Origin of the sequence: Rhodopirellula halodulae, assembly GCF_020966775.1 — a bacterium.
Taxonomy (GTDB): Bacteria; Planctomycetota; Planctomycetia; order Pirellulales; family Pirellulaceae; genus Rhodopirellula; species Rhodopirellula halodulae.
The window spans coordinates 1-57,671 of the sequence record NZ_JAJKFV010000011.1; the positions used below are offsets into that span (position 1 = coordinate 1).

Below are 57,671 nucleotides of genomic sequence, written 5' to 3' on the forward strand. Positions count from 1 at the left end.
CCAACGACGCCCTTGCGAATCGGATTCAATTCCCCATGAACAGGGCTTGGTCGGTGGCAAGCACCGACTGGGGTTGCCAGCTTCGCTGGGCAAACCAAAAAAAGGCGTCCATCATTGAACGCCTTTGTTTGTCAGTTGCTCAGCCAAGTCAGTTGCTCAGAGGCTCTTCCGCGTCGCGTTCCTCGTGGGTGTCGTCCCACAAACCGCTCAAACGGTTCACCGCGGCGTGCAGCCGGCTCTTCACGGTTCCAACGGGAATCCCGAGGATTTCAGCCGCTTCGCGATATTTCAGGCCTTGGTAGTAAACCAACTCCACGACCTGCTGCATGGGTTCGCCCAGCGATTCGACCGCTTCGTGAACCCAGCGTCCGTTTTCCTCCTTCGAGGCGGCCGCCAACGGATCCGTCATCGCACCTTCCAACTTTTCGGACCAGCTACCGCCGCGGTCATCTTCTTGGCCGCTGGCGGGACGATCCAGACTCACCATGCGGTGACGCTTGTTGCGACGCTGCACATCGATGGCTTGGTTGGTGGCGATCGCGTACAGCCATGGTCGAAAGCGGCGGGTCAGGTCGAACTGGTTGCACTTCAGGTGAACCTGCAAAAAGGTACCCTGAAAGGCGTCTTCGGCCATTTCCGCGTTGCCGATGTAGCGACGCAAATAGGCGTAAATTTCACGCTCATAGCGACGCATCAGAGTTTCGTAGATATCACGACGACCACTGGCACGATATTTCGCGACCAATTGCTCGTCGGATTGTTCGGCGATGGGAGTCTGTTCAGCGATGGGTTCGTTGGTGAGGACGTTTCCCGCATCCACCTTCGAATCAGCGATCGCTGCGGAGGTTGAAAAGTTCATGGAGGGATCGATCTCAAAAGAGTATGAGTAGCACCCAGTCTACTTACCAATGCGTCATCACGAGGCATCAACCGCCGCACGAAACACAAAAACTGCAAACCAAGGCGATGAGTGGGAGGGCCGCTAAGGCAACTTAAACAACCCTTGAACCGCACCAAGGGAACCCAAGGCAACATGCGTATTATCGCTAATCCGGCAAAGTTGTCAAAGTCATCTTCGCGTCGAATTCATATCCTGCCCAATTGGCAGGCAACGAATTCAGTACTCCATAGAAGGCAATTCGCGTTCCAGGCCGCTTGCAATCGTCGCAACAGTCGAGCGGGTTGGTCCGATTGTTCCGGAATTACCGAATGTTTCGCGGAAGTTGTGCCGATAACTCCGCCTGGAACGGTTTCTTCGTTCGAGTTGGAAGCTCCTTTTCGCAGTGCTGCCCCCCGTATTGGCGGCAGTTTTCTCCGAAAACGACTTTTTACTCGGTCCACGGCGGAACGGTCCACAACGGCGAGAGGCCGAGAGATTGGCGGATGGACACTTAGAAATCCGCTGGATCAACGCCTTCACCGCCACAGGACATTTTTATGGCTGGGCGTTCCCGTGAGACACGGGACCCCCGGGGGGATTTTGGGGTCTTTGTGACCGCGGAGACGATTGCAATGCGACGAATTGCCAGGCAAACGAACCAGCAACCCATGATGGCCCAGACCCCCGATCCCCAAAACCAACCCGGACCCAACCAAAGAACCGGACTGCGTGTGACCCTTGAGGACAATGGGATGACGGAATCATTCAGCGAGAGCGTGACGGTTAAATTACGCAAACTTCGAAACTTGGTTTGCGGAGGATTGATCGCCGCCGCAACGGCCACCACGGCGATTGCCGGACCACCCGGCCCCGGCGATGAGATGGACTATGCCGCCAGTGGCTTCATGGTGCCGTCGGGCGTTCGGCCCGCCGCCATGATCGACGGCATGCCCGCCATGCCCACCGGTCAAATGCCCGGTGCACAGTCGATCGCCACCACGTTGCCATCGGCACCGTTGATGATGCCCGGGTACGCACCGAACGGTGTGATGCCCGTGGGTTACCACGGCGGTGGCGGCTTCCTCGGCGGCGGCTACGCGGCCGGGTGCGACACGATGAACTGCGGCTGCGGCGATTCGGGATGTGCCAGCGGACAATGCGGTGGCAACTTCCAAGGCTTGCTGCCCGCCGTGATGGGCGACTGCTGCGGAGCCTGCGGCGGTGGCGGTTGTGGATCTTGCCTCACCAACGGTGCACTCGGACAAGGCGGCTTGTTGGGCAGCATCAACGACTGTGGACCAGGCAGCACCGACTTCGGCATTCTGGCGTCGCACATCGGCGGTGGTCTCGCCCAACTGTCCGAGTGCTTGCGTCCTTATTCGGAAGCCGGCAAATGTGCCCAGCGATGGTACGACGTTTCGGTCGAAGGCTTGTTCCTGACACAAGACTTGGACGGCTTCAATGACGGTCGTGTGCTGACCAACGATGGCAACTCGGCCGTCGCGGGCGTTGCCGACAACCCCTTGCTGTCACAGAGCGATGTGGGTGCGGACGACCTGGAAGCCGGAGCTCGCATTTCATTCGCCCTAATCTTTGGCCCTGGCTCGAACATCGAGTTCACCTACATGGGCGGCCAGGAATGGGACGGGTACGCCAGCGTGTCCAGCCCGACCAGCAGCCTGCGTTCGATCTACTCTGACTTTGGAAACGCACCGGTCGGCGGCTACGCCAACTTGGCGGACTTCCAAGAAGTCATCTCGCACGCCGAGTTTGACAGCTACGAAATCAACTACCGCCGCCGAACCGTGGGGCCATACTGCCGCTTCCAAGGTTCGTGGTTGGTCGGTCTGCGTCACGTCGTGTTCGACAACGGTTTCGCATTCAACGGTTCGGGGACTCCCGGATCCAACATTGCCAACTTCGTCCAAGACTACGATTTGGAAAACCGCTACTTCGGCCCGCAAGCCGGTGTGGATTTCTGGTGGAACGCTCGACCAGGCATTCAACTGGGTGCGGAAGTCAAAGGGGCTTGGGTCCAGAACGACTTCGGTCAACGAGCCACCATTGGTTCGACCGACACGGGGGCCTTGCCCGTGGCACAGGCTCAAACGTTTGAAACCGGTGGCCAAGACGGTGCATTCATCTTGGATTTCCAAGCCACCGCCGTGTACCGATTCTCGCACTCACTGTCGCTTCGCGGTTCGTATCACTTGCTGACGATCGACGATGTTGCTTCGGCACCGTTGGACAACAGCTTCATCGACGCTTACGAAACCGCCGTGGGTGGTGGTGCAGCCTTGACCGCACCGAGCAGCTCGGAAACCTCGCTGACCCTCAACGGTTTCGCGGCTGGTTTGGAATACATGTGGTGAGCCCACCCGCGAATTTTCGCGACTCACTCAGTTGAATTTGCACAGGGGATCGGCCATCGGGTCGGTCCCCTGTTTGCGTTGCCCACTTCCCCTGGGCACGCTAATCTTGCGGCATGGATGCCATCACAAAAGACCTGACCGCGGCACAGGCCGAAGCGGTCCAGCACATCGACGGACCTCTGCTGATCATCGCCGGTCCCGGCAGTGGGAAAACCCGCGTCGTAACTCACCGCATCGCACACATGCTGCACAGCGGCATTCGTCCCTGGCAGATCGCGGCGCTGACGTTCACTAACAAAGCCGCCGACGAAATGCGGATGCGAGTCAATCTGCTCGCGCCCAACCAACCCGTTTGGATGGGAACGTTTCACCGTTTTTGCGCACAGCAACTGCGGCGATACGCATCAATGATCGGCTTGTCGGAAAACTACTCGATCTACGACACGTCGGACTCCAAAGCCGCGATGAAACGCGCCATCGCGGCGGCGGGAGTTTCGACCAGCCATACTTCTCCAGAAGCCATCGCGTCGGCAATTTCCAACGCGAAAAATCGGCTGATCACTCCGGAGATCATGTCGCAACAATCCAGCCGCGCCGGCGACACGATCGCCGCGAAAGTCTATCCGGTCTACCAGCAACAATTGCTGACGGCCAACGCCGTTGACTTTGATGATCTGCTGTTCCACTTCGCTCGGTTGCTGCGCGAAAATCCAGAAGTTCGTTCGAACCTGGATGAGAAGCTGAAGTACATCATGGTCGACGAGTACCAAGACACCAACTTGGCTCAATACGCCATTGTTCGCGCTCTCTCGGTCGACCATCCGAACTTGGCCGTCACCGGCGACCCGGACCAATCGGTTTACGGTTGGCGCGGAGCCGACCTGAACAACATCCTCGATTTCGAGAAGGATTACCCCAACGTCAAAACGGTGAGGCTGGAACAGAACTACCGCAGCACACCAGAGATCCTTCGCGTTGCCGACCAACTGATTCGCCACAACCGACGTCGCAAACAGAAGAACCTGTTCACCGACAATCCAACCGGCGACGCGGTGGTCTTGCGACAGTTCGAAGACGGCTACAAAGAAGCCGATGGCATCGCGGACGAGATCGCCAGCCAAATGATCGCCGGCAACGCGGAACCTCGCGACTTCGCGATCATGTGTCGCATGAACGCCCTGACGCGTTCGATCGAACACTCACTGCGTAATCGCGGAATCCCTTACCAAATCGTCAACGGGCTGGAGTTCTACCAACGCAAAGAGATCAAAGATCTGCTGGCCTATCTGCACCTGATCAACAACCCGGCTCACGATGTCGCACTGCAACGTGTGATCAACACGCCCACGCGAGGCATCGGTGCGAAGACCTTGGAACGCCTGCAAAACTTTGCCGACGCCCATCGCATCCCGATGTTGGAAGCCGCTCGCCGTGCTTCGGAAATCGACTCGCTCTCCAAGCGTGCGAAGACGTTGGTCGGTACCTTCATCAAGCTCTACGATCGACTGTCCATCAAAGCCACCGCGACGCTCGAAGACCTGCTGCGTTACTTGATCGAAGAGATTCAATTCGTTCCCTATCTCGAACGAACCACGCCGGAACAACAAGACAACAACCCCATCGCCAACGTCGACGAATTCATTTCCGCGGCGGTGGAGTTCGATCAAATGCATCCCGAGGACGGTTCGCTGGAAGCCTTCCTCGAACAAGTGGCGCTCGTGTCAGACACCGATGCGTTTGAAGATTCAAACAATCGCGTGACACTGATGACGATGCACGCGGCAAAGGGTCTGGAATTCCCTCGCGTGTTCGTGATCGCGGTAGAAGACAACTTGCTGCCGCACCGCCGCAGCAAGGATGACGAGACTCAACTCGAGGAAGAACGACGCTTGTTCTTTGTCGGCATCACCCGCGCGGAGAAGTGGCTGCAAATCAGCTACGCCAAACTGCGAAGCTTTCGCGGCGAGAACCAACCGGCCATCCCCAGCATGTTCCTGGGCGAATTGCCGCGTGATGAGATGCAGGTCATCGAAGTCAAAGGCCAACGAGATTTCTTTGACGACGCTTACGACGATGAGTACCCCGACTCATGGGACTTGGTCCAGGAACCCGCCGCGGTGACCGACAGTGGTCCCGCAGGACAAACGGATGTTCTCGATGGCCCACGCATCATTCCGATGACGGACCAATCCGCGATTCCGGATCTTTATCACGACGATGTCCCTCAACCGAAAAAGAAAGCCAAGGTCTCCATCCAAGCCGAATTGAAAACAGCCAGCGACCTGTTGCAATCCGGAACGACACCGCTGGGTGCCTACCGCGAAGGCAGCACGGTTCGTCATGCGGAATACGGCGAAGGAACCATCGTCGCCCTGACAGGCAAAGGTCCCAAACGCACGGCCAAAATCCAATTCGAAGAGACCGAGGAAACGTTCCGCCTGGCGTTCGCGAAAATTGAATTGGTCGAGCGTTAGCGACCCGTTTCGTCGTCAACTCCGCGAGCTCGACGCACTTCAACCTCTCTTTGGTGGAACAGAAGGCGACGATCCCAAACGGTTGCGATCAGAAGTCATTGGCGGGCGATCTCTGAGCACAGTCATTAGGTGGTTATCGATGAAGTCTTCTTTTCTTCTCTGCCCGGTTTCCAAACAGGAATCCCGAACATGAACTTCCGCGCCACGCTTTGCGCCGCACTGCTTTCCACCATCGCAGGATCCACCGCCATGACAACTCACGTATCCGCGGACGACGCCTCGACCTTGTCCGATCAACTTCAAGAAACCGCCACCAACGCGTCCAAACGTTACCCAGCCGAAGTGTTGAAAACGTTCCAATCCGGAATCGACAGCGTTCGCGCGACTGGCATCGAAGAATCCGCCAAACAGGTCGGCGATCAAGCTGCTGACGCGACGTTGAAAGGATGGGACGAAGAGTCCGTCACTCTCAGCGAAGTCTGGAAAGAAAACCCCGTGATCTTGATGTGGTACCGGGGTGGATGGTGTCCTTATTGCAACCTGCAACTTCGTGCGATGCAAAAACAACTGGACGCAATTGAAGGTGCCGGCGCCAAGCTGGTCGTTTTGACGCCTGAGTTGCCTGAAAAAGCCAAAGAGACCGCCGAGAGTAACGACCTCAACATGCTCGTCTTGCATGACGCCAACAACGAGCTAGCCAAGAAATTTGGCATCGTCTTTCAGCTTCCCGAGTCGATCCTTCCGATCTACCGTGACAAGTTGCAACTTGCCAAAGTCAACGGCAACGATGCGATGGAATTGCCGTTGGCGGCCACCTACGTGATCAACACGGACGGCGAGATCACCTACGCGTTCCTGGATGCGGATTACAAGAAGCGAGCGGAACCCGCCGAAGTTGTTGCCGCGGTGAAACAACTGCAGTAGGCAAACTCAAAGCAAAGATCAGCGCAAACAAAACGCACCGGCGAGAAAGTTCGTCGGTGCGTTTTTCGTTTCGTTGTCGAGCGTCGTTGGCTCAGGCGGTCAAATCGGTCAACTGTTTGACCTCTTCGTCGGTGAACTGATTTTCCAAACGAGCGCCCATCTGCGCGACCACGCGAGCTGCGGCGTGGGAGGCGAGGTGCCCGGCTTGCCGCCAATCCAGTCCATTGGTGATGCCATACAGAATGCCGCCGGCATACATGTCACCGGCACCGGTCGTGTCAATCGCTTTGACCTTCACGCCCTCGACAGGGATCGCTTCGCCGCCATGCATCAGGATTGAACCGTTGGCCCCCAACGTCATCGCAACGTTTTCTGCCGATTCGTGAATCTTGTTGGCACAAGCGATCGGGTCCTCCAACCCGGTCAAACTCTTGGCTTCCTCTTCGTTGCAGAAAAACAAATCGACTGGCCCGCGAATCAGGTCCCACATCTCGTCCTTCATGATGTTGACGAGGAAAGGATCCGATGCGGTGAAAGCGACTTTGACGTTGTTCTTTTTGGCCAGTTCGATCGCTTTGTACGCCGCCGCTTTGGTTTGCTCTCCCATGAAGAGATAGCCTTCGATGTAGATGTACTTGCTGGCGGCGATCACGTCTTCGTCGATATCAGCCTCGGATAACTTGGTCGATGCCGCGAGGTTTGTCAGCATCGTTCGCTGAGCATCCTCGGTGATCAAGACCGCGCAGGTGCCCGTGGGCGAGTTCGGTTGTGGGTCGACATCAATCGTCACCCCCAAGGCTCGCAAATCCTGGAGGAAGAACTCGCCGGTTTCGTCGTCGCCAATCTTCCCCACGAAGGCCGCTTTCCCGCCGAAGTCCGCCACCGCGGCAATCGTATTCGCGGCCGAACCACCGGCACAGCGCGACAACGAGGGCAGATCAAAGCGGCTTAGAATCCCAGCCTGTTTCTCGTCGTCGACCAGCGTCATGATCCCTTTGTCGAGTTCCAATTCGGTGATCAGGTCGTCAGCGACCACCGTCTGAATGTCAACGAGAGCATTGCCAACCGCGTAAACGTCGTGCGTCATCAATAGTAACCAAGGTGAGAGAAACAGCTCATTCGTGGCAGCCGACCCACCCGTTTCGGGACCATGCGTCAACTGCTTCGGCTCGCAGTGTAACGAGACGCCGCTTCTCTGCTAACCAGCGTCCACTGGCCAGCGTCCACCAACCAGTATCCACGTCATCAGCACGTATACTGATCCGTGTCAGCCCCTCCCCAACCCCCACCTGATCATGCATCCATTCACAACACGCATTCTCACATTTGCCTGCCTGTTTGCGTCACTGTTGGCAACGACTTTTTTCACAGCACCCGCCCGGGGGCAGTACGATCCGCATCCCGCCGACGTGGGCTACCAACAAGACTATCGCAATCAATTTCATTTCAGTCCAAAGACGGAATGGATGAACGATATCAACGCATTGATCTACGCCGACGGCAAATACCACATGCTCTATCAATGGGGCAAAGCGATTCGGCACGGTGGCTACGCAACCAGCCCTGACCTGTTGCACTGGAATGATCGAGGCGTCGCACTGATTCCTCAGGAATCGTTTCTACCAGCGGAAGTCAAACGCAACGTCAGCGGAGCCCAGGTTTACTCCGGCAGCGGTGTGCTGATCTCGGGACAGACGGCTGAAAAGATCACCGGTTCCACGGCCGAAGCGATGGTGATGATCTACACGGGGACCAAGTCGGGAACCTGTCTTGCCTGGAGCAACGACGGGGGCGAATCGTGGCACGATTACCCCGGCAACCCGGTCGCGAATCGCACGCAAGGTGCCGACCCACGCGATCCGTGTGTGATCTATCACCAACCAACCCAATCGTGGGTGATGGCACTGTACGAGAATGGCACCACTTTCTACGGTTCCAACGATTTGGTGAACTGGAAGAAACTCAGCAACATCGACTTTGGCTTTGAATGCCCCGACCTCTTCGAGTTGCCGTTGGATGGCAATCCCGACCAAATGAAGTGGGTTTTGCACGACGCGAACGGGTCGTACTTGGTCGGACAATTCGATGGCGTTCGCTTCACCCCGGAACAAGACGTTCTGGTGATGGATGTGGGTCCAGACTTCTACGCCGGACAAACGTTCTTCCGTCCCAACCTGCCCTCAGGCGACGTGATCCAAATCGCTTGGAACGACCACTGGAACGGAGGCATTGGCGAGAGTCCCTGGGAACGCAACGCAACCTTCCCGGTCAAAATTGGCTTGGTCACCTACAACGGCAAAATGCGAGTGACTCGCACGCCGATCCGGCGGATCTCTGACCTCTACGAGACAACACTTGCCTGGAAGAACGAAACCATCGGCCCAAAGACTTCGAGCAACCAAGTCTTGAGTGGCGTTCAAGCGGAAGCCTTTGACTTGACGGCAACGTTCGATTTGAACGAGACGACCGCGAAACGGGTCACGTTTCAAATTGCGAACAAGGAAATCACCTACGACATCGAGGCCCAAACGCTGCTCGGGAAACCGCTTCGACCGGACGCCAACCAGCAACTGACTCTTCGAATGCTGGTCGATTGGAGCACGCTCGAAATTTTCGCGGCCGGCGGAGTCTTCTCCTACAGCGAACAGTTCGCATTCACACCCGATGACGAAAGCGTCGCCGTCTTCACCGACGGCGGCCAAGTGAAACTGAAATCGCTGGAACTGCATCCGATCAAGAGCATCTGGTGACTTCCGCCCCGTTGCGATCGGGAGATCGCGACACGGCATTCAGTCGGTGAATAGGCTCGACAAACTTGCATCAAACTGGCCTCGCGTGAGCACGGTGGGCACACCGGCGGCGCGAGCTTTCTTCAAGCGATCGACTTGGACGTGCGGACCATACGCGATCACGCTGGCATCCGGACAGATGCGTGAAACCGTGGGCATCAAATCCGCGACCACGCCGTTTCGCGTGGACAGGTCGACGATCACCCAGCCAATGTCCTCGTCGGGTTCTTCCGGCAAACGTCCCGCGAATGCGAAGTTCTTGCCGGCTGTTTCACAGGCGGCACGGACTCGGGAAGCGAAAATCAAATCGCCGGTGAGGAACAATACAGTGGATTTCATAGCTCGATTTGGTCGATAGACGAGGTGCTAGGATCAAGGAAGAATGAGCGAGAACGCCACCCAAGACAAGCCGACCGAAGAAGCCGAAGCTCCCGCGTCCAACACGTATCGGGAGAAGGTGCTGAACATCCGCACGATCGTCAACGTGACGCTGGCGGAAAAGAAGGAACCTTTGAAAACGATCTTGTCGCTGGTTCCTGGGTCCATGCTGACCTTTGATGTCAGTTGCGACCAACCGCTGGAATTGCGAGCCGGCGGGCACCCGATCGCCACCGGTGAAACGGTCAAGATCGGCGACAAGTTCGGCCTGCGAATTCGCGAAATTGGCGTCCCACAAGAAGACTGATTCAGTTGGGCGTCAGGCAAGGCCTGACCTACGGATGGGATGAAACGTAGGTTGGCCACTCTTGGCCGACGACTGTGGCCAGGCCCGCCCAACGAAGCCGTCGGGCGGGCCAATATCACAAGACAGGTCGTCAGGCGGGGCCTGACCTACGGGTCTTGTCCGGAATCGACGTCATTTGCTTTCCAGCGATTTGCCGAAGAACAAGGCTTTGTCGATGTGGAAAATGCCAGACCCTTCCAAGCCGATCTTGATGTATTGAGCCTTGGTGCCTTCGGGCAACTCCACATTCCATTCGGCTTTTGGACCTTCGCTCTTCCAGACTTGCGTCCATTGCTCCCCGTCCATCGACGTCCAAACCGCCAAACCTTTCGCTCGATCGTAAAACGCTTTGTCACGACGGTTCGTGATCGTTCCGCGAATCAATTTGGCGGGATTGGCCAGTCGAATGACCACCGCCGGATTGGTCTCCGGTTGATTGGAGTGAATCGCGAATGTTTCTCGTCGATCACCTTCGCCGCTGAGCAAGTGACGTGCTTCGCGATTCCACTGCGACGGCCAATTGCCGGGCACTAAGATCATTGAATCACGAGTCACTTCCATCCACTCACCGTCTTTGCGAAGTGGGAAATCCGAATTGGGATCGGTGGCGACCCAATCACCGGTCAAAAACGCCAACAGATCCAAGAACTCACTCGGAGCAACGGTCTCGGTCAAACCTTCGGGCATGCTGCTCGCCTTCATCGGTTTGCGAATCTCAATATCGTCCTTGAGGATCTCTTTTGTTTTCCCGTCAGCGATCCCAAGTGTGATCGTTTCTTCGTCCTCCTTCAGGATGAAGCCACCGATTGCTTCGCCATCGAACGTCAAGATCATGACGGTCTCGTAGCCTTTGGCGATCTCCTCGTTGGGCCACACAATCGAACGAATGATGTGCTCCTTCGACATCCGCATTCCGATGTCGGTCAAGTTGGGACCAAACTCTTTGCCAAGCTTGCCGTGCTGGTGACAGGCTGAACAAACTCGCTCAAACACCTTGGCTCCGTTAGAAGCACTGCCACGCGATGCGGCGACCACTTTCTGCAGCGCGGCCAATTGTTCGTCTTGTTCCGCATCCACATCGGCCAGCGTCTTCAGCGGGCGATACACTTCAGCGCCCGGCCCGGACATGATTTTGTACTCTTTCAAATACTCCGCTGCGTTCTCCGGAAGCGACGCGACCAACTCTTGGATCTCAGGGGTGTTGCCATCCCAGTGTTGCGACAGAGCCGACATCGTGTGTTCCAACACATACGCCACCCATTTGTCATCGGGCTGATCGATGCCAGCCAACGCGACACGCACTCCAACCGGGTGATTCAGCAAACTCGCCGCACGGACACTTTCCAAACGCACGCGAGGATGTTCGTCGCGACCGGCATCCAGCAAGAACTGAACGAACGGAAGCTCGACCGACAATTCAATTTGCTCGGCGGAGTTCGCTTGTTCGTTTCCGGACAAGAAACGCCATTCGTTCGCCACCACGTGAGTTGCTGCGGCACGTTGTTGGAAATTCCCTTCTGCGAGTACTTTCTTGGCAACTTCTAAGTCCACGTTGTGGAAGTGTTCTTGCAACCAAAGCACTTCCAACGCGGACTCAGCGGATGGGTTGTCTTTCATCCATTGCGAAGCCGCCGCCTTCACTTCGTCCACCGGACGTTCGCGAAGAGCGCGGCGGGCGCGATAGCGAGTACGGGTCTCATACGCCAACAACTGATCCATCACCTCGATGGTGGGCAGTCCCGTTTGGGTGACCACGTCCAACATCGGACGGTCCTTGTGCCACATTCGATAGATCCGACCGTGTTCGTGATCTCGATTGGGGTCACGCTGCGAGTACTGCATGTGGCCGATCAATGCGTTGCACCAATCTCCAAACCACAACGCTCCATCGGGACCGATTTTGGGATCCACCGGACGGAAGAACATGTCGGTGCTGGAAAGCAGGTCGTCGGTTCGCTCACCGGTAAGTCCCGCCTCGTCGTCCTGATCTCGCAACTCGAACGCGGGCATGCCGTGCATGTTGATCACGCAGGCGTAGATCAAACGATTGCGGTATTCCTCGGGGAACTGACGCGATCGCAGAATCTCGTTCCCGGCCGCCGGACGAATGCCATGGTTGTTGAAGATCGGCTCCAACGTCTTTCGCGAACGGACCTCGCCACCGGAAAGAGCATTGGTCCAGTGGTGCTGAGCGTTGGTGCCGTCACCGATGATCCCGTTGCCGAAACGATCAAACACCAAACACCACGGGTTGTATTGCCCCGGCGTGCGGAAGTGGGTCAAACGCAGGCTTTCCAAATCCCATACATAGCTGCCGGATGAACCGACATTGCGAACGGGGCCCCACGGTGTTTCGACCGTGCTGGTCATCGCGATGCCTTCCTGCATGTGCAGTCGACCACCGTTGGAATATTCCCACGCACCCATCGCATGGTGAGTGTCGTCCGTTCCGATGCCGTCCAACACGTGAGTGACTTCGTCTGCGACGTCGTCCCCATCGGTGTCTCGCAAAAACAAAATGTGCGGTTCGTCGATCACCAACACACCGTCTTTGTAAAACTCAAATCCGGTGGGACAGATCAACTTGTCATAGAACGGTTTGCACTGGTCCGCTTTGCCATCGCCGTCGGTGTCCTCGAAGATCAGCAACCGGTCACTGGGGCGGCTCTTGCCCGGCAACCATTGCGGATAGTTGACCATGCACGACACCCACAATCGTCCTCGCTGATCGAACGCAATTTGGGTTGGATTCGCCAATTCAGGAAAGTCTGCTTCGCTCGCGAAACACTGAACCTCAAATCCCTCCGGAATGGTCATTTGAGCAATGGATTCTTCCGGCGTTGGATAGTCCAAAGTGGTGGGTTCTCGCATTTCACGAAACGAATCGCTTCGCGAACCGAACATGGTTTCGGGAATGAAGACCTCGCCGGTGGCGGAATCATCGACTTCGTCCGGAACGGATTTCCCCGCGGCCATGTCCCACAAGTATTGGTCTCGAACGGCGACCATTTTGCGGATCTTCTTGAACTCACCGGGAAAGGTTTCCGTGTCCCAAGTGCGGCGACCGCCGTAGACGTACCAACCGTTCAGCATTCGATAATCTTGCTGGTGCAACCAGTCTTTATCGTTCACCACCTGACGCATCTTCTCGAATCGTTCTGCGCCGACTTGTGGGCCGGCCTGATCAAACAACGCCGCATCGATCAACAGAGCAACGACTTCATCGCCGGCTTCGTTCAGGTGCATACCGTTGACCGTGTACTGGCATCCGGCTTCCTCCTGAAACAGTTCCGCCGTGGGTGTGAAAACGTCAATGACTTTCAGTTCTCGCTGCTCGCCGACTCGTTTGACCGCATCCGCATAAGCTGCCAAGTAGCGGTTGTGACGCGAACCATCGGGCTGCAGCGGGTTGCCGCTGGGTTCAAACGCGATGGGCGTGACCAAAGCGAACTGCGCCGGACGCCCTTCTTCGGAAAACATCTTGGCCAAACGATCCAAGTAAGCGTGGTAGTCCGATTCAAATTTCGCGATTTGTTCGGGCGACTCCCCCGCGAACGATTCGTTCATGCCGAAGAAGCACAGAAACGCTTGCGGCGCGAACACGCGAAACGGATCATCGATGACCGTGTAATTCCCCGGCCGAATTTGTTGCGACACTTCATCAGCGGGCCAACCAAAGTTGCGAACCACCAAAGGGTTTTGGGCAGTTCGCAAATGCAACATGGTTTCCAAATGCCCGTACAGACTCATTCGCTGAGCCGTCCCGTTGCCAACAAACGCCAATCGGGTCTTGGCTGGCAAAGAAGCCGGATCCATCGCGTCGGCATTGGAGGAAGCGTTGGCGACGACCAGCAGGCCGACGATCACCAACGAAGCGCCCCGAAACAAACGGGAGTGAGCCTGGACAGGAGTCGTCTTGGAAAACGTGGCTGCAGGAGCCATTTCACACGAATGAGAAAACGTCTTGGAACGCGAAAACGCGACCGATTTCATGAAACGCATTGAGAGAGCGGGAGTTTTGAATGGAAGGAGTCAGAGGTGGGAAGGCGATTTCCGGAACGGCTCGTTGATTTTACCGGAGGTTGGCCACTGCTGGCCGACGACAGCGACGTGAACAGGCGTAAATGCCCATCCTACGTCCGCCGAATTACAACCGTGGAATCTCGTGCCGTCAAAAAACCGACACGCCGGGAACGGGAATCGCTATGGATTCGTAATGTAGCAGATGTCACCTGATCTTCTTGCCATCTTGGCAGGGATTCACTCTTTCACTGGCCCACCCTTTTGCCAATGTTTTTTCGTCTCCTCGCGTTGTTGATCGTTGTGCCGTTCGTCGAGTTGGTGCTGTTGCTCCGACTGGCTGACGCGACCAGTTGGTTGACCACGTTGATGATTGTCGTGGTCACCGGAATCATCGGCTCGTTCCTCGCCCGCCGTGAAGGCTTGGCGACTTGGTTCCGTTTTCAATCGGCGATGTCCCAAGGCAAAATGCCAAGCCGCGAAATTCAGGATGGTCTGATGATTGCTTTCGCGGCCGCGTTGTTGCTGACGCCCGGTTTGCTCACCGACGCACTTGGTTTCACCTTGTTAACGCCTCCCGGTCGCCGACTGATCGGTGGCTACTTGCGACGTCGCTTCGCGGGACGGTTTCAAATGCACACATTCGGTGGCGGTTCGCCTCATGCACAGTCGGGCCCAACCAGCCCGCATGACGATTCATCTCATGCGGCGACGGGCGGTTCACCATGGGGCGGTTCCAACGGGCAGCGAGCCAGCGGTTCACGCGATACGATTGACTCGCCGCACTTTGAACCTAAGCACTCCTCGTCGTCCTGAAGCTCTGCTCCGTGAACTCATCCAGCGCATCCTCCCCTTCGCTCGCTGACAAACTTTTCTCTCGCCAACCATTGGCACCATCCGAACTTTCCGTCCCACCGGAACAATCGGATCGCGTCATCGCGAAGCCAATGGACTTATCCGACGTCCGTTGCGTGTTGCTGGATGTTTACGGAACACTGGTGATCAGCGGCAGCGGTGATGTTGGAACCGCGGATGATTCCCAGCAAGACGCCGCCAATCGTTGGATCATTGAATCAGCACGTGAGGCTGGTATCGAAAACTTGAATGGACTGCCCACGGCGGAACAGATCCGCAACGAGATCATCACGACCAACGAGGCCGCTCGCTTCGAGACGAACCCCAAACCGGAAGTCGACATCACTCGCGTCTGGCAAAGGGTGTTGAAAGCGAATGATCGCCGTGATTTGGCGTCGAATCCAAATTTTTTCGTGCCCTTGATCTGCGGCGTTGAAGGTCGAGCCAACCCGGTTTGGCCGATGCCCGGTGCCCTTCACGCGTTGCACGCAATGAAGCGTTCGGAAAAACGCCTGGGGATCGTCAGTAACGCTCAGTTTTACACTCCGTTGATCGTCGAAGATCTGCTGTCGGCGCGACATTCGGATGACTCACACGCGCAGCAGCCACCTGCGGACACGCAAGCGGTTGGGGCTGATCTGTCGTCCGTGTTCGATCTCAACGCGTGTCATTTTTCCTATCGCTACCGAGCCGCGAAGCCTGGGCCACTGCTGTTTGATCGTGCGACACGTCATCTGAGAACGCTGGGCATCGCTCCCGAACAGACGCTCTACGTCGGCAATGACATGCTGAACGACGTGTGGGCGGCACAGCAGTTTGGTTTGCGAACCGCGTTGTTCGCTGGTGACGGACGAAGCCTGCGTTTGCGACTCGACGACCCACGCTGCCAGAAATGTTTGCCCGACATGGTGCTGACACACTGGGATCAGATAGTAGAGTGTTTGTGAGAGAACGTTTTGGAACGTTTGGCCGACAGACGAAACACACTTGAGTGGCATCAACGATGGGCGTCCAGATTGGTTTTGTGGGGACACGCTTTGCCGGCACCGATGGGGTGTCGTTGGAAAGCGCGAAATGGGCCCAAGTCCTTTGGGACAACGGGCATGTCAGCCACTGGTACTCCGGCCAAAGCGATCGTGACAAATCGACTTCGATGGTCGTGCCTCACGCTTATTTCGGTCACCCCGACATCGAATGGATCAATCGCCGCGCGTTTGGCACTCGCACCCGAACACCGGATGTGACGCAGCGGATCTACACGCTGGCGGACTATCTGAAGAAAACGCTTTACGAATTCACGCGTCGTTTCGATTTGGATCTGCTGATCGTCCAAAACGCGTTGTGCATTCCGATGAATTTGCCGTTGGGCGTGGCCCTGACCAACTTCATCGCCGAAACGGGCTTTCCCACCATCGCGCACCACCACGATTTTTATTGGGAGCGTGATCGGTTCAGCGTTTCCGCCGTCACCGACATGTTGTGGATGGCGTTCCCGCCAGCATTGCCACAGATCCAGAACGTCACGATCAACTCGTTTGCACAAGAAGACTTGTCACATCGACGTGGTGTCTCGTCGATCTTGGTTCCCAACGTGCTCGATTTTGAAAACGAGCCACCGCAAGCCGATGAGTACGCCTCGCATTTCCGCGAAGACATTGGGCTGGAAGACGACGACATTCTTTTCTTGCAACCCACTCGCGTTGTTCCGCGAAAAGGCATTGAACATGCCATCGCGTTGGTGGCGGCTCTTAAGAACGACAAGTGCAAACTGGTGATCTCGCACGCAAGTGGTGACGAAGGCGACGAATACCTGCAAGTCCTGCAAGATTTGGCGGAAGGCAGCGGCGTTGATCTGCGATTGTGCGATCATCGAGTCGGCGACAAACGCAGTTTGGATGAAGATGGCAATCGCATCTACACGTTGGCCGATGCTTATTCGCAAGCGGACTTCATCACCTACCCGAGCATTTACGAAGGATTTGGCAACGCCTTGCTCGAGGCGTTCTATTATCGCAAACCGGTGTTAGTGAATCGTTATTCGATTTACGTGGCGGACATCGAACCCAAAGGGGCGAAAGTCATCTCGATGGATGGCTATTTGACCAAGGAAGTGGTCGCGAAAGTCGAACGGATTATTCGCGACAAAGCGTTCCGAGATGAGATGGTGGATTTCAATTACGAGATCGGCCGCGCGTTCTTCTCGTACGGTGTCCTTCGTCGAAAACTTCGCGCCCTCGTCACGAACTTCACCGGACAGGACAATCTGTGAGCTTTTCTATCGACGACGTCACTCGGTCACGGATCACCGATGTGTATGGGCACGTTCCCGACGTGCTCGCCGAAGGCTTGCAGCGGTGCTTTGCACAATCGTCAGATGCCACGCCTCCCGCCGAAATGTGGGATCACCGCGATGTGGTGATGATCACTTACGCGGATCAGATTCGCCAGGAAGGCACCTCGCCGCTGGACGCCCAACGGCAATTCTTACTGGACCACGGCTTTGACGAACTGATTCGTTGCGTTCACTTGCTGCCTTTCTGTCCTTCGACCAGCGACGATGGTTTTTCAGTCGCTGACTACTTGGCCGTGGATCCTGAATCGGGTGATTGGGACGACATCGCTCGACTCGGCGAGCGTTTCGATCTGATGTACGACTTGGTGCTCAATCACTCGTCGCAGAAACACAGTTGGTTTCAAGGCTTCCTCCAAGACGATCCCGAGTTCGCCGATTTCTACGCGACCGCCGATCCGTCGGAAGACCTCTCCGAAGTCGTTCGTCCGCGAAGCCTGCCGCTGCTCACCAAATTCGATTCCGCCTCCGGGCCACGCCACGTTTGGACCACATTCAGCGCCGATCAAGTCGACCTGAACTACGCCAACCCGCGGGTGATGCTCGCGATGTTGGAAACGTTGGTTGAATACGCTCGGCGAGGTGCACGCATCATTCGCCTGGACGCCATCGCGTTCCTTTGGAAAGAAATCGACACGACGTGTTTGCACTTGCCACAAACCCACGCCGCCGTGCAACTGATGCGGCGCGTATTGGATGTCGCGGTTCCGGGAACCATCGTGCTGACGGAAACCAACGTACCGCACGCCGAGAACATCTCGTACTTCGGTGATGGAACCAACGAAGCCCACATGGTTTACCAGTTCAGTTTGCCGCCGTTGCTGCTGGATGCAATTCACAGCGGTGACACCAGCGTGATTCAAAACTGGATGCGATCATTGGTGTTGCCAACAGATCAAGTCACGTTCTTCAACTTCACGGCATCGCACGATGGCATTGGTGTTCGTCCGGCCGAAGGCATCCTGCCGCCGGAACGTGTCGATCGTTTGGTGGAAATCGCCAAAGCCCACGGCGGACGAATCGGTATGCGCACCAAACCCGATGGTTCGCAAAGCCCTTACGAATTGAACGTCACTTACTTGGACGCCGTCGCCGATCGTTCACAGGTGTCGGCCGAAGAGCACGCCAAACGGTTCTTGGCCACGCAAGCGATCATGTTGTCGATGCAGGGTGTTCCCGCGGTTTACTTCCATTCGTTGGTGGGCTCGCCCAACGACATCGACGGCATGGAAACGTCCAACATTCCTCGCCGCATCAACCGCCACAAATACACCCGCGAAGAACTCGAATCGGCTTTGGCTGCGGAAGGCTCGGTACAGAACTTGGTCGCCCAGGGGTATCGCCATTTGCTTTCGGTTCGAAAGCAACAACGCGCGTTCCATCCCACCGCGTCGCAAAGCGTTTTGTCGCTGCCCGCCGATGGATTGCTCGGGTTCGAACGCAAACTGGACGACGACACGGCCGTTTGTGTTTTGGCCAATCTGTCGGGTGAGCCTCGCACCATCGAATGGGAACTTCTTCCCAGCTCGGGTTCCACCGATGTGTTGAGCAACGAGACTTTGAGCACCGACGCCCCCATCGCGATGGCTCCGTATCAGGTACGCTGGTTGACTGCTTCTTCCACCGCCTAAGCCTTCGGCCATGCTCGAGCAGATCTCGTCTCAATCCACCGTCGTCATCGCGGTCGCCGCGTTGGCTCACTTGCTGTTTTTCTTTGTGCTGGCGATGTGGGCCAGGGGCGATCGTAAAAAGATCGTCCAGACGCTGCAGCGATTCACCGATTCGCTCCCGCATCGCAGCCGCATGGACTACGACGCCCATCCGTCGGACCAGATCGAAGCTTGCTTGGCGGACATCCAAGACGTCTTGGTCGAGCCGGCCGGTTCGCCCCACCGCGTTGCTCTCAGTCAACGCATGCGGATTCTCGATGAACGTCGCGACTACCTTCACTCGTTGCGATTCGAGACCGCTTGGAACGTGGCTCGCACAATGATCGAGGCTTACCCGTTGGCGGGCGTGCTGGGCACGATCCTCGCGATTGGCGCTGCACTCGCTTCGGATGACCAGGCTTCCGTCAGCATCATCGTGACGCGATTTGGCGACGCGATTTGGTCCACGTTTGCTGGCTTGGCTTCCGCGATCACGTTGATGTTGATCAACAGCTTCTTTGAACCCGGTTTTGCCAAACTTTCCGAAAACCGACTGCACGTCCGTGAAATGGCATCGAAAGCCAAACGCGAACTTGGCCCGGCTGATCGCGGCGACGCGCAAGTCAACCCGCCCAGCGTGACCGACTCACCCAACGCGGTCAGCTCATCCAGCCAGGTTGCACCAGGAACCACAACGTGAGTGATTCGGTGTCGAGCACCACTGAAACGGGTAGCCTGGGCGATCGCCACGCCTCTCGCATTGGGTTGCGACGCACGCGTTTTCAACTAACACCATTAATGGATCTGTTGCTGATCATCGTGTTCGCACAGTTCCTCGAGATGCGCGAAACGTCTCAGGAGCAAACTCGCGAGATCGAGCAGGAACGCCAACAGTTGTTAGACGAACAAACGCAGTGGCGGAACGAACGTGACGAGGCGGTTGCTCAGCGCAACATGGCTCGCGCGAATCAGCAATCCAATTCGCAAGACGTCGTCCGCGCGATCGACTTGCTGCGCGGTTGGTTGAAACTCGACGATGCTCAGGCAAATGAAGCCACCGCCAGTGTCCCATCGGATTCACGCGACGTGATCACACGGGCGATCGAACGTTCTCGGAAATTGGCTTCGGCGGATCCGAACACGCTCATTCGATTCTTGGTGGGCCACGATGAATTGTTGAAGCGAGCCGAAGTTTGGACGGTGCACGCGCGTGACACGGGCGACATCGTGGTCGACGCATCGGGGCAAACCACATCGTTCCGTTTGGAGAGCCGTCGCCAAGCTGAACGCACCCAAGAAGTCGCTGACCGGTTGTTCGCCGCTTACAAACAATGGCCTCAGCCCAAAGGGTTGGTGGTGGTACTGGTTTCTTATTCGCCGCGAAGCGTTGCGGGCGTCTACCAACCATTGGTCGATGCGTTGCCCGCTACACTGGAACGATTGCGAGCCGACACGCCGACCAGCCGTTTTGAATACACCGTGTTGGGTGCGGCTCCGGCACCTGATTCGCAGTCACTGATCAGCGACGAAACGCCTTCCCCCACAGCACCTGAAAACTTCTCGCCACTTCAAGGGAACCCAGACGATGCGTAAACGAATCCCGCTGGCCGTTGGTGGCGGCATCGCCCTGTTGATCGCCAGCCAGTTCCTCGATTTTGGGCTGGGGTTTCAAAGCGGCGATGCGCCGTCCGTTTCCACTGACCCCAATTCCTCTTCCGCAATTCTGGACGCGATTGTCGAATCCGAATCGGATGCCGAAGAAGACACCAACGAACCGATGACGGATCTCGACTCCATGGTCGTTCCTGACGTGGCGGACGTTTTGATCGACGGGGAACGCTACCTCGTGATCACCAACGCGAACGAACCTGAGAAACGACAACCGCTGACGATTGATGAAGTATTGGCGTTGGTGATGTCGTCCCCCGGCGATGACAGTGGCATTCAAATTCGGATCAGCCGCACTCCCGATGCAATCGCGATGACGGAAGAATTCCTTCTGCAACAACTCAGCAACCTCGGATTGGATGAAGACGAAATCGATCGTCGACGACAACTGGTCGAACTTCCTTCCGACGCGAACGAAACATCCCCAACCGCCGACGCCCCGTAGAGGCGTTGGCGATCAAATTGCTGCGACGCAACCAAGATTCACGACGAGACCAACCCCATGACTTTCATCCAACCAAGGCACACGCTTCACGCGACGCTGGCGACCTGCGTTGTCACCATCGGTGTGCTCTCCAATTTGACAACCGCCTCCGCGGAGGACCCCACCTTGAGTTCAACCACCAAGCTTTCCTATCCCGACACGCGAAAAGACGACGTGGTCGACGATTACCACGGCCGCACCGTCGCGGATCCGTATCGCTGGCTCGAAGACGTCGAGAGCGATGAAACCGAAGCTTGGGTCAAAGCTCAAAACGAAGTCACGCAAGGCTATCTGCAGGCGTTACCACAACGTGAACCGATGCGGAAACGTTTGGAAGAACTGTGGGACTATTCGCGAACGGGACTGCCGGCCAAACGCGGCGACACGTACTTCTACACCTTCAACGATGGTCTGCAGAACCAAAGCGTGCTGTACCGGACGCCGGTGGACGTCTCGCCGTCACAGTGGGCGTCCGAACGCGAAGTGCTGCTGGATCCGAACAAGCTGAGCGAAGACGGCACGATGTCGATGGCCTCGTGGTCTCCCAGCGACGATGGCAAGTACCTCGCTTATGCGATTGCCGATGGCGGCAGTGACTGGCGAACCTGGCGTGTTCGTGAAGTGGCAACAGGCCAGGACACCGATGACCTGATCGAATGGTCCAAGTTCAGCGGCGTCGCGTGGACGCCCGACAACCAAGGCTTCTACTACTCGCGATACGCCGCACCGGTCGAAGGTCAGGAACTGACCGGCACCAACGACAACCAAATGCTGTACCTGCACCGATTGGGAACGCCGCAATCAGAAGACCAACTGATCATGAAACGCCCCGACCATCCCAAATGGGGCTTCGGAGCGTCCGTGACGGACGACGGTCGCTACCTTGTCATCGGCAACTGGAAAGGCACCGAACCCAAGACGCAGGTGTTCATCCAAGACCTCTCGATTAAGAACGCACCCGTTCGCGGTTTGATCATGGGATTCGATGCCGACTACACCTTCATCGGCAACGAAGGTTCCACGCTGTTCTTCTTGACCGACCACGAGGCTCCACGACGAAGAGTGATCAGCTTGGACGTCGCGGAACATGCCGCTCGCACAGACGACAACATCGACGAGCCCGCCGATCGCTCCGGATGGAAGGAAATCATTCCGCAGAGCGACAACGTCCTAGAGGATGTCTCGCTGCTTGGTGGAACCTTCTTTGCCAACTACTTGGTCGATGCCCTCAATCAAGTCGAGCGGTTTGGGCTCGATGGTGAGAAACTCGGTTCGTTGAAACTGCCCGGCAAAGGATCCGTGGGCGGATTGGGTGGTAAACAAGACGCCACGGAAACGTTCTTCTCCTTCACGAACTACGTCACCCCGCCCAGCATCCACAAGGTGGACGTCGCAACCGGTGAATCTGAATTGGCGATCACCCCCGAAGTCGCCTTCAACGTCAGCGACTACATCACCGAACAAGTCTTCTGCACCAGCAAAGACGGCACGAAAGTGCCGATTCTGATCACGCGGCACAAAGGCTCGCCGCTGGACGGAAGCAACCGAACGTTGCTCTACGCCTACGGCGGATTCAACATCTCGCTCACGCCGTCATACTCACCCGCGATTGCGGCTTGGTTGGACGCGGGCGGTGTCTACGCCGTGGCGAACCTGCGTGGTGGCGGTGAATACGGACGGCAGTGGCACGAAGACGGGATGCAACTGAAGAAGCAAAACGTGTTTGACGACTTCATTGCGGCGGCGGAACACCTGATCGACATGGGTGTGACCCGCAAAGAACGCCTAGGGGTTCGCGGCGGCAGCAACGGTGGCCTGCTGATCGGCGCCGTCATGACTCAGCGTCCCGATCTGTTTGGTGCGTGTCTTCCCGCGGTTGGTGTGATGGACATGCTTCGCTATCACAAATTCACCATCGGCTGGGCTTGGGTGACCGAGTACGGCAGCAGCGACGATGAAACCCAAATCGACAACCTATTGTCCTACAGCCCGCTGCACAATTTGAAGCCAGGCACCTGCTATCCCGCGACCATGGTCAGCACCGCCGATCGTGACGACCGTGTGGTCCCTGGTCACAGTTTTAAGTTCGCCGCGGCCCTGCAGGCGGCTCAGTCGTGCGACAACCCGACGTTGATCCGCATCGAAACGCGAGCCGGTCATGGTGCGGGCACGCCAACCAGCAAAAAGATCGAAGAGTACGCCGATCTTTGGTCATTCTTGCTTCAAAATCTGAAATGACTTCACGATGACGATGTTGTTCCCCGCCGAGATCTCCTCGGCGGGGGTGGTGGGTCGTTCGGCTCGATGAACACCACCCATCACCGGACATCGCATGAACAGTCATCGCGTCATCGCACAAACGACCGACCATCCATCTCCTTCAACAACCATCCCCGACCACTCGATGTTGCTGCAACAACCCCAAGAGTCACCTTACGACCTGCACTTTGAGCTGTTTGGTTTCCCGATTCGCATCGCTTGGACTTTCTGGCTCGGCGCAGCCGTTTTCGGTTGGTACTTGGTGGAAGCGTTTGACCGAATGGACGGCAGTCCTGGACGCTTACCGTTGTTGCTTTTATGGGCGATGTGCATGCTCGTTTCGATCTTGATCCACGAGCTCGGTCATGCCTTTGCCTTTCGTCAAAACGGCATGGAATCATCGATCGTGCTGTACCACTTTGGCGGACTTGCCATCCCTCGTTCCACCAACAGCTACGGTGGTTTTGCTTCGTCGTTTTCAACGCCACGGATGAGCAACCTGAACGAACTTTGGATCGCATTGGCAGGACCACTGGCGCAGCTTGCCTCCGCCGCATTGCTCGTGTTGGTTGTGAAGCTGATGGGCTTCCGTGTGCTTGCCTTTTCGTTGATGCCTTGGCCGTTCTACTTGATCCCCGGTGTGCTGGAAGGCAACGACATCGACAGCCCCGGACTGTTAGCATTGGTGACGTTCTACGTGTGGCCGAGTGTGCTTTGGGCGGCACTCAATTTGATTCCCGTCTTCCCGCTCGATGGTGGACGAATCATGCGTTCGTTGGTGCTGATGGGCGGCGGCCAAACCGACACTTGGCTGTGGATCAGCATGATCGTTGGCGGTGCTTGCACCATCTACGGCTTCCAAGGCGGTCAGATGTTCCTCGGCATCCTTTTTCTGTCGTTGGCGGTGGGGAATTACCAAATGCTGCAGGGCTCTCGGTTCTGATTTTCCCCGCGATTCACGGTGTTTTCCTCGCACACCATCGAGTTCGTCGATCGCGCGTTTCACGCCGTTCAACCGCCCGACGCCGTCACAAACACCACCCGCGACGGAACCTCAAACAGCGTTGCTGCGTTGAAATGGTCGGTGTCCATTCCGCATTTTCAGCGTCATCGTTCACGTGCCGCGACGTGCATCCACGCGGCTTCGATCAAGCTCTCCATCGATCTCCCGAAGGATGGTTCAAGCCGTTGCCAAACAAGCGACGAAGGCAAGCCGAGTCGTCGAAGGATCACCACCGTGATGACGTTCACGTTTCGTCGAGAGCAACGCTTGCATCGTTTGAACTGGCTTCAGTGAACGATGCAAACGCGGAAGGACATGGCAAGCACATCGTGATGGCATGTCGATGAGCAACATGCATGCGTCATCACTGGATGGTCGACGCGTTGCGTGCGCTGTTGTTTGCGCATCAATGAACGTTGAAACAACGAACAAATGACCTTTGAAGACATCAACGCGTCGATTTTTTTGCAAATTTTTTTGCAACGCTTGAAGGCTTGTTTGTGGTGTCATCAAGCAACCAGTGCGCGCACGTTGCAAACTTGATTCGTTCACGTCGCTAACAACGCGCTGCGCGCAAACAACGTCAAAAACATTGAAAAAACCAAGTGTTACCGCACCTGTTTGCAATCCACACGCAAACGTCGTTTGCAACGATCAACGTTCATCAACGTTTGTTGCTTTGACATCGAAGACGAAGCACGCTTAAAAAATGCGTTTGCCGTAGCAAAATTTGTTGGCGACGCAAGCGGTTTTTTCACGAAAACATGTTGCGGAATCCAGCGAAGCGCGTACAGTTACGCGCATGTACTAACGATTGTTTTTGTTTGCAAGGTCGATGAGGAACATCGAAGCAAACGGGATCGATCACCCTTGATTGTTGTTGAGCCGTGGCCGGTGACTTGCAATCAACTTTGACTACGAAGACATCGACGCACCGTCGTCGTTGAACCTCGAAGTCATCCCAGCAAGTCACAATGACTCGACAACAGTTCCTTTCTCGCGGAGGAAGAACGTGGCCAAGAAAAAAGCGACCAAGAAGTCCGTCAAACGCACTGCAAAAAAGAGCGTGAAGAAGGGCGTCAAAAAGACAGCTCGCAAAGCAACCAAGAAGAAGGCTGTCAAAAAGAAAGCCGTGAAGAAGGGCGTCAAAAAGACCGCTCGCAAGGCAACCAAGAAGAAGGCAGTGAAGAAGAAAGCTGTCAAAAAGGCAACCAAGAAAAAGGTCGCCAAGAAGAAAGCAACCAAAAAGAAAGTTGCCAAAAAGAAACGTCGCTGATCCAAGCGAACTCGACGTTCCATTCAAGTCGCCGAACCTCGGCGACTCCCAACAGACAAGCCACGTTGAGCTCCACATCGGACAACGTGGCTTTTTTTGTATCGCCACGGTACCGCCCGACTGTTTCGCAGACCCTCGCGACCGCAAATGGACCTGAAATCGCTCCGCACACCGCCGGAACGAACCGCGATTTCGCATGCCGCCCGGACCAACCCAAGCGAAGCAGAAACGCTTGGTCACACCTCCCCCCACGATCATGGTTTGGAGTGCAATCTGCCCCCAATTTTGGACGCAGTTCGATTCTCTCCCCGACGGCCGTCAATCGCTCGCGGGGGCTGGTTTGGCCCTTCGCGTCGGCTTACTTTGGCATTCGTCAGCCCGCTCCATCACCCCTTCCTTGCTGACTTCCTTCAGGGCTCACCGCCCATCCGTGTCTATCCAACGGAACTTGCTTGATGTCGACATCTGATTCGCAATCTTCGACCTACAACGATCGCCCGCAAGCGACTTCGGTCATGCCGCCGGGCATCCCTTACATCATCGGCAACGAAGCCGCCGAACGATTCAGTTTCTACGGCATGAAAGCGATCCTGACGGTGTTCATGGTCGACTACTTGCACTGGATGAGCAGTTCGTCCACGTCGCAAGGCATGAGCAATGCCGAAGCCACCGAGCACTATCACACGTTCACCGCGGCGGCTTACTTCTTCCCCGTTCTGGGCGCCTTGCTGTCGGACATTTTCCTTGGCAAGTATCGAACGATCCTTTACCTCTCGATCGTTTACTGCATCGGCCATGCCGCGCTGGCAATGATGGGTGCACCACCGGTGTCTGCGGGCATGTGGTTGTTCATCGGCTTGCTGCTGATCTCGATTGGCTCGGGTGGTATCAAGCCGTGCGTCTCGGCTCACGTGGGTGACCAATTCGGCAAGTCAAACTCCCACTTGCTCACAAAGGTCTACCAGTGGTTCTATTTCAGCATCAACTTCGGGTCATTCATTTCGACCTTGTTGACTCCGTGGGTGCTTGAACACTACGGACCACACTGGGCGTTCGGCATTCCCGGTGTGTTGATGGCCATTGCGACGCTGCTGTTTTGGATGGGGCGTCACAAGTTTGTCCACATTCGTCCAGGCGGCTATCGCTTCCTGCAAGAGATCCTCTCATGGGAAAAGTTCTCTTCCATTCCCAAGCTGATGATCATCTTCTCGTTCGTCGCCGTGTTCTGGGCCCTGTTCGACCAAACCGGATCCTCGTGGGTGCTGCAAGCTAAGAACCTCAATCAAAAATGGCTGGGCGTGACTTGGTTGGAATCTCAGATCCAAGCCATCAACCCGATCTTGGTCCTGACCTTGATTCCGATCTTTCAATTCCTGATCTACCCCGCGATTGATCGCGTCTTTCCGTTGACACCGATCCGCAAGATCAGCATCGGCTTGTTCGTGATGATCGGCGGATTCGCGATTGTGGCTCTGCTGCAAGAACGTGTTGACGCGGGTGGCCAACCTTCAATCGGATGGCAGTTTCTGGCGTATGCAGTGCTCACCGCTTCTGAGGTGATGGTTTCAATCACGTGCTTGGAATTCGCCTACACCCAAGCCCCCAAGACGATGAAATCAATCGTCATGGCCGTGTTCCTGTTCTCTGTTTCCATGGGCAACGTGTTCACCGCGACGGTGAATCGCTACATCCAAACTCCCGCTGCCGCTTCTCTGGCCGAAGGAATCGATCTCACCGCCACCAGCACCGAACCGATCACCAACGGAACCTTCACCGGCGAGTTGCAACAGGATGATCCGGACGCTCCAACACTGCTCCTTCTCGGCCCCGACGCGAAGAAGGGAACAGAAGACGACGTGGAGTTGATCCTGGACAAAGACGGAGCGTTGCAGTCCGTGAAGAACGCTTCGACCGATAAGTTCGATGCGGTCGCCGAAAAGATCGAGTCCTTTTTCCTAGATCAAGATGGCGACGATTCCACTCGATCCTTGCCCTCGCAGGAAGAAGCCCAGTCGTTGCTCGCTGGTGCAACCGACGCCTTCGGCAATCCAATCCAGTACAAGCTGATCTCTCGCGATCGCTATCAACTGGTGTCCGCCGGCGCAGACAGCGAGCCCGACACCCAGTGGGACGAAACATTGACAGGCAGTGTCGAGCGAGCATCGACCGAAGACGCTCCCGAAACGGAAACACAAAGTTTCAACTGGCTGGAACGTCAAAAGATCGCCATCAAGTCCGAGGGCGACCCAACCAAGGTCGAGGCGATTCAAAAAGAACTGGTTAGCGAACGTGGCGGTGGAACCGAAACCAAGTTGTCGCGTGACTACGCGATCGGCGGCCGCACGCTGCTGGAAGGAGCCGACTACTTCTGGTTCTGGACCAAGTGCATTTTCGTGACTGCAATCCTGTTTGTTCCAGTTGGCTATCTCTACAAAGAGAAGGCTTACATTCAAGACGAAGAGGACGCTGAACACACCGACGAAGCGATTGCGGACGAGTCGATCTCGACCTGATCACTTCGCCTAAACAAAAAGAAATCGAAGCGGGCTGTTCCGATCAGCCCGCTTTTTGTTTGCGCGGCCTTCAAGGACTTGGTGACGTCACACCCTCGGGCAAAAACGTGACGTCACGATCGTTGCTGAGCTTGGGACCGTCGGTGCTGCGGCCGGAATCAACATACTCGCGAAGCAACCGCAACAACGATTGCGTGACATCGGGGTTTTGGTCCGCAACATTGTTTCGCTCACCCGGGTCAGCATCCAAGTCGTACAATTGCATCGGCGGCAATCCAGCGTTCTTCGCTTTGGGTTCACGAGGATCGCTCCAACCGCCGCTGCCGTGAGACAGACACAGCTTCCAATTGCCGCGTCGAATGGCGAACGATCCGCCGATGCTGTGGCTGACCAATGCTTCGCGATCCGAAGCGGCATCCCCCGCGAACACGCCTGACAGATCGAAACCATCCTCACCGCCGGCCGCTTCACGCGGTTGCCCGGTGATGCTTTGAAACGTCGTGTAAAGATCGGTCAAGCACGCGACCGCGGAAGTGGTCTCGCCCGCAACCACTTTGCCGGGCCAACGCACAATCAATGGAACACGGTGACCACCTTCGTAGATATCCGCTTTGTGACCGCGGAAACCAGCACTGGGGTCGTGATCAAATTCGGCGAGTTTTCCAAAGTTGGCTTGTGGGGAACAGCCATTGTCACTGGTGAACACGACCAATGTTTCATCTTCGATCCCAGCCTTTGCAATCGCATCAAGGAGCTGCCCCATGTGATGGTCCATTTGCATGACAAAGTCCGCATAAGGATTCATCTGACTGGCATCTTTGAAAGGTGCGACGGGCACAATCGGTGTGTGAGGCGCTGGCAATGGCAGATACAAAAAGAACGGTTGGTCCGTTTGGCTGCGTTCCTCGACGTAAGCGATGGACTTCTCAAACAAATGCGGCAGCACCTGCTCGATTTCAAAGTCCGGTGCGATCGGCCCGTTGCGATACCAACCGTACGGAGACTGCTTTCGCGTCACGCCTTCTTCACGCTCGGGGATAGCCGTCGCTTTGCCCGTGTCGACCCAAACATAAGGCGGCATGTCCAGCGAACCACAGTGACCGTAGTACTGGTCAAACCCGTTGATATCCGGACCGTTCAGCACAGGCTGAGAGAAATCGATCTTGCCGTTCTTTTTGGTCCAGTCCCACCCCAAGTGCCACTTGCCGATCATTGCCGTGTGATAACCGGCCTGGTGCAACAGATGCCCCAACGTCGGACGGTCAGCGGGAATCAGGTGCTGGCTCGTTCCACTCAAGACACCGCTGGCCAACTTCGATCGCCAGTTGTATCGCCCCGTTAGCAATCCGTATCGAGTCGGTGTGCAAACGGAACTCGGCGTGTGAGCATCCAAGAATGTCAGGCCTTCGCTGGCGAGTTCCTTCAAACGTGGTGTCTTGATTTTGCATTCTGGGTTGGTGGGCGAGACGTCGCCGATTCCCAAATCATCCGCCATCACCAACACGATGTTCGGCCGTTGAGCGGAAACTTCCTCCGCACATGAAAGACTGCCTTCATCATTCACAACGAAACCACCAACCATCACCGCGAGCACCGCGGCATTTCGAATCCAATTCATTGTTCGCCTATCAATCAAAGTCAGGGAAGCACTCAACAATCCCAACATCTTAGACGCGGGGCGGAGACAACCTACCAAAATCGATCAACCACTCAGCAAAAGAGTGAGGCAACAAAACAAGATCGTAACGATCGATGCTCAACAACAAAAAGAATGCGACAAGCAAGCATCAAATCACGACAAAACGTGTCGGCAACCGGTTGCCAGGAAGCGAACCGACAAACAGGACGCAGACACGCTGCAGAGATCAAACGCTCGTCGGATCGTACTCGGAAGCACTGCGAATCGAGTCACGTGACAGGGATACCGACACGGTTGCATCCGCCCAAGAGATTCCCGAGACATGTTCACGGTCGAGCAGCACTTGCTTGCCCGGCCACCAGTTCCGAGTATCAACGATCAATTGTTGAATCGACCAATTTGTATCATCGATCAACATCCCTTCCACGTGTCCCACCTCTTCGTCGGTCCCCTGGATGTAGTACCCGACGACCTCGTTGACGCTGCGAAGGTGGGTTCTTTCGGGTTGGTCAGCGATGTTTGGATCAAGGGGCATCAAACCAACTCCCAATGGCATTGGCGAATAACCACTGCCCACCAAAGTCGCACCCGCCGGGCCCCAGTAGTACGGCACGTCATAGTGCTGATAGAGCTGAATCTCCATCTGACGAGAAACGGGTTGATCGGATTCGACCGGTGGACTGTCTTTCACCTGCTGGCTAGTCAAAGGAACTTTCGCAGTGCCGGCTGGCCAATCACTCGCATCGATCTTGGGCGGCGGCAAAAGGATCTGACGACCGGGCAACCAATGGCCGGTGTCGACGACCAAATGACGAATTACCCACGACTCGTCATCAAATAGCAAGTCATGGATTGATCCAACGCTCTGGTCGATCCCCATCAACTCAGCACCTTTCAGTTTGTCAGATGCAATCAACATTGTTCTGCCTGCAAAAAAGTTTGAATCGTTTGACGTTGCACTCATCAGCTCGGTCGAAGAATCGCAACGAGATTCGCGACTCGAGCAAAAAACACACGCCGCAAACGACGTTCCGCAACCATCAACGGCGTGCAAGCCCCAACCGTGTCACCAACGCACGGTTTGCATGGAGGAACGACATTTGCCGCGAGTATCACACGTAGTTTCCTGTCGCAAAAACCCGTAGGCGGAATGCGTCGACATGAGTGAGTCCACCACAACTCTATCCCTGCACGACAAAGTCACCGTTCTGCGATCAGGTCGCCTGTTCGAGGATTCGTCGTATCCGCCCGAAGTCATCGAAACGCATATCTCGGTGCTGTTCCGGACAAAACAACACGTCTACAAGTTGAAGAAGGACGTGAACCTCGGGTTTCTCGACTTCTCGACCTTGGACCGTCGCAAGTCAGCGTGTCAGGCAGAAATCGACGTCAATCGTCGCCTTGCGCCGCATACTTACGAAGGTTTGGTATCGCTCACTCTGGACGATCACGGTGGCCTGTCGCTCGGCGGTCCAGGACGCGTTGTTGACTGGCTGGTCAAGATGAAACGACTGCCCGACGAACGCTGCTTGGACAGAAATCTGCACCATGCTTTGAAAGAAGCCTTGAAAGCGGACGCATCCACAGAAGAACAGCAACCATTGCAGTCGGTCATTGATCTGCTGACGCAGTTCTATCAATCGCTCGTTCCCATTGCTCCCAAGAACTACATCGCGGGCTTTCGGTCTCACATCAACGACAACACAGACGCGATCAACTCCGAGCAGAACGAACTTCCGACGCAAACCACCAATCTCGTCTCGTCTCTTCAACGCTGGTTCGTATTTCAACATGCGAACACACTGCAACAACGTGTCGACGCCGGTTACGTCGTGGAAGGACACGGTGACTTGCGTGCCGAACACATCTACCTGACACAGCCACCCACCATCATTGATGGAGTCGAATTTGATCGCGACCTACGGATCGTCGATGTTGCGGACGAACTGAGCTTTCTGGCGGTAACGTGCCAGTTCGAAGACGCCGCTGAAGTGGGCCAAGAAATCTTGACCCGAGTGTGCGCCAACCTGAATGACACTCCCGCCGATTCACTGCTGAATTTCTACCGTGCCTATCGAGCCACCGTTCGAGTGAAGGTGGCAATCTTGCGGTCACAGCAGTCCGAAGGCGACGAGAGAAGAAAAGCAATCTCGGAAGCCGAACGCTATCTGGGGATCGCAACCGAACTCGCGGAACGATTGGGACCGTTGCCGGCCATCATCATTCGCGGGCGAAGCGGCACCGGCAAATCAACATTGGCCAGAGCAATCGCTGACGAAGTGGTTGCCCAACACATCGCAACGGATCACGTGCGCCGAACCATTTCGTTTCATGACCTCCCTAACGTCTACAGCGACTCGGCTCGGAACGCCGTGTACACCGAAGCAATCGACCAAGCGGTTCAGCATTGGCAGCAAGGCCGCCTCGTCATTCTTGACGGCACCTTTCTCAAACAGAACTGGCTCGAGGAAGCGTACCAATCGCTTGCGGAAACCGGGGCTCGAGTCTTCATTTTCACGTGCGAGTGTCCTGACTCGGTTGCGATGGAACGCGTGCGGCATCGAGCAGTTCGTGGAAACTCGGAATCGGAAGCGGACGAAAGGGTGCTGCAGCAGCAGACCGACAGCGTGACGGAACCTCCGACCGGTTGCACCTCGTTTCGGATCGACACCACACAAGACGTGTCACATCAATTAGCACAGATTCAAATGCTGCTGTCCGGAACATAACTTGCGTCGAAGCGTTGAGCGAAATCCACCACGGGGTAAATCGGCACCTCCACTTCATCCCCGTGCTCCCTCACACGCGGCAGAACAACATGCACGACCCCAAAAAACTCAATCGTCGCCACTTCACCCAAATCAGTACCGCATCGGCCTTGGGAGCAAGCGCGATCGCCGCAGCCAAAGAGCCCGGAGCGTCAACGGCTGGTAACTCGGCTTCCAAATCGGCCCAAATCCAACCAGTGGGTGGACGAGACATCGATAGCACGGCGAAGAAAGTCCCGTTGGCACCACCCGACAAGCAGCCGCCCAACCTTGAACTCCCGTCGACGCCGCCAAAGAAGATCGGCTACGCGATCGTCGGCTTGGGGCAACTGTCGCTCGGACAAATTTTGCCCGCCTTCGGCCAATGCGAATTTGCGGAACCTGTCGCTTTGGTCAGTGGCCATCCGGACAAGGCAAAAACGGTTGCTGAGGCCTATGGAATCGAATCGGACGCAATCTACAACTACGACAACTTCGACCAAATCGCAAACGATGACCGAATCGATATCGTTTACATCGTGTTGCCCAATTCCATGCATGCCGAATTCACGATCCGAGCATTGGAAGCGGGGAAGCATGTGCTTTGTGAGAAGCCGATGGCATCCACCATCGATGAATGCGAACGCATGATCGAAGCGGCGAAGAAGGCCGACCGTAAACTCATGATTGCCTACCGCCTGCACTACGAACCCTTCAATCAGAAGGTCATGCAGATGTGCGACGAAAAACGCTTCGGTCAAATCAAAACGTTCAGCGGTAGCTTCTGCATCAACGTTACCGCACCCAACATTCGGCTTTCCTCGAAACTCGCCGGAGGTCCAGTGGGCGATGTCGGGGTGTATCCAATCAATGCCTCCCGGTACGTGACCGGTGAAGAACCGATTGAAGTCTTCGCCCAATCCCATCAGCCCACCGACGATTCGCGATTCCGCGAAGTCCCCGAGAGTGTCTCTTGTTTGCTCCGCTTCCCTTCGGGTGTGCTCGCCAACATCGATTGCAGCTTTGGGACGCACCGCAGTGATTTCTTCCGTGTCGCCTGCGCGGACGGGATGATCGAGCTGACACCAGCGTTTAGCTACAACGGGCAACGCCTGACGACCCATCATTCATCGGAACAAAATGGATCCGTGGTGACCGAGCATGACATCAAAGAAGCAAATCACTTTGCTTCCGAGATGGATGCCTTCGCAGATGCGCTGCTTCATCAGAAACCGATCCAAACCCCGGGTGAAGAAGGTCTCGCCGACATGCGGATCCTGGCAGCGATGGCTCAGTCCATTCGAGAGCAACGACCGGTGCGTGTTCACCAGGCTTGATGCGGTCCACGACGATCCGCACAGCAACAACCATCGTGATGCCCAACCAGTCGGCTGAGCACGCACACGATCGATGTTCAGTGTCCATTCTCCGCCGACTGTGAAACGTCGCCCGGGACCAACATGGGTGATGCGTCAATTTCTTCCGCATCCATTAGGGAAGCGACTTGCTGCAGTGTCGACAGCATCCGCAATTGTTCGTCTTTCGACAATTCCGAAAGTGCGTTCCGGAAACGGTCCTGCAACAAAGAAGGTGACGCTTCCAACAGCTTCTCGCCATCCTTGGTCATTGCAATCAAAACGGAACGTCCGTCCTTCGGAGAACGTTCTCGCACAACCAACGAACGCTCCTGCAGCCGACGGAGAATTCCTGTCACCGTCGCTTGACTCAAATGAACATCCTTCGCAATGGCCGAAGGGGTCGCCTGTTCAATTCTCGAGATGGCCTGCAAGACAGCCAACTGCGGACCGGTCAATCCGTGACCTCCGACGAGCTGCCGCGAATGCAGATCCACGGCACGGATGATCCGACGAATCGATGCCACGATTTGGTCTTCGTGGCTGAGCGGGCACGGTTCACCTTGGCTCAAGGTGTCGTGACAAGAATTTCGAGAGCGGGGGGACAAGGGCTTGAACCGACTGAAACCTCGGACACGGGCGGATGCGAACTGCACCCATCATCCCAACGGGGCCTGCCGGCATTTTAGTCGTTGCCGAATACACCTGTCACCTCATAGATCGCTCCGCTAGGATGCTTTGAGCTCAAAGCATTTTTTGAAGGCCAAGTTCAGTTTCACCTGACGACTCAACGAACACTGAACTCAGCTTTTCGAGTGATGTGGACCGACTGCAAGCAACGCACCGAACATCAAGGAACCTCGATGATGAACCAGTCCGAGAAAACTTCACTGCTCGATTATCAAGACCAAAGTTACGGCAGTGACCCCACGAAGGTCCGAGACACGAATAAATACACAGACGAATACGTTCGGGGCTTCGTCGAAAAATGGGACGAACTGATCGACTGGGATCAACGCAGCGAATCGGAAGGTGATTTCTTCATCCGAGAACTCGAGAAACGTGGTGTCCGACGAGTCCTGGATGTCGCAACGGGGACCGGCTTTCATTCGGTTCGATTGATCGAGGCCGGCTTTGAAGTGGTGAGTGCTGACGGAAGTCCCTACATGCTTGCCAAAGCCTTCGAGAATGCCCGGCGGCGAGGGCACGTCCTCCGTACGGTCCAGGCCGATTGGCGGTGGCTAAATCGCGATATCTACGGCCGCTTCGATGCCGTCATTTGTCTAGGCAATTCGTTCACTCATTTGTTTAGCGACCGCGACCGCCGAAAGGCCCTGGCCGAGTTCTACTCGTCGCTGAGGCACGATGGCGTGCTGATACTTGATCAACGAAACTACGATTCCATTCTGGACAACGGTTTCAACTCCAAACACAAATACTACTACTGTGGCGACAGAGTTTCCGCAGTCCCCGAGCATGTCGACGAGGGGCTCGCACGATTTTGCTACTCGTTCCCAGATGGCTCTGAATACCACTTGAACATGTTTCCCTTGCGAAAAAAGTATGTTTGCGGTCTGATGCAAGAAGTCGGTTTTCAACGCGTCGATACGTTTGGTGACTTCCAAGAAACCTATCACGAGGAAGACCCCGATTTCTTCGTTCACGTTGCGGAGAAGTGCTATCACTCGCTCGTGCCCGAAGACCAACGCGTCATTGGTGACCAAGCGCACGTTGACAATGATGAAACCGGCACCAACGGTCGTGGTGAATCAACGGAGGCTATCTCGTGAATTGCAATTACGATGCTGCAACTGAAACCGCGAGAAATTACTACAACAGCGAGGATGCCGACCGCTTCTACGCGGAAATCTGGGGCGGCGAGGACATCCACGTGGGCCTGTATCAGTCACCTGATGAAGCGATCGCGACCGCCAGTCGCCGGACCGTCGAGGCGATGGCCGACCGGTTGGAAAAGGTTAACCAAACCTCCACCGTTCTCGACATCGGAAGCGGCTATGGCGGTGCGGCCCGCGTCGTCGCAAAGCGATTTGGATGCCGTGTCATCGGTTTGAATTTAGCTGAAACGGAGAATGCTCGGCATCGCGAATTGAACGTTGCGGCTGGCATGAACGAGCAAATTCAAGTTCTCGACGGACGCTTTGAATCCATCCCGCTAGAAGACCAATCGGTGGATGTCGTCTGGTCTCAAGATGCGATCTTGCACAGCGGCGACCGGAAAACCGTGCTAAGTGAAGTCAACCGAGTGCTCCGCTCAGGCGGCCAGTTCGTGTTCACCGACCCAATGCAAAGCGACCAGTGCCCCGACGGCGTGTTGCAACCGATTCTGGAACGAATTCATCTCCCAGACCTGGGCTCACCCGGCTTCTACCGGCAGGAGGCCTCCAATTTGGGATGGAATGACCTTGGGTTCCAGGATTTGAGTCATCAATTGGTCAATCACTACGCTCGCGTCTTAGAAACCACTCGGCAACGTGAAGCGGAACTGGAAGAAAAGGTTTCCGAAGCATACATCCAGCGGATGAAGAACGGACTCCAGCACTGGATCGACGGTGGCAACGCGGGTCATTTGGCTTGGGGCATTTTCCTTTTTGAAAAACCGTGATTGATACCGACCCTAATCAAGAATCTGCGAGCGAAACGCCAGCAGTCGTCGATGAAACTGACCAAAGTGGTTGGCAACGACACTTCCGCGTGCATCCGGTGGTCTTCCCAACCGCCGCGATCGGGATCTTGCTTCTTGTCCTGATCACGATCATCCTTCCGACCGAAAAAGCCGCGGATGCACTGGCGTTACTTCGAGACCGGATCAGCGACCAATTCGGTTGGTTGTACGTGCTCTCGATGAATGGATTTTTGGCGTTGTCGATTTATTTGGCGTTTGGACGCTACGGTGATATCCGTTTGGGTCGGCCTGACGATCGGCCGGAGTTTGGACGTCTTACCTGGTTCGCCATGCTTTTCAGCGCAGGGATGGGAATCGGCTTGGTTTTTTGGAGTGTGGCCGAACCCATCGACCATTTTCTTGATGCGCCGCCTGGCAGTGAGTCAGCGAACTGGCCCTCGCGGATGGCAATGGCAACGACAATCTTTCACTGGGGACTGCATCCCTGGGCACTCTATGCGATGGTCGCTCTTGCTCTGGCATACGCGGGATTTCGGAAGGGGCGTCCACTCAGTTTGCGTTCCCTGCTGCATCCATTGCTGGGGCGTCGTTGCGACGGCTTTCTCGGAAACTTAATCGACATTCTGGCAATCGTCGCGACATTGACCGGCGTCGCAACCTCACTTGGCATTGGTGCTCAACAAGTCAACGCGGGCTTTGCCTATTTGTTTGGTGTGCCGGTGGACCTGACGGTTCAGGTGATTGTCATTGCGGTCATCACCGCGATTGCAACCGTGTCGGTCGTGCTCGGTTTGGATGTGGGCATCCGAAGGCTCTCGGAACTGAACATCTTCCTCGCCACTTGTTTGATGCTACTGGTAATCTTCGGCGCCGGATGGACCGGCTATCTGCGTGGTCTCGTCGACAATGTGGGCGCTTATCTACAAATCTTGCCAACGAGCTCTTTCCGCACCGGTGCCTACAGTAGCGAAGGCCGTCAATGGTTGACCGGATGGACCGTTTTCTTTTGGGCGTGGTGGATTTCCTGGTCTCCTTTCGTCGGAATGTTCATCGCTCGCGTCTCCCGAGGCAGAACCATTCGGGAATTTATCATTGGTGTCTTGTTGGTTCCGTCATTAATCGGCATGGCCTGGTTGACCGCGTTTGGAAACACCACGCTCAAGCAGCACACCCAAATTGAAACACTTCGGTCGCAAGGGGTCGATGCGGACAAAACGCTGCCGCTGTATCAAGTCGCCATCACCGACAATGACGGCGAGCTGACGAAAGACGACGAAGGCAACTGGGCCCATCAAGGCGAACGACTCACTGCCGTCGAATATCGCAGCGAAACCATCGTGACGGCAGATGGAAGTGAACAGATCGCAACATTGCCCACCGTGATGTTTGTGATGCTGGACGGCTTATTCCAAACCCAATGGCTGGTCACATTTGCGATTTCGATCGCGACGATCTGCATCATCCTGTTTTTTGTCACCTCGTCCGATTCAGCATCCATGGTGATCGACATCATTGCGTCGGGTGGCAATCCAAATCCTCCCCTGGGCACGCGATTGTTTTGGGCCATCACGGAAGGAGTCGTCGCAGCGACGTTGCTGGTGGTGGGCGGTCTACAAGCCTTGCAAGCTGCCTCCATCGCCACCGCACTGCCGATGGTCCTGATCTTGATCCTTGCCTGCATTGCCTTGCTGAAGGACTTGCGAGCAGAAATAGAACCAAGTCAATCAGGCCAACCAGTTGAAAGCCGTTGAAATCTCAGTTGCCTAGTCTTGCTGATAACGCTGGGCCACAACACGGAACTCGAAACCATTGGCGGTGGCAATGCTGACGAACACGGTCTTCTCGATCTCCTCCACGGAATCGTGCCCCGCGTCCCGAGCGAATTCAAGTTCAAGCTTTGCCAATTCTGCTTCCAGGGCAGGCGGAATGAATTTCAAAACGAATCGACCGTTGGTTGAGATTCCCGCCTGGTTCAGCAATCGATGTTCAAACTCTTTCAGTGGGCTGGCGTGGGTCCACATGAAATACAACCGCCCCTCCTGACTCGGATCTGACAACCGTCGAGCACGGACGGATGAGGCAAAGCCTTTCGCGAGATCCATTCCGTGCTGGTCTCCACCGATCACTCCGAGTTCGATTTCAAAGTGGCCCAACTGACGAGCGTATTCACCCAAGTCCTTCGCCTGCCAATCGATTTGCCAACGTTCGTGACGAGGCACGCTCGCTTCTGTCTCACCGCTCAACAGATCGGGCCCAGCGGAGCCAACAGGTGCCCGACCTTCCAATCCGCTCGCCCCAACCTTCGGGTCGAGCGAATTCGGGTCGAGCGATTCCGTCAGTCCGGGAAGCCGAGCCACGGCAACGACCGAGTCCAGAGCTGTTTGCAGGTCCAGCGGTTTCAGCGCGTCGACCTCTTCCTGAGACGGGGTGTCGAAGGGCTGGTCGATACGAATTCCGCTCGTCGCTCGAACCATTCGCACTTTCGCGACCGGCTCGGATTGCCGCTGAACCTCATCCGGCAGCAGGCACCAAAGAAGGAACAAGACACCCACCAAAGCCGATAACATCAACGTCAGCGTCAAGAAAAGCGACGACACCGCGTCGAACCAACTGGTCCGCATCGAGCCCAAACTTCGCGTTTTCGACACGTGGTTTTGTCTTGCTGGCATTTGTGAGCTCCGGTGACCCTGGCGATGAATGAAGCCCGATTCTAGTGGTTTCGTTGTGACAACGCGGAAGTTTCCCTGGCCGTCGAGGTGCGCCTTGCGATGCGTAACCCAGCTAAACAGGGTGGAAAATGGCGTCCCAGACCGAGATTTAGATTCGATGAATCCACCAGATTTTCGGGCAGCGGACGAACAAGCTCGGTTGACTCGGTGTAGCAAGAAATGAGAATACGAGGACCTGCCGACCGTATTTTTCTCGATGGAAAACGTCGCGGACGCACGTTTCCGCCAACACCTTCGACCGCTTGAAGGCCAACCTTGTCCCAGCTCAGGCTACCAACGACCTGCGTTTTGCTGGCGTCATTGCTGATCAGCAATGTCGCGGGCTGGCTGCACGTCGGTTGCTGCTCGAGCGTATCCAACGTTGCCCCAAGTGTTCAAAACGTCGCGGTAGCATCCGCCGTCGCCTCACATTCGTGCTGCTGTCACGATCATTGCCATCTGGCAACACCTGCTCGACAGACGGCCCAAGATCAAACGTCGCACGAAGGCGTTCCGGGCAACGAGCATGACTCCGACACGTGCAGCATCTGCCAGCACTTTTCTTTGTCGCGACATGCGACGGCTCTGCTAAGCGGTCCGGTCTGCATCACGATCGTCCCGACGCCTCAAAGTGTGATTCCGGTCTCGGATCACATCTCACAATCCATCCAGCGCGGTGGACTTTCTGTGCGTGGGCCACCGAATGCTTCTATGCATTCGTTTTCCCGAAGTCAGCCAACGGTTTAAAGACCGAGAGCGTTCGTGCACCTCGCATGAGCACTCCCGTGCCTAACCTTAGACGCGGATCTGTGATCTTTCGTCTGTTCGATCCCCCGAACAATTTCGAAGATGTGTCGCGGCTAGCTGCCCGACACTCAGATCGCTGAAGCGATCATCACGCTGACTTCGCAACCCGGTCCATGTGTTTTGAAGGTTTCGCGTGATGGCAAGCGTTCCCGCTGCCGCCCCGAAGCAAAGCTGGTTGTCGAAAGTCATGACAACCGACTTTTGCCCTTGGGCGAATCGTTTTGTTTATTGGTTGAAAGAGCCCGTTGGCTGGTTCGCGTTGGCGACCTTGGTCAGCGTGCTCATCGGGATGTACTTCAGCCCCATCGGATGGTCGCTCGCGGCTTCGCTGACCGCCATCATCGTGGCGGGGATGGCGTGGCCGTGGATCGCGGTGAACGCCACTCGTTGCGCACTGCGACCAGAAGTCCCCACGGTTCACGAGGGCACGTCGTGCCGAATGGTGTTGGCCGTTAAAAACCGATTGCCGCTGCCCGTCATGGGATTAGCGATCGAAGGTTACTTGGATTGCCACGCCAGCGAAGACAACACACCGACCGTCGGATTAATGCGTGTGCCACCGCTTTGCACCGCAGAGTACGGTGTCGATGTCACGCCACAACTTCGCGGTCACTACCCGGTCACGCAACCGAAGGTTGCCTGCTCGTTTCCCTTTGGAATCTGGACCGCTCGTCGCGATTTGGCGGAATCAACCCCCATCACCGTTTGGCCAAAGGTCTATCCCATCCAAGGCCAACTGCCCATCGTTGGGAAGTGTTTCGCTGCTCAGGCCGAGGGCGATCGAGGCGGCCGGACAGGCGATTTCCTGGGGGCCCGAGTTTTCCGCCGCGGCGATTCAGCGAAACAGGTGAACTGGGTCGCATCGGAACGCAGCCAATCACTGATCGTCAACGAACGTGGCGAAGCTCAAACGCCGCAGATCGCGGTGTTGGTCGACACTCGCTGCCTTGCCGGACGAAATGCCTTGGCACGACAACTTCGCGTGGCCGCCAGTCTGCTGCACTCGTTCCATCACTCCCAAATCAATGCCCAAGTATGGCTGGGTCGGCAAGAACTGACCTATGGACTGCACGCCGCCGGTCGTCGCAAGATGCTGGATGCTTTGGCCGACATTCCGGTCGATGGCAACCAAGACCACTGCGAACTCAACGGCATCCCCCGCATCGAAATTCGCGGCACGGCCGATGGCGTCATCCATCTCCATTTCCATCAAGCCGCCACGGGCCGCGTCCAGCGAGAACGTTGTCACGAAATCGCAATCCCCGCGGGTGCTGACCTGGAACATGCGATATTGACGGTTTGGAAGGAGGTGCTGCATGTCAAAGTCGCCGCCTGAGCAAAACCTTTGGTTCGATCGCAAAACGTCCGAGGCCGTGACCCTCGCGGTCATCTCCCTGTTCGCCGTGGGATGTTTGCGTCGTCCCGTTGAGCCACCTGCACTGTTCTTCACGGAACTGTTCTTGATCGCGGGCGTCTTTGTGGCCTGCTACGTGGTCACGCGATCGCCAAAGTTCAGCTACCGCATCGAATGGCTCGCGTTGATCCCGCTCACACCGGTGGTCATGGCTTTCCTGGCCAGAGCCCTCGGCTCACCGATCGCCTACGAGATGTCCATGTTGACGACGTTGGGTACCGCATCGTTGGCCTTGGCCATCGGAACCCAACATCGCCCCAAAGCGAAGCAAGAGAAAAGCTCGGAAGATACCATTCTCGAACTGGAAACACCTGACAACACCTCGCGGCTGCGTCCGATGTCCCTGGTGGCGTCCGGGTTTCTCACGTTGTTCACAGTTTCGATTTCTGACAATCAATCAGCGGTTCTCATCGCGATCGTTTGGATGAGCGTTTGCGTGTGGCACCTGGTTGCAAATCACTGGGAACGTTTCGAACAATGCGCCGTCACGCGAGTCCAACGCAACACCGGGCTGCGTCCCATGACGGTGATCCTCGCCGTGGTGCTGTGCCTCGTCAGTGGATTGGTTGCTCGCGATCGTCTGGGAGACACCACCAAACTCGCCTTTGGCATCATGCCAACCAGCGGAGGTTCCAAATGGTCGGACCCCGCAGCGCGAAGCGGGATCGGGACGGGCGACAAAGCCATCGCCGCGAAAGATCATGCGGAATCGTTTGGTGCTGTCGAATCGGAGCTGTTCCTCGAGTCCACCGAATCGACGCTGTTCGACATGTTCAGCGACACGATTGGCGAACCCAAACGCGTCAAAAAGTTTGAACGACGCCAAGGTCTGACGCCCGAGAAGTTCTTGGAAGCTCACGAGAAAACGGCCAAGAGCGAAAAGGGTGGCGGTTCCTTCACCACCGACCGCATGCCGCCCAAGAAACACCTTCACCTCGAAGACACCCCAGAAAATGCTGTTCTGCAATGGACCGGACCGACGGGAATTCGGTTGGCGATGAATCGCTACGACACGTTTGACGGCGTTGAGTGGACCAATGAACTCAGCCATCAAAACGACAATCTGCTTCACCGCGAAATCGAAGAAGAAAGCTGGTTCTGCGATCCCAACCTCCTTTCGCTGGTACCGAATTGGCTGCAGCGGCAACCTGCGGTTCACCAAGTCAAAATTCTCAAACTCAATTCACCAAAGATTCCGACGTCGATGCTGACGATTGGCGTGAGCATCAAAGACGTCAACCGCCCCGATTTCTTCGGCATTGCCGAGGATGATACCTACGTCATGCCGGGACGTGACAAGGTGCCGCCACTGACGGTCATCAACACAACTTCGATGAAGCTTGCCGAAGACGATTTGTTGGAACATCTCCAAGACATTGAGGCGACGACGAAACCACTGTCCAACGCGCAAACCCAAACACAACTAGCGGAACTCACCCGCCAATGGACGGCTGGAGTGGAAGGCCCCTACGCCAAGCTCAACAGCGTGGTCGATCATCTTCGAGACGAATTTGAGTTCGATCGCGAAGCGACCGCACAAACAGGCCAACCGCTTCACGAATTTCTGCAAACCCGATCCGGAGGCGACCACTTGTTCGCCACCACCGCGGCCTTGATGGCTCGCGAGCTCGGACTGCATTCACGATTGGCCACCGGTTTCTATGTTCGACCCTCCGCGTTTGATATCTCCGCCGGACACACCAATGTCTTGCCGACCGACGTCCATGTTTGGACGGAGATCCAAATGAACGACGGACGCTGGTTCCCCATCGAGCCCACTCCGGGATATCGCCAACCGGCTTACCAACCTTCGTTGTGGCTTCGTTCCAAACGTTTCCTTGCCGCCTACTGGCCGCACTTGAGCCTCATTTCTCTGCTTGCCTGCTTCGCCTACCTGACACGGGTGAGATGGATCGACTTGACCCTTCGCGTGCTTTATCCCATCGGATCGCTGCTACTACCGCGACATCGCGTGGGACTGGCCATGCGTGTTGTGCAAATGCGAGCCAAACTTGCTGGCTGCCCTCGAACAACCGGGATGCCCCAACGCGACTGGTTGCTCGGACTGACAGCTCAACAAGATCAAGCGTCTCACGCCGCCAAACGATTTTGTGACTACGCCGACCGCATGACGTTCGCTCCTCCCTCTTCATTAAATGCTCCCGCCAATATCCCGAACGAATTTGTCATGAACCTGAATCTCCGGACTCTTCGCCGCATCGCCACGGAGTCCCACGCATGAGCGCTTTGATGAACGATACGGAGTTGGACGCAACCGTCGAAAAGCTGAGCCAACTTCGCGACCATCTCAATGGGATCCTGCTGGGAAAAAATGAGGCCGTTGAACTGGTGATTGCTTGTCTGCTCTCGCAAGGCCACCTGTTGCTGAACGACCTTCCAGGAACGGGCAAAACGACTTTGGCCAAAGCCATCGCGTCGTGCATCGGAGGCAAGTTGGCTCGGATGCAATGCACGCCCGACTTGTTGCCATCGGACGTGACGGGCTTCAACCTGTTCAATCAAAAGACTCGCGAATTTGAGTTTCATCCTGGCCCGGTTTTCTCCGATGTATTGCTCGCTGATGAATTGAACCGAACCACGCCGCGAACGCAGAGCGCTTTGTTGGAAGCGATGGCGGAACGACAAGTCACCATCGACGCGATCCCGCATGATTTGTCCGAAACTTTCTTTGTCATCGCCACCCAAAACCCGATCGATTCGCACGGCGCGTATCCTTTGCCGGAAGCTCAACTGGACCGGTTCACGATTCAGTTGAAGATCGGCTACCCCGACCGATCGTCGCAACTGGACATTTTGGAAGCCGCCACGCGACCGCCCGGTGAGCGAGCCCAAGTGTCGTGCGTGCTTTCACGAGAAGAACTGAGCGGATTGCAAGCGAAGGTTCAAAGCATCACCGTCCACCCTCGTGTCCGGGAATACTTGGTGGATTTGGTCGAAGCCACTCGCAACGAACCCACCATCGAACTGGGCGTCAGCCCACGAGGCATGTTGCTTTGGCAACGCATCGCTCAAGCATGGGCGTTGCTGCAAGGCCGCGATTTCGTCACGCCGAGCGACATCACCCATGTTGCTCGGCCGGTGCTTTCCGTTCGCCTGCTGGCGACCACGGAAGACGTGCAGCAAGTGATCGATCGAATTCTCGAGTCGGTCCCCGCACCGGAGTACAAGTGATGAATCGAACGCGAAGACTTCCACTCGGTGCCATGAAGCGAACACTTCCAGCTTTCGCCATGGTCCTGATCACGCTGATGGTTGGTTGCGGCGAGACGAAAGACTCGCCGAAAGCGTCTCACTTCGAACATGATCACATCATCGCGGAACATTGGCCGGAGGACTTGCCCGACGTTGCCGCCAAGTTGCGAAGCCGCTTGGAAAGCGATTCGATCAACGAACAAACGCATGCCGAAATTTTGGACTTGGTGACCTGGACTCCTGAGATTGCCGCCGACACCAACCTCACCGAACAGGACTGGATCCCGCTTCACGAAGCGACCGAGTCCACGCTCGCCAACCTGCGTGCGTCGCAGTCGACCAACCTGACCGAGTCGGACAAGAACCAGATTCTCGCTCTGTGCTTCCTGATCGACGAGACCGCGAATTTGATCCCCGAACAACTGCCCACTTTTTCTAGCAACGATCCATGAACCAATCCGCTCTCTCCATGATCGTCGGCGGGATCATTCGTGTGGTGCAAGGCTTCGCGCAGGCCTCGCCGACGTTGCTGGTCGGTTTGCTGATCGCCGCCATCTTGCGTTACTACCTGCGTCCGGATGGAACCCGGCGATTGTTTGGCGGTGACAACTGGCGCTCGCTGCCGCAATCTTGGTTGGTCGGCATGTTGCTGCCGGTTTGCTCGATCGGTGTGTTGCCAATCCTGCTGGAGATGCGACGAGCCAAAGTCAAACCAGGTGCCATGTCAGCGTTCGCGCTTTCGGCACCTCTCTTCAACCCTTTGTCGCTGCTGTATGGCCTCACACTCAGTCGGCCGTTGGTGATCATCCTGTTCGCGATTGGTTCACTGATCGTGGTGACATCGCTGGGTTTGATTTGGGACGCGTTCACCAAACGGGAAGAAAAAGAGACCGATGCAGCCAACTCTGAAACGGACGACGAAGCTTCCGCGGACCAACTGATCGGACTGCGACGTTTGTTCGCCACCGTCGTCCACTTTTCGCGCGAGGCCACCGGGCAAACGTTGGTGTTGACGATCCTGGCTCTTTCGGGATTGGCAGTTCTTGCCGCAATCCTGCCCTATGGCTCGATGCAACACTCGGTCGAACGAGACGATCTGTGGGCTCCTTTGAAAATGTTGCTGGTCGCCGTGCCGGTGTATGCGACGCCGATGCTGGCGATGAGTCAAATGGGAATGATGTTCCAACACGCGAATTCGCCGGGGGCATCGTTCACGCTGTTGATTTTGGGGACCGGCATGAATTTCGCGACCCCATATTGGTTTGGTCGCAACTACGGATGGAAGGCGGCCGCACGCTGGATGCTGGCCTTGCTCGCAATCGTGATTGCGATTTCCTATGCCATCAATCGACCGCTGATTCCGCCGGGCGTCGAACCGGCCGGACACACCCATGCCTTCGACGTTTACACGAATCCGCTGTCGGCTTTCCAAGCCGTCAACTGGGCGACGTTCCAAGAGTTGGTATCCAAGAGCATTGACATCAGCACGACGGCCTCGTTGATCGTTTTGGGTGTCGTGATCTTAATGGGGCTTATTTTTCGTCAGTTCGGAATCGACGAAGCCTGGCTCATCAAGGGTGCCAGCCAGAAATCATTCTCCTCTTCCATCGAACAGGGCAACGCATCAAGAAGCTCGTTGGACTTGATCGTGCCGTCGGGTGTGATTGGTGCGACCATGTTGGCCGGTTTGGTGGCCATGAGCATTGTTGCCTGCTTCGCCTATTACCCTCCCGCCGAAGAATGCTTGGACGAGATCAGCGTGGCGCGAGCCGAATGCCTTTCCGCCGCCAACAGCGGACAAGTCGACCACGCCATGTTCTGGTTGCCGGTTTGGGAAGACTGGAGCCGTCGTTTGGAAGTTGGCACGATGCTTCGAACCGGAACGCTGCGTCCGTACCAACGCATGCAGGGTTATCTGATTCGCAAAAAGCTTGAGACGCTGGAACACGAATTGGAACACGACCCATTTGAACAGGATGAAACGCAAAAGGTCGTTCGAGACCTGCTGGCAACCAATTCCCGATGGGTCCGATCATTCCGTGAGTGATCGGCGAACAGCTTTGCTCCAAGCGAAGTCCACCGGGCTATCGCGAGCCCAGCAACGTCGCGTCGTTCACTTCGCCAAGCGGTTTAGCAATTCAACAATCTGATCGTGCATTTCTTCGTCGGCGGTGATGACGATCGATTGGGTGTGGGGATACGGTGCCATGGTTGCCTTCCCTCCAAGTGCTTCCCACCGGTCAGGCGTGATCTTGATCTGCATGAGCTCCATCAGCAGATTCGGCCTCCACTCTTGCTTTCCGTTCCAAACCGGTAGATGCGAAGTGGGATAGACCCGAAGGATCATCGGCCTCGCCGGCTCTTCCACCTCCGCCGAGACTCGCGGTCCGGTCGCGGCGACGCTCGCAACGACCAACAAAGCCAACAGGGCCACAGCAACTTTCTGACGCATCGTTCACTCCATTCCGATTGAAGAAATCTATCCCATTGGTGTCAAACCACTCCACTAACCTAGCGTGAAGGGGTTCGCTCCCGAATAGCAGTTGGGTGGGATGCAACGCGGCGCGTTGGTTCAGCCGCTCTATTCTTCATTGCGAGATTGGCGACTGATTGCAGGACTTGTAGCAAATGCCCCCATTCGGAGCGGAAAAACCGAAGGGTTTGGCAGCAACACCTACGAATCCCTCTGGTGGGCCGACTACAATGGACCCGCGTTTGCAACGGAAATTCGCTCGAGGTCTCAACGTAATGCCGATTCAAGCCCGAAATTCCCGAGGCTTTACACTGGTCGAATTGCTGGTGGTGATTGCCATCATCGGTGTGCTGATCGCCATGCTGCTTCCCGCGGTCCAATCCGCCCGTGAAGCCGCTCGATCGACCGATTGCAAGAACCGCATGCGTCAATTGGCGTTGGCGGCGCAGATGCATCACGATGCACTTCGCTATTTTCCTCCGGCTCGTTATGAGTCGCGACCGGACGCGGCACCGTCTGAGCAATGCGGATTGGAAACGCCCACTTGGCTCGCCCGAGTCATGCCCTACATCGAACAAGCGGCGTTGGGTGAGAAATGGGACCTTTCCAAACCATGGCACGAACATCCCGAATCCGTTCGCAACACGGTTCCGGATTTGTTCCTTTGTCCGTCACGACGCAGCGGAACCCAACCCGTTGGCGTGCGCAGTCTGCGGACCACGGTGGATGGCGGAGGCGGACGATTGCCATGCGGATGCCCCATGCCTCCTCGTCCAACGGATGTGGCCTTGGATGTTTCCGGTGCGCTCTCGGACTACGCTGGTAACCACGGTGACTTGACTCCCGGATCCACCGGTGCCCCCACCGACTTTTACTACGGCGGCAACGGGACCGGTGTGATCATCAGTGTTCGTCCACAGTGCAATCGAGATGGTGAAGCCGTCGCCCCCGCCGACCGAATCCGCATGGCATCGGTGTTCGATGGCACCTCCAGCACTTTCCTATTCGGCGAGAAATATGTGCCCACTGAAAAGCTGGGCCAGTTTCCTGAAGACACTCCGGCCTACGACGGTGACCACCTTCCCGCCTCCAGCCGATTGGCCGGACCGGGATTGCGATTGGCTCACGGCCCGACGGACATCCTGGCGGATATGTTCTCATTCGGCAGTTGGCATCCCGCCGGTGTGCATTTCGCTTTAGTGGATGGAAGCGTTCGCATGTTCGATGCGCACACCGACACGAAAGTGCTGGGATCACTGGCCAATCGTGGCGACGCTCGCGTGGTGGAGCTGGAGAACTGATGCGGCCGAGAATCGCACGAAGAGTCGCCCTCACACTCGCAACGTTGCTGTTGACAATGACCGGTTGCAGCAACGATTCGGAAACCGCCAACGGCATCGTGCAATTTACCGACGGAGAGCCCGTTCAATCAGGCAGCGTTGAATTCCGATCTCTGGACGACGGATCTCGATACGCCAGCAAAATCACCTCCCGCGGCACGTTCCGTTTAAGCGATGAGGATGGCAGGGTTCACTTGCCACCGGGCGACTACGAAGTCGTTGTGGTCCAGGTGGTCCTGACCGAAGACCTGGCGGCGGAGGCTCACGAACACGGACGCACCGTCCCACGCGGATACGCGGACTACTACACCAGTGGATTGACCGTGACACGTGAGGCCAATGACGAAACGCCCCTGGAAGTCGTTTTGGAACCGGACGGGCCCTGATCGGTCTCTCCGCGGCAATGTCTACCAAAGGCGGTCGGCCGCGGTCGGCGGTCGCATCATTCGATCCCGACGTCCGGGAGGCAATTCGCCCCGCCTCATCGCTGCTCGCAGCCGTCTTATGTACACGGATTCTTCATACGCACAGGAAGTCCATTTACACCTTTTATGCAATTACACTAGACTGGTGTCTTCGATGACCATTTGAATTGTTTGCTGTGGGTCGGCACAGCGATGCATCCGCTGTGGACGCCGTAATGTTTTCCACGACTGCCCCAACCAGTGACGACGGTGCCCCCACGTCGCACTCGCAGGATCCCCGAACCACAGAGCCCCCCAGCAACTTACCGTGGCAGGTGGACTCGTTGTGGGCGGAGTACCTTCGCATGCTGTTGGTCAGCTTGGCCGGTTGCTCGCTGGTGGCAACGCTGGTTCGAATTTCCGGCGATTCGCGGGTGATCTGGTTGGCGGCGGGATACGCCAGCGTCCTTGCCTACCTCTTCGCCGCAACTGGCCCATTGGTGCTTCGCGGAACCCTGCTCAGCCTCGGCGTGGTGCTTTCGGTCACCGCGTACCAGCAATCTCAGGGTGGCCTCCCCAACTCACCTCGTGAGTTCTTTTGCAATGCGAGTGTGCTGCTGGCCATCACGGCGTTTCTGGTGATGCATGAATGCCTTCGTTCGGTGACCGGCGTTTCCCGTCGGATCTCGCCGCGACAAATCGCATTGTTGGTGACGGCGGTTCTCCTGGTGGGCTACATGATTGTGTTGCCAACACTGGAATCCATCTGGGCCAGCACCCAGGCGAAACCCACCAACTACACACTCGAAGAACCGACGATGATGGAGCACCTGCGCATACGCAGTGCCAAGGCCGCGGTCTTCGGTGTCTTCGCGGCATTTGGAGCTTGCTTCGGCAGCTTTCTGAACGTGGTGGCGGACAGTGCCCCCAGAGGTCGTTCCGTCGCTTTTCGCGATTCGGCCTGTCCGCGATGTGGAAACAAGATTCGGCGAATCGACAACATCCCTCTGGTCAGCTATCTGAACTTGGGCGGCAAATGCCGCGATTGCCAATCCACCATTCCAATTCGCTATTTCTTGGTGGAACTCGCAACCACCGGGATCTTCGGATCGCTGTTTTTGTACGAACTGGTGACGGGCGCCGCCAACGTTCCCAGTTTTCTGCACTACAGCCACACCGGAATCTTGTGGATGATCCTTTACACCAAATGGCCGGTGATGGAGCTGTACCTGTTCCACTGCATGGTGTTTTGTTTTGTGCTGCTGGTCGCCTTGGTGGAAACCGACCGGCTTCGTTGTCCGGCGTGGCTAACCACCGGTATGTTCGTTTCAACGATTGCGGTGGCTCTGGCGGCACCTCATTCGGTGCCGGTGACACTGTTTGAGCAGATTCCGGTTGGCGCACCTGAACTTCCGGCCATTGTCACACGCTTGCTAACGGTGCTCGCGGGTGCCTCCGCCGGTTGGGCCCTGTCGTTGCTTGCACCTTTTGCAAAACTCCGAACCCATCAGGCGAGCACCTCAGTCGCGCTCGCCGCCATGCTGCTTGGGATCGCTCTTGGATGGCAAGCCACGCTCACGATCGGTGTGATCTGGCTCACATTGGCATTCGCGGCACGTACAGTCGGCGGCCGACGTTTGCGACCGCGGTGGCTGACACCGTCGATGCTCATGCTGTCTGCAGCGATGCTGCATCACCCCGCCTGGAAATGGCTGGCCAACCTATGGTGAACCACACCCAGGGGCAGCGTTCCTGAAAAATCGCCGACGCTCATTTGCTGAGAGACTTGAAAGCCGCAATTCGCGGCTTCAAGCGGATTCAAACTCATTCACGACAATCGTTGCAGTGGCCGCGCAACAGAATTTCGGTGACCTCACCAAACTGCTCGCTGGCACGACGACTCCCCGCTGTCAACTTCACATCGTCGAGGCACGAAACGGTGCCGCAATCGATGCACAAAAAGTGAGGGTGTCCGCCACCGTGTTCGGCATCGGGGTCGATCGTTTCAAACCGCCAAACGTGATCGCCAACTTCTGTCCGACGCAGCAGTCCCGCATCGACCATGTCGTTCAAATTCCGGAAAACGGTCGCCTTGTCCACGCCCAGTGACGACAAATCGTCCGCAACCAACGCGTGCGTGAGAGGTGACTTGGAACGGCGGAGCAATTGCAAAGTGGCTATTCGCGCCGGCGTGGCTCGAAGCCCCGCGCCGCGAATCGCTTGCTTGACCAATTCAAGCGATTCGTCCTCAGTCATCGTGAATTCCTAGCGTCGTGGAATGGAAAGAACACAAAATCTTACACCTGTGCAAACCCTGTGCAAGTGAAATCTACTCTCCTGCCGCGAGCATTTGACACCCTGAAAATGCACACTGGAGCCGTTTCATCGCCCACGAAGCAGGAAATCGCAGAAGTTTTTCGGACAGATCTTCCCAACCGCCCAATACATGCATATCTTATGCAACTAAGATCAAGTTTCCATACCAGTTCGTACGAGAAGACAGATGTTCCGTAGCGTCGCTTTGCTGATCGTGGTTCTTGCCAGCCCATCGACATTGACTGCCGCGGAAACCGAAAAATTGTCCGTGGTGGCGGCCACCCCCAATGCTGCGGCAATGCTACCACCACTGCCTCAGGGTTCGCGAATGGTGGTGTTGCTTGAAAACGATGGCGATTCGATCGAAACAATCAATCGCCGTGCCTTGTTAATGAAGGACGCGACTCACTTTGTCTATTTGCCCGGCGACGAATCGATCCTCATCACGATGTACCGCGAACGACTCCAGTCTCGGGGTGCGGTTCCCGTCGCATTGCCCCAACCCGTCCAACAACGACACGCCAGCGTTTCCTACACTGCCTTCCTGACGTTTGATTCCATGCTGGCATCGCTTCCGATCCAACGTTGATTGAACTTCCCTCAAACGCAATCTCATCCGACTCGTCCACCTGACGCCATCCCCATGATCGAGCTGACCACCCTGAATCCGGAACCCGCTGTCGAATCGACCACCTCCAAAACAATCTGGCGAGATTGGGTTGGGATCGTCGCTTCCGTTGGCTGTGCTATCCACTGCGCCGCCATGCCGTTTGTCATCGCTTACTTGCCGATGCTGGGCCTGAGTTTCCTGGCGGACGAATCCTTTCACCAATGGATGGCGCTCGCCTGTTTTCTGATCGCGATGGCGGCGTTCGTCCCGGGATTCCGAACTCACAAACGCTTGCTGCCTGGGGCGATCGCGGTTGTAGGCTTGGTGCTGATCACCGGGGCCGCCTTCGGCATGGCCGGCGATTGCTGTGCCGCCTGCGAAACCAACGGCGATCTGGCCGCGACGGATTCCACCGCGGTTTGCACCGACGCATGCTGTGAACACTGTGCCGCTGAAGCGGCTGTGGTTCCGCCCTCCGACTTGACCGAGTTGACTGTCAGTGAAACGCAGATGTCATCGTTTGTTCCTTTGGAAAGCTTTGGCCCCTGGATCACGCCGATCGGTGGCCTGCTGCTGGTCTCGGCCCACCTGCTCAACCGTCGTTATGGCTGCTTGTGTGGATGCTGCGAAACCAAGCAACCAGAGAGCGCTGCCTAGCGTCAGCGATCAACGGGCGGTGGACAGAGTTTCGGGGCGTCCGTCTTTTATCCCGAGGCGGCCCTTGGTTTCCGACCGAATCATCCGCAACCGAGCGAAATCCAGCGAGATCGCACGATGACCGATCAAGCACTGGCCCAAGCGTTGTTCAGTCAACAATGCTGGTGTTGGGGACAAGACGTCCTTCGTTCAAATGGCAATTGGCTGACTCACGTCGGTTTCGAAAAAGCCGCTCCGCCACAAGATCGATCCAGATGCTCCAGCGTTTACACGCTCGAGCTTTCTTCCACCTGCCGAATTGTGCTTCGTGGATTTGGCGTCTTCATCGGTGAAGATTCCATCGGTGGTTTGTTTCTCGAACGCTTCGAGTTCGTTGCCCAATGCACTTCGCTTGCCAAACTTGATTGCCCGCCGTGGTCCAACGAGGACTTGCCGGAATTTACAACTCCGCCTGAGGGCGCCCAAGATGAATTTGCAAGCCTGCTGATTCGTTTGGTGGATTGGATCGGTGACTATGAAACGGAATTGATCGGCGAGTTGGGCATGCAGTACCGCCGCGAAACGCTCGCGTCATGGGACAATGGCGAGCGGCAAGTCATCCCAGCCGGCCGGATGACTTCCGAGTGGCGAAGTCTTTCCCAATCGATCGCGACTGAACCGCAAAAGTGGTTTCAGGAAGCCACCGCAACGCGGTGATCTCTCAAGAGCGTCGCGTCTTGAGCTTCCAACCATTCTTGAATTGCATTTGCTCTGCGCCGACCGTTCAGTCGACGTTGATCAGTTCAACGATGAAATGCAGATGAGCATGCGGCGGAATGGAGCCGGGCGACCCACGTTCGCCATACCCTAAATGCGACGGCACCCATAGTTCGATCATGCCGCCTTCCCCGACCAACTGCATGCCTTCCGTCCAACCGGCAATCACGTTCCCAAGCGGAAACGTGGTGGGCTCACCTCGCTCATACGAGCTGTCAAAAACCTTGCCGTTGTTCAACCAACCTCGGTAGTTGACGGTGACCGTGTCCGAAGCCGTCGGTTTCTTTCCGCCGGAAGCTCGAAGCACGCGATAGTTCAAGCCGGATGCCGTTTCAGAAAACTCCGGCGGCGTTGGCGAATCCATCGCTCCCGTGCCTTCTTGCAGTTCGGGTTTGTCGTGGAAGAAGATTGCTGTCTTCACAACCGGCTCCGCCGCGGGCGTTGCCGTGTCTGCGGTCGTCACCTCCGTCGCAATGGAAGAATCAGCCAAAGGAGTCGAGCGGCATCCCATGCAACACAGAGCAGTCAACAGGCACCACGACGCCCAGAATTTCAGTTCCACTTTCACGCTCCTACCGCAACAAGCCTTCTCAAACGATCCTTCATCAGCCCGGAATGAAAGGCAAAAGCGTCCGGTCGCCCGCACACAACCTCCGGTCGTGCCGACACTAGCCAATTCCCATCATCCCCCGATAGCCCGATCCTTCGCACCCATCGCCAGCTCGCCATCGTCGTGGAGCCACGGATGCCCCCTCGAAACTGGCGCTGCCTTGCGATTCGGACTTCCAGTATTCTGCTCGCAACCAGCGTCGTGCTCTATCGAATGCCCCCCTGAAAACCTGAGCCCTGCATCGTGTTTTTTAAACCGAAGGCGAACTTGTCGGATTCCGCGAAATCGCGGATTGAATTCTGCCTGCAACAAATCGCGGAATGCCTGGGCTTTGAACGATTCACACTGCCGGTGCTGAGCCGAAAGGCATTGTTTTCGGCATACGATTCCGAGCGAGATTCGCGGCAGTTCGTTGCATACTTGGGCAGACACCTGAAACATGACGTCCAAGGGATCCAAGTGCGTGTTGGCCTGCCCCAGGCACCAAGTTTGGGCGGCGGATGCTGCGGTGGCGGCTCTTGCAGCGGCCCCGGCGAGCTACCTGGCCGGTACGACGCGACCAACCGATCGATCACCTTGGATCAGCAGATCGATATCGATCCGGCAATGGGTCTCGCCACGCTGATCAACGGCGTCGTCTGCGATCTTCTTTCGCAAAACAACTTTGCGGGAGCACACTTGCCCGAACAAGTCGAACTGGCCGTCATTGGGACGGGGCTGGGAATGATCCGCAATGGCATCAGTCTCGTCGCCAAACATCCGACGTCGTGGGATTCAACGCAGTGGGAACTCAGCCCGCGGCCATTCTTGGATAGCCCCTCGCTCGCCTACACCAATGCGATCGCCGCGTGGGCTCGTGATGAGCATTCGCCTAGCTGGGCAGCGGAACTTCCCAGCGATCTGAAACGCCCGATGCAAAAGTCGCTGAAGTTCCTGGTGAAGACCAACGACTCCTTCTTTCAACCGAAGTCGAAGCAACCCGTGCTATCGCAGTCGCAGACCGAATGGTGGCAATTGGCCGCCAGTCCGACCACGTCCAACCAAGTGATCGCCATTCGGCATTTGCAATCCTTCGGTGCGTTGGATGACGAACAAGAATCATTGCTGCTGGACAAACTACGGTCGACATCCACCGCGATCACACTCCATGCGATTGCCGCTGTGGAACGAATGGCGGTGCAGCACCCTGCGATCGCCAACGAAGTGATCGTGAATGAACTCAGCGCATTGACGGATCATCGCAATGATGAAGTCCGTGCAAAAAGCATGTGCGTGCTTGCACGGCTCGGTGCGTTGGACGACGCGACCGTCGAAACCGCAGCGATCATGTTGGAAGCACATCCAAAGCACGTTGTGTTTGCGGGCTTGCTTGCGTTGTCCACACGCGACTCAGTCCCCGAGGAAGCATTGTTGGCGGTGGACCGATGCTTTGTTCGACTGTTGCGAGCATGCGACTACGACTTTGTCGAATTGATTGTCGCCGCTTACCGTCGTTGGCTGAATGATCCTCAACCGCACCTGGAAGAGTTGTTCCAAAACAGCCCCGAGCTTCTTCCGATTGCGTTGGAAACGCTGCAAAACGTCCCCCAGCAACTCGTTCCGCTTCGCCGCAGCGCCTAAACCGGCGGCTTTCACAAACCCCAGCAACCACAGCGCTCAAACGCCCAAACTAACCGTGAGCATTTGCACCACTAGTTGCACCTGATGCAATACAAGACAGCAAAAACAGTCCATTTGAGTCCAATTCTGACCAAACCAACGGTGATGCTGAAAACGGTGCAGACAAACAAAAACCCCGCAAAACACTAGGCTTCACGGGGTTTTCGGGAGTGGGCGATACAGAACTCGAATCTGTGACCTCCACGATGTCAACGTGGCGCTCTAACCAACTGAGCTAATCGCCCGATTACGTGTTTCTCGGGGGTTGATTCCGAGTGGTTGGCCGCGGTTTTTCGCGGGACTTTGGTAGCAGATCGGCAGCTGAAGCGGTGGGCTGCAGAAGCTCTGTTGCCAAAGCGGTCGCACAGTTTGCGATGACCCTGACGGTTCGTCAAGCCACCCCGAATCGACTTTTTGAAGCACCTCGACCGCAGTCTCATTCGTGGCTGGATCGATGAAAACGCAAAGTTTTCATCAATTCGCTGTTGACGGCTGCCAACCCACCCCTGGATACTTCGGGAAATTGGGGTTGACGCGGTTGGAACGGTTTTTGCGAATTCAATCTGGCCAAACGGTCTGACTATCCTATGGTTGGACAGCGGATCCTCGATTGGACGATCACGTCCCCCGCACCCTTGGGAACTCACGTTCCTCCAATTTCATTTCGATTTGCGCCGGAACGCCTCCCGGCCGGAGAAGATTGCTTTAGTGGCATTGGCACGAAGAAACGTACAACCGGAAAATCGCGATTCAACTCGCATCAACTCCCAAATTCGCATCTCGCCGGTGCGAGTCGTCAGCGAAGAGGGAGAACAGCTCGGAATCATCCCGACTGAACAAGCTCTCGAACGCGCCCGCGACGCGGGTCTGGACTTGGTCGAGGTCGCTCCCAATGAGCGGCCACCGGTTTGCCGCATCATGGATTACGGCAAGTTCAAGTACGACAAGAACAAAAAGAAAAACAGCGGATCGTCTCACACGAAGACCAAAGAAATCCGACTGCGTCCAAAGACCGGGGACGAAGACATTCGAACCAAGGTCCGCCAAGCTGAGAAGTTCTTGGAACACAAGGACAAGGTCCAGGTCAGCGTTTTGTTCCGGGGTCGCGAAATGGCCCACATCGAAGAAGGCCGCAAGGTCATGGAACAGGTCATTGAAATCCTGAGCGAAGTGGGCAAGGTGGAAACCAAGCCTCAGCAGCACGGACGTCGCATGATCTGCATGATCGCCCCGAAGTGAGTTGATTCACGACTCCGTTTCTTTCCGCACGCCGATTTGAATCGGCGATGCTTGCTGGTGTAGGCCCGCGGTTGTGCGCTCTCGGTGGAGGACCACCGAGCAACAGGTCTGCCGGGTTGCCGGGTCTCAGGCTTGCCGAGTTGCATTCACGGTGGAGCCAGTGGTTGGGCTGATGCTTGTCGTGGTTGGATCGGTGTGCGACCATCTGCGTCATGAACGATCACTACGAATTTGACGCCACCGGCGCGCTACTTAGCACCCATCTTCCCTTCCCGAGACGCCAGGGCAAGGTTCGCGACGTTTACGATCTGGGCGATCGTCTTCTCATCGTCAGCAGTGATCGCATCAGTGCGTTCGACTACATCTTGCCAACCGGGATTCCTGACAAGGGACGACTGCTGACCGCGATGAGCCGCTTTTGGTTTGAGCAGATGGATGCCGGGACCATCGGCCAAAACATCGCTCACCATCTGATCAGCACGGAGGTACCGACCGAAGTGTCGGCGCAGGTCGATCCAGAGCCTCTGCGAGGTCGCATCATGGTGACTCGCAAAGCATCCGTGGTTCCGTTTGAGTGTGTGGTGCGAGGTTATTTGGAAGGAAGCGGCTGGCGAGAATATCAATCCAATGGTGCCGTGTGTGGTGTGCAGCTTCCTGCGGGTTTGAAGCAGTGCGATCAACTTCCCGAGTCCATCTTCACTCCCGCGACCAAGGCGGAGGAAGGGCACGACGAAAACGTTTCGTTCGAAGTGATGAGCGGTGAACTGGGTCAGACGCAGGCGACCAAGTTGAAAGACATGAGCCTGACGATCTATCAAGATGCGTCGCGGTTGGCTGCCG

General features: G+C 56.3%; 46 protein-coding genes and 1 tRNA gene (1 of these 47 running past the window's edge). 35 read left to right on the plus strand and 12 right to left on the minus strand.

The window, feature by feature from the left end; translation table 11 throughout:
- Positions 1-148: 148 nt before the first annotated feature.
- Entirely contained in the window at positions 149-859 is a 711-nt protein-coding gene (locus LOC70_RS08580; protein WP_230253201.1) for an RNA polymerase sigma factor, read from the minus strand.
- Positions 860-1,548: 689 nt separating this feature from the next.
- Between LOC70_RS08580 and LOC70_RS08585 the strand changes: the two genes are divergently transcribed.
- The 3 genes from LOC70_RS08585 (at position 1,549) to LOC70_RS08595 (ending at position 6,650) form a co-directional block, all read left to right on the plus strand.
- Complete coding sequence (locus LOC70_RS08585) at positions 1,549-3,252, plus strand: hypothetical protein (protein ID WP_230253202.1); 1,704 nt, start codon at positions 1,549-1,551, stop codon at positions 3,250-3,252.
- 113 nt (positions 3,253-3,365) lie between these two features.
- On the plus strand, positions 3,366-5,726 hold the full coding sequence (locus tag LOC70_RS08590; protein ID WP_230253203.1) for an ATP-dependent helicase: 2,361 nt from the start codon (positions 3,366-3,368) through the stop codon (positions 5,724-5,726).
- A 249-nt stretch (positions 5,727-5,975) separates the two neighbouring features.
- Complete coding sequence (locus tag LOC70_RS08595; RefSeq protein ID WP_230253632.1) at positions 5,976-6,650, plus strand: peroxiredoxin-like family protein; 675 nt, start codon at positions 5,976-5,978, stop codon at positions 6,648-6,650.
- Between the two features lie 91 nt (positions 6,651-6,741).
- On the opposite strand, the gene LOC70_RS08600 is transcribed toward LOC70_RS08595, so the two are convergent.
- Entirely contained in the window at positions 6,742-7,737 is a 996-nt protein-coding gene (locus LOC70_RS08600) for an adenosine kinase (RefSeq protein WP_230253204.1), read from the minus strand.
- A gap of 208 nt (positions 7,738-7,945) precedes the next feature.
- Here LOC70_RS08600 and LOC70_RS08605 point away from each other — a divergent pair, with 208 nt between their 5' ends.
- A complete protein-coding gene (locus LOC70_RS08605) occupies positions 7,946-9,400 on the plus strand; it encodes a glycoside hydrolase family 32 protein (protein WP_230253205.1) in 1,455 nt (484 codons plus the stop codon).
- Positions 9,401-9,439: 39 nt separating this feature from the next.
- On the opposite strand, the gene LOC70_RS08610 is transcribed toward LOC70_RS08605, so the two are convergent.
- Positions 9,440-9,778, minus strand: coding sequence for a histidine kinase (locus tag LOC70_RS08610; RefSeq protein ID WP_230253206.1), 339 nt, complete (start codon positions 9,776-9,778; stop codon positions 9,440-9,442).
- Positions 9,779-9,821: 43 nt separating this feature from the next.
- Here LOC70_RS08610 and LOC70_RS08615 point away from each other — a divergent pair, with 43 nt between their 5' ends.
- Positions 9,822-10,124, plus strand: a complete 303-nt coding sequence (locus LOC70_RS08615; RefSeq protein WP_230253207.1) for a FliM/FliN family flagellar motor switch protein — start codon at positions 9,822-9,824, stop codon at positions 10,122-10,124.
- Positions 10,125-10,295: 171 nt separating this feature from the next.
- Here the strand turns inward: LOC70_RS08615 and LOC70_RS08620 are convergent, their stop codons facing one another.
- On the minus strand, positions 10,296-13,979 hold the full coding sequence (locus LOC70_RS08620; RefSeq protein WP_230253633.1) for a PVC-type heme-binding CxxCH protein: 3,684 nt from the start codon (positions 13,977-13,979) through the stop codon (positions 10,296-10,298).
- Between the two features lie 474 nt (positions 13,980-14,453).
- Between LOC70_RS08620 and LOC70_RS08625 the strand changes: the two genes are divergently transcribed.
- From LOC70_RS08625 to LOC70_RS08675, 11 genes are all read left to right on the plus strand, one after another.
- Entirely contained in the window at positions 14,454-14,999 is a 546-nt protein-coding gene (locus LOC70_RS08625; RefSeq protein WP_230253208.1) for an FxsA family protein, read from the plus strand.
- An 11-nt stretch (positions 15,000-15,010) separates the two neighbouring features.
- Positions 15,011-15,985, plus strand: a complete 975-nt coding sequence (locus LOC70_RS08630; protein ID WP_230253209.1) for an HAD family hydrolase — start codon at positions 15,011-15,013, stop codon at positions 15,983-15,985.
- 44 nt (positions 15,986-16,029) lie between these two features.
- Positions 16,030-17,307, plus strand: coding sequence for a glycosyltransferase family 4 protein (locus LOC70_RS08635; protein WP_230253210.1), 1,278 nt, complete (start codon positions 16,030-16,032; stop codon positions 17,305-17,307).
- A complete protein-coding gene (locus tag LOC70_RS08640; RefSeq protein WP_230253211.1) occupies positions 17,304-19,019 on the plus strand; it encodes an alpha-amylase family glycosyl hydrolase in 1,716 nt (571 codons plus the stop codon). The genes LOC70_RS08635 and LOC70_RS08640 overlap by 4 nt, the downstream gene beginning before the upstream one ends.
- A 10-nt stretch (positions 19,020-19,029) precedes the next feature.
- Positions 19,030-19,737, plus strand: coding sequence for a MotA/TolQ/ExbB proton channel family protein (locus LOC70_RS08645; RefSeq protein ID WP_230253212.1), 708 nt, complete (start codon positions 19,030-19,032; stop codon positions 19,735-19,737).
- 8 nt (positions 19,738-19,745) lie between these two features.
- Positions 19,746-20,630, plus strand: a complete 885-nt coding sequence (locus tag LOC70_RS08650; RefSeq protein WP_230253213.1) for a hypothetical protein — start codon at positions 19,746-19,748, stop codon at positions 20,628-20,630.
- On the plus strand, positions 20,623-21,150 hold the full coding sequence (locus tag LOC70_RS08655) for a hypothetical protein (protein ID WP_230253214.1): 528 nt from the start codon (positions 20,623-20,625) through the stop codon (positions 21,148-21,150). The genes LOC70_RS08650 and LOC70_RS08655 overlap by 8 nt, the downstream gene beginning before the upstream one ends.
- A gap of 57 nt (positions 21,151-21,207) precedes the next feature.
- Positions 21,208-23,427, plus strand: coding sequence for a prolyl oligopeptidase family serine peptidase (locus LOC70_RS08660; RefSeq protein ID WP_230253215.1), 2,220 nt, complete (start codon positions 21,208-21,210; stop codon positions 23,425-23,427).
- 166 nt (positions 23,428-23,593) lie between these two features.
- Positions 23,594-24,391, plus strand: a complete 798-nt coding sequence (locus LOC70_RS08665) for a site-2 protease family protein (protein WP_315857238.1) — start codon at positions 23,594-23,596, stop codon at positions 24,389-24,391.
- 1,072 nt (positions 24,392-25,463) lie between these two features.
- Positions 25,464-25,727 (plus strand): hypothetical protein, encoded by a 264-nt coding sequence (locus LOC70_RS08670; RefSeq protein ID WP_230253660.1) that lies wholly within the window; start codon positions 25,464-25,466, stop codon positions 25,725-25,727.
- A 455-nt stretch (positions 25,728-26,182) separates the two neighbouring features.
- On the plus strand, positions 26,183-28,240 hold the full coding sequence (locus tag LOC70_RS08675; protein WP_230253217.1) for a POT family MFS transporter: 2,058 nt from the start codon (positions 26,183-26,185) through the stop codon (positions 28,238-28,240).
- A 70-nt stretch (positions 28,241-28,310) separates the two neighbouring features.
- Here the strand turns inward: LOC70_RS08675 and LOC70_RS08680 are convergent, their stop codons facing one another.
- Positions 28,311-29,858, minus strand: coding sequence for a sulfatase family protein (locus LOC70_RS08680; RefSeq protein ID WP_230253218.1), 1,548 nt, complete (start codon positions 29,856-29,858; stop codon positions 28,311-28,313).
- 247 nt (positions 29,859-30,105) lie between these two features.
- Complete coding sequence (locus LOC70_RS08685) at positions 30,106-30,798, minus strand: PRC-barrel domain-containing protein (protein WP_230253219.1); 693 nt, start codon at positions 30,796-30,798, stop codon at positions 30,106-30,108.
- A 241-nt stretch (positions 30,799-31,039) separates the two neighbouring features.
- Between LOC70_RS08685 and LOC70_RS08690 the strand changes: the two genes are divergently transcribed.
- Positions 31,040-32,608 carry a bifunctional aminoglycoside phosphotransferase/ATP-binding protein gene (locus tag LOC70_RS08690; RefSeq protein ID WP_230253220.1) on the plus strand — a complete coding sequence of 523 codons (1,569 nt, stop codon included), beginning with the start codon at positions 31,040-31,042 and terminating at the stop codon, positions 32,606-32,608.
- Positions 32,609-32,697: 89 nt separating this feature from the next.
- Complete coding sequence (locus LOC70_RS08695) at positions 32,698-33,963, plus strand: Gfo/Idh/MocA family protein (RefSeq protein ID WP_230253221.1); 1,266 nt, start codon at positions 32,698-32,700, stop codon at positions 33,961-33,963.
- 77 nt (positions 33,964-34,040) lie between these two features.
- Here LOC70_RS08695 and LOC70_RS08700 read toward each other — a convergent pair whose 3' ends face one another.
- A complete protein-coding gene (locus LOC70_RS08700) occupies positions 34,041-34,508 on the minus strand; it encodes a MarR family winged helix-turn-helix transcriptional regulator (protein WP_230253222.1) in 468 nt (155 codons plus the stop codon).
- Positions 34,509-34,844: 336 nt separating this feature from the next.
- On the opposite strand from LOC70_RS08700, the gene LOC70_RS08705 reads away from it, so the two are divergent.
- Genes LOC70_RS08705 through LOC70_RS08715 form a run of 3 tightly spaced genes read left to right on the plus strand, consistent with a single transcriptional unit; the run spans position 34,845 to position 38,376 of the window.
- Positions 34,845-35,771 (plus strand): glycine/sarcosine N-methyltransferase, encoded by a 927-nt coding sequence (locus tag LOC70_RS08705; protein ID WP_230253223.1) that lies wholly within the window; start codon positions 34,845-34,847, stop codon positions 35,769-35,771.
- Positions 35,768-36,604, plus strand: a complete 837-nt coding sequence (locus LOC70_RS08710) for an SAM-dependent methyltransferase (protein ID WP_230253224.1) — start codon at positions 35,768-35,770, stop codon at positions 36,602-36,604. Before LOC70_RS08705 ends, LOC70_RS08710 begins: the two co-directional genes overlap by 4 nt.
- Entirely contained in the window at positions 36,601-38,376 is a 1,776-nt protein-coding gene (locus LOC70_RS08715; RefSeq protein WP_230253225.1) for a BCCT family transporter, read from the plus strand. Before LOC70_RS08710 ends, LOC70_RS08715 begins: the two co-directional genes overlap by 4 nt.
- 12 nt (positions 38,377-38,388) lie before the next feature.
- Here LOC70_RS08715 and LOC70_RS08720 read toward each other — a convergent pair whose 3' ends face one another.
- On the minus strand, positions 38,389-39,246 hold the full coding sequence (locus tag LOC70_RS08720) for a hypothetical protein (RefSeq protein ID WP_230253226.1): 858 nt from the start codon (positions 39,244-39,246) through the stop codon (positions 38,389-38,391).
- A 1,030-nt stretch (positions 39,247-40,276) separates the two neighbouring features.
- On the opposite strand from LOC70_RS08720, the gene LOC70_RS08725 reads away from it, so the two are divergent.
- From LOC70_RS08725 to LOC70_RS08745, 5 genes are read left to right on the plus strand one after another with little or no spacing between them, the layout of a single operon-like run.
- On the plus strand, positions 40,277-41,476 hold the full coding sequence (locus LOC70_RS08725) for a DUF58 domain-containing protein (protein WP_230253227.1): 1,200 nt from the start codon (positions 40,277-40,279) through the stop codon (positions 41,474-41,476).
- Entirely contained in the window at positions 41,457-43,796 is a 2,340-nt protein-coding gene (locus LOC70_RS08730) for a transglutaminase-like domain-containing protein (protein WP_230253228.1), read from the plus strand. The genes LOC70_RS08725 and LOC70_RS08730 overlap by 20 nt, the downstream gene beginning before the upstream one ends.
- Positions 43,793-44,746 carry an AAA family ATPase gene (locus tag LOC70_RS08735; protein WP_230253229.1) on the plus strand — a complete coding sequence of 318 codons (954 nt, stop codon included), beginning with the start codon at positions 43,793-43,795 and terminating at the stop codon, positions 44,744-44,746. Before LOC70_RS08730 ends, LOC70_RS08735 begins: the two co-directional genes overlap by 4 nt.
- Before the next feature lie 32 nt (positions 44,747-44,778).
- The gene (locus tag LOC70_RS08740) at positions 44,779-45,219 is read left to right on the plus strand and encodes a hypothetical protein (RefSeq protein WP_230253230.1); all 441 of its coding nucleotides are present in this window, start codon (positions 44,779-44,781) and stop codon (positions 45,217-45,219) included.
- Positions 45,216-46,814 (plus strand): permease, encoded by a 1,599-nt coding sequence (locus LOC70_RS08745; RefSeq protein WP_230253231.1) that lies wholly within the window; start codon positions 45,216-45,218, stop codon positions 46,812-46,814. The genes LOC70_RS08740 and LOC70_RS08745 overlap by 4 nt, the downstream gene beginning before the upstream one ends.
- 66 nt (positions 46,815-46,880) lie before the next feature.
- On the opposite strand, the gene LOC70_RS08750 is transcribed toward LOC70_RS08745, so the two are convergent.
- Entirely contained in the window at positions 46,881-47,219 is a 339-nt protein-coding gene (locus tag LOC70_RS08750) for a hypothetical protein (protein WP_230253232.1), read from the minus strand.
- A 296-nt stretch (positions 47,220-47,515) separates the two neighbouring features.
- Here LOC70_RS08750 and LOC70_RS08755 point away from each other — a divergent pair, with 296 nt between their 5' ends.
- The 3 genes from LOC70_RS08755 (at position 47,516) to LOC70_RS24460 (ending at position 50,714) form a co-directional block, all read left to right on the plus strand.
- The gene (locus LOC70_RS08755; protein ID WP_230253233.1) at positions 47,516-48,541 is read left to right on the plus strand and encodes a DUF1559 domain-containing protein; all 1,026 of its coding nucleotides are present in this window, start codon (positions 47,516-47,518) and stop codon (positions 48,539-48,541) included.
- A complete protein-coding gene (locus LOC70_RS08760) occupies positions 48,541-48,966 on the plus strand; it encodes a carboxypeptidase-like regulatory domain-containing protein (protein ID WP_230253234.1) in 426 nt (141 codons plus the stop codon). The genes LOC70_RS08755 and LOC70_RS08760 overlap by 1 nt, the downstream gene beginning before the upstream one ends.
- A gap of 254 nt (positions 48,967-49,220) precedes the next feature.
- Complete coding sequence (locus tag LOC70_RS24460; protein WP_315857225.1) at positions 49,221-50,714, plus strand: A24 family peptidase; 1,494 nt, start codon at positions 49,221-49,223, stop codon at positions 50,712-50,714.
- Between the two features lie 94 nt (positions 50,715-50,808).
- Here the strand turns inward: LOC70_RS24460 and LOC70_RS08770 are convergent, their stop codons facing one another.
- Positions 50,809-51,240, minus strand: coding sequence for a Fur family transcriptional regulator (locus tag LOC70_RS08770; protein WP_230253235.1), 432 nt, complete (start codon positions 51,238-51,240; stop codon positions 50,809-50,811).
- Positions 51,241-51,487: 247 nt separating this feature from the next.
- Here LOC70_RS08770 and LOC70_RS08775 point away from each other — a divergent pair, with 247 nt between their 5' ends.
- The 3 genes from LOC70_RS08775 to LOC70_RS08785 all read left to right on the plus strand — a co-directional run bounded on the left by LOC70_RS08775 (position 51,488) and on the right by LOC70_RS08785 (position 53,263).
- Complete coding sequence (locus tag LOC70_RS08775) at positions 51,488-51,889, plus strand: hypothetical protein (RefSeq protein WP_230253236.1); 402 nt, start codon at positions 51,488-51,490, stop codon at positions 51,887-51,889.
- On the plus strand, positions 51,890-52,567 hold the full coding sequence (locus LOC70_RS08780; protein ID WP_230253237.1) for a MerC domain-containing protein: 678 nt from the start codon (positions 51,890-51,892) through the stop codon (positions 52,565-52,567). It abuts the gene before it with no gap.
- Positions 52,568-52,684: 117 nt separating this feature from the next.
- Positions 52,685-53,263, plus strand: a complete 579-nt coding sequence (locus LOC70_RS08785) for a hypothetical protein (RefSeq protein WP_230253238.1) — start codon at positions 52,685-52,687, stop codon at positions 53,261-53,263.
- 67 nt (positions 53,264-53,330) lie between these two features.
- Here the strand turns inward: LOC70_RS08785 and LOC70_RS08790 are convergent, their stop codons facing one another.
- Entirely contained in the window at positions 53,331-53,885 is a 555-nt protein-coding gene (locus LOC70_RS08790) for an FKBP-type peptidyl-prolyl cis-trans isomerase (RefSeq protein ID WP_230253239.1), read from the minus strand.
- A gap of 291 nt (positions 53,886-54,176) precedes the next feature.
- On the opposite strand from LOC70_RS08790, the gene LOC70_RS08795 reads away from it, so the two are divergent.
- Positions 54,177-55,553, plus strand: a complete 1,377-nt coding sequence (locus LOC70_RS08795; RefSeq protein ID WP_230253240.1) for a hypothetical protein — start codon at positions 54,177-54,179, stop codon at positions 55,551-55,553.
- A gap of 210 nt (positions 55,554-55,763) precedes the next feature.
- On the opposite strand, the gene LOC70_RS08800 is transcribed toward LOC70_RS08795, so the two are convergent.
- Positions 55,764-55,837: transfer RNA gene (locus tag LOC70_RS08800), tRNA-Val, on the minus strand.
- Between the two features lie 463 nt (positions 55,838-56,300).
- Between LOC70_RS08800 and infC the strand changes: the two genes are divergently transcribed.
- Both infC and LOC70_RS08810 read left to right on the plus strand, forming a co-directional pair.
- Entirely contained in the window at positions 56,301-56,831 is a 531-nt protein-coding gene (gene infC / locus LOC70_RS08805) for a translation initiation factor IF-3 (protein WP_230253241.1), read from the plus strand.
- Positions 56,832-57,043: 212 nt separating this feature from the next.
- Positions 57,044-57,671: the 5' portion of a phosphoribosylaminoimidazolesuccinocarboxamide synthase gene (locus tag LOC70_RS08810; RefSeq protein ID WP_230253242.1), read on the plus strand. 293 nt of this gene lie beyond the right edge of the window; the window shows 628 of its 921 coding nt (coding positions 1-628); the start codon lies at positions 57,044-57,046; its stop codon lies beyond the right edge, outside the window.

Excerpts from the sequence above, each read along its gene's own strand:
- LOC70_RS08580 (WP_230253201.1), bottom strand. The coding sequence starts at position 859 with ATGAACTTTTCAACCTCCGCAGCGATCGCTGATTCGAAGGTGGATGCG.
- LOC70_RS08585 (WP_230253202.1), top strand. The coding sequence starts at position 1,549 with ATGATGGCCCAGACCCCCGATCCCCAAAACCAACCCGGACCCAACCAA.
- LOC70_RS08590 (WP_230253203.1), top strand. The coding sequence starts at position 3,366 with ATGGATGCCATCACAAAAGACCTGACCGCGGCACAGGCCGAAGCGGTC.
- LOC70_RS08595 (WP_230253632.1), top strand. The coding sequence starts at position 5,976 with ATGACAACTCACGTATCCGCGGACGACGCCTCGACCTTGTCCGATCAA.
- LOC70_RS08600 (WP_230253204.1), bottom strand. The coding sequence starts at position 7,737 with ATGACGCACGACGTTTACGCGGTTGGCAATGCTCTCGTTGACATTCAG.
- LOC70_RS08605 (WP_230253205.1), top strand. The coding sequence starts at position 7,946 with ATGCATCCATTCACAACACGCATTCTCACATTTGCCTGCCTGTTTGCG.
- LOC70_RS08610 (WP_230253206.1), bottom strand. The coding sequence starts at position 9,778 with ATGAAATCCACTGTATTGTTCCTCACCGGCGATTTGATTTTCGCTTCC.
- LOC70_RS08615 (WP_230253207.1), top strand. The coding sequence starts at position 9,822 with ATGAGCGAGAACGCCACCCAAGACAAGCCGACCGAAGAAGCCGAAGCT.
- LOC70_RS08620 (WP_230253633.1), bottom strand. The coding sequence starts at position 13,979 with ATGGATCCGGCTTCTTTGCCAGCCAAGACCCGATTGGCGTTTGTTGGC.
- LOC70_RS08625 (WP_230253208.1), top strand. The coding sequence starts at position 14,454 with ATGTTTTTTCGTCTCCTCGCGTTGTTGATCGTTGTGCCGTTCGTCGAG.
- LOC70_RS08645 (WP_230253212.1), top strand. The coding sequence starts at position 19,030 with ATGCTCGAGCAGATCTCGTCTCAATCCACCGTCGTCATCGCGGTCGCC.
- LOC70_RS08655 (WP_230253214.1), top strand. The coding sequence starts at position 20,623 with ATGCGTAAACGAATCCCGCTGGCCGTTGGTGGCGGCATCGCCCTGTTG.
- LOC70_RS08660 (WP_230253215.1), top strand. The coding sequence starts at position 21,208 with ATGACTTTCATCCAACCAAGGCACACGCTTCACGCGACGCTGGCGACC.
- LOC70_RS08665 (WP_315857238.1), top strand. The coding sequence starts at position 23,594 with ATGTTGCTGCAACAACCCCAAGAGTCACCTTACGACCTGCACTTTGAG.
- LOC70_RS08675 (WP_230253217.1), top strand. The coding sequence starts at position 26,183 with ATGTCGACATCTGATTCGCAATCTTCGACCTACAACGATCGCCCGCAA.
- LOC70_RS08680 (WP_230253218.1), bottom strand. The coding sequence starts at position 29,858 with ATGAATTGGATTCGAAATGCCGCGGTGCTCGCGGTGATGGTTGGTGGT.
- LOC70_RS08685 (WP_230253219.1), bottom strand. The coding sequence starts at position 30,798 with ATGTTGATTGCATCTGACAAACTGAAAGGTGCTGAGTTGATGGGGATC.
- LOC70_RS08690 (WP_230253220.1), top strand. The coding sequence starts at position 31,040 with ATGAGTGAGTCCACCACAACTCTATCCCTGCACGACAAAGTCACCGTT.
- LOC70_RS08695 (WP_230253221.1), top strand. The coding sequence starts at position 32,698 with ATGCACGACCCCAAAAAACTCAATCGTCGCCACTTCACCCAAATCAGT.
- LOC70_RS08705 (WP_230253223.1), top strand. The coding sequence starts at position 34,845 with ATGATGAACCAGTCCGAGAAAACTTCACTGCTCGATTATCAAGACCAA.
- LOC70_RS08720 (WP_230253226.1), bottom strand. The coding sequence starts at position 39,246 with ATGCGGACCAGTTGGTTCGACGCGGTGTCGTCGCTTTTCTTGACGCTG.
- LOC70_RS08725 (WP_230253227.1), top strand. The coding sequence starts at position 40,277 with ATGGCAAGCGTTCCCGCTGCCGCCCCGAAGCAAAGCTGGTTGTCGAAA.
- LOC70_RS08730 (WP_230253228.1), top strand. The coding sequence starts at position 41,457 with ATGTCAAAGTCGCCGCCTGAGCAAAACCTTTGGTTCGATCGCAAAACG.
- LOC70_RS08735 (WP_230253229.1), top strand. The coding sequence starts at position 43,793 with ATGAGCGCTTTGATGAACGATACGGAGTTGGACGCAACCGTCGAAAAG.
- LOC70_RS08740 (WP_230253230.1), top strand. The coding sequence starts at position 44,779 with ATGAAGCGAACACTTCCAGCTTTCGCCATGGTCCTGATCACGCTGATG.
- LOC70_RS08745 (WP_230253231.1), top strand. The coding sequence starts at position 45,216 with ATGAACCAATCCGCTCTCTCCATGATCGTCGGCGGGATCATTCGTGTG.
- LOC70_RS08750 (WP_230253232.1), bottom strand. The coding sequence starts at position 47,219 with ATGCGTCAGAAAGTTGCTGTGGCCCTGTTGGCTTTGTTGGTCGTTGCG.
- LOC70_RS08755 (WP_230253233.1), top strand. The coding sequence starts at position 47,516 with ATGCCGATTCAAGCCCGAAATTCCCGAGGCTTTACACTGGTCGAATTG.
- LOC70_RS08760 (WP_230253234.1), top strand. The coding sequence starts at position 48,541 with ATGCGGCCGAGAATCGCACGAAGAGTCGCCCTCACACTCGCAACGTTG.
- LOC70_RS24460 (WP_315857225.1), top strand. The coding sequence starts at position 49,221 with ATGTTTTCCACGACTGCCCCAACCAGTGACGACGGTGCCCCCACGTCG.
- LOC70_RS08770 (WP_230253235.1), bottom strand. The coding sequence starts at position 51,240 with ATGACTGAGGACGAATCGCTTGAATTGGTCAAGCAAGCGATTCGCGGC.
- LOC70_RS08775 (WP_230253236.1), top strand. The coding sequence starts at position 51,488 with ATGTTCCGTAGCGTCGCTTTGCTGATCGTGGTTCTTGCCAGCCCATCG.
- LOC70_RS08785 (WP_230253238.1), top strand. The coding sequence starts at position 52,685 with ATGACCGATCAAGCACTGGCCCAAGCGTTGTTCAGTCAACAATGCTGG.